We start from the raw sequence: 50,974 nt of genomic DNA, 5'->3' as shown, positions 1-50,974 counted from the left end.
CGTTGTCGCCGTCGGCGGCGTAGCTCTGGTGCAGGGCGAGTTGCTCCTGCTGGATGCGTCGCTGCTGGGCGATATAGGTGTCGTCGAAGTCCTTGCCGCTGGTCTGGGTGAGCGCGTCCATCATCGCGCCCTTGACGTTGTCACCCGAGGGCGACGACGGGGGCGGCACATTGGCCTCCTCGGCGGCGGCCAGCAGGGCGTTGGTGGTCATGGTCCCGCTATCGATCATCCGCTCGGCCAGGTCCCTCACCGCCGGATCCTTGGACCGCGACAGGGCCAGCCTGCTGGAGGTGACCTCAAAGGCGTCGGCGGCGAAGGCCTCGTCCACGTAGGACGCGGCGTCGGTGGGGGTCTGGGTGGGTCGGTTGGCGGTGCTGAGCACCGGCTGGGCAAGCGCCGAACTGGCGCAGGCGAGGGCGGCGACCGAGGCCGCGGTGACAAACCATCCACGCATGGGGTTTCCTTCCGTTCAGGGGCGAACTGAAGAGCGGAACCGGCGTGAGGCCGCGAGGTTCCGATTCCGCGCTCGCCCCAGATCGCGCGGGTGGTTATGTCGGTTGCATGATCCTCAAGCTCCTCCTCGCCGCCGGCCTCAGCCTCGCGGCCTTCGCAAGCCACGCCGCCGAGCCGCCCCAGGTCGTCTATCGCGGCGCCCGGGTCATCGATGGGACGGGGGCGGGCCCCACCGCGCCCATGAGCATTCTGGTGAAGGGCGAGCGGATCGAGAAGGTCTGGGACGCCTCCCAGATGGCGCTGAAGCTGCCGCCCGACACCAAGGTGGTGGATGTGACGGGGCTCTACGCCCTGCCGGGCCTGATCAACAGCCACGAGCACCTGGCCACCCCGCCGGTGCGCGCCTTCGCCCAGGCCCAGCTGAAGCGCGACCTCTACGGGGGGATCACCGGCGTCCGCGACATGGCCGATGATCTGCGGCTGGTGGGCGATCTGGCCCGCGAGACCAGGATCGGCGCGATCCCGGGGCCGGACATCTACTACGCCGCTCTCATGGCCGGACCGGAGTTCTTCGACGACCCGCGCACCCATGCGGTCAGCGCCGGCGCCACGCCTGGCAAGACGCCCTGGATGCAGGGCGTCGATGACAAGACCGACCTGACCCAGGCCGTGGCGATGGCGCGGGGGACCTCGGCCTCGGCCATCAAGATCTATGCGAATCTGCCGGGCGACCGGGTGAAGGCGATCACGGCCGAGGCCCACCGCCAGGGCATTCCGGTCTGGGCGCACGGCGCGGTCTTCCCGGCCAGTCCGCAAGAGGTGCTGGACGCCAAGGCCGATGTGATCAGCCATGTCTGCATGCTGGCCTATCAGGCATCCGCCGCGATCCCGGCCGCCTACCACAACCGAGCCGCCGTCGACTATTCGAAGTTCGACAACAAAGACAATGCAGTAATGGCGAAACTTTACGCGCAAATGAAACGCCAGGGCACGGTCCTGGACGCCACCCTGCTGGTCTATGCCGGAATGGACGAACGCGCCGCCGCCCACCCGGAACGGCCCAAGCCCTATTGCAACGCCGACCTCGCCGCCCGCCTGACCAACCAGGCGCTGCGGACCGGCGTGGTGATCTCGGCAGGCACCGACGGCTTCTCCGCGCCCGAGGACGCCTATCCGGACCTGCACAACGAGCTGGAACTGCTGGTGGCCAAGGCGGGCTTCACGCCGCTGCAGGCGATCTCGGCGGCCACCCGGGGCGGGGCGCTGTCGGTCGCCAAGGAGCCGGACTTCGGAACCGTCGCGGCGGGCAAGCTCGCCAACCTGGTGTTCGTGGCCCAGGATCCCAGCGCCGACATCAAGGGCCTGCGATCCGTGGTCCTGACCGTGAAGCGCGGGGTGGATTACCGCCGCGCCGACTATGATCCCCAGAGCGACGCCACGGCGCGCAAGGAGCCGGAATGATCTCGCGCCGCACCACGCTCGCCCTTGCGGCCGGCGCCCTGGCCGCCACGGCGGTGCGTCCCGCGATGGCGGCCAGCGATCCGATCATCGTCAATGCGCTCGGCGGCCTGATCAACCCCAACCGGGCCATCGGCCGCGAAGGTCCGGCGCCGCCCATGGAGGCCGACTTCGACGCCCGCTCCATCGCCGACGCCAAGGCCTCGGGCCTGACCGCCGTGAACACCACCCTCGGCTACGTCTTCGGCCCCGGCGACCCCTATGCGGAGACGCTTCGGAGCCTCGACACCTGGGACGCCATCCTGGCCGCCCACCCCGCCGACCTGATGAAAATCACCAGGGCCGCCGACTTCGCCAAGGCCAAGGCGGACGGCAAGGTCGGGCTGATCTACGGCTTCCAGAACGCCGTCCAGGTGGGCGAGCAGCTGGAGCGGGTCGATGAGTTCGCCGCCCGCGGCGTCCGCGTCATCCAGCTCACCTACAACCCGGAGAACCTCCTGGGCGACGGCTCCATGGCCCCGGCCAATCGCGGCCTGACCGAGCAGGGCCGCAGGGTGGTGGCCAAGCTCAATGAGGCCCGGGTGATGGTGGACCTCTCCCATTCCGGGGAGCGCACCTGCCTGGACGCCATCGCCGCCTCCAAGGCGCCCATCTCCATCAACCACACCGGCTGCCGGGCGCTCACCGACCTGCCGCGCAACAAGACCGACGCCGAGCTGCGCGGCGTGGCCGAGCAGGGCGGGTTCGTCGGCATCTACTTCATGCCGTTCCTCACCCTGGACGGCCACCCGAAGGCGACGGATGTGGTGGCCCACATCGAGCACGCCCTGAAGATCTGCGGCGAGAACCATGTGGGCCTCGGCACCGACGGCTCCATCACCGCCATCGACGACCTGGCGGCCTATCAGGGCGCTCTGGAGAAGGAGATTGCCGAACGCCAGGCCGCCGGCATCGGCGCCAAGGGCGAGCGGGCCGACACCTATCCCTTCGTCGTCGATCTGCGCGGCGTGGACCAGTTCCGCAAGCTGGCGGACCTGCTGGCCGCGCGGGGCGTCAAGCCGCGGGTGGTGGACAAGATCCTGGGGTCCAACTTCGTGGACTACGCCCAGCGGGTCTGGGGCTGAGGCCGTGGCCATCCCGCCCGCCGCGATCCTCTTTGACCTGGATGGCACCCTGGTGGATTCCGAGCCGGGCATCCGGGCGAGCGCGCAGGCCGCGCTGGCGGCCCTGGGGCACGGCGACGTGGAGGTCAGCCTCGACGGCTTGATCGGACCGCCGCTGGACGAGGTCATGGCCCAGGTGCTGGGCCGCTTCGGCGACGACCGTGTAGCCGAGGCCATCTTGGCCTATCGTGCGCACTACGGGGCGGAGGGGTATCTGGCGTCGGAGTTCTATCCCGGCGTTGCAGAGGTGCTGGAGCAATTGGCCGGCACGCCGCTCTACGTCGCAACCTCCAAGCGCACGGTGTTCGCCCGGCGGATCCTCGAGCATCTCGGGAAGAGCGGGGCGTTCGTGGGAATCTACGGCTCCGAGCCCGACGGCGCGCTGGACGCCAAGGCCGACCTCATCGCCGACATCCTGCGCCGCCACGACCTGGCTGCCCACCGCTGCCTGATGATCGGCGACCGCCGGCATGACGTCGTGGGCGCACAAGCGAACGGCGTGGGCTCGGTCGGCGTGCTCTGGGGCTATGGCGACCGCGAGGAGCTAGAGAGCGCCGGCGCCCAACGGATCATCTCCGATCCCGCCGAACTGATTGGCGTCGTGTCTGGCACACCACGCCGCTAGTCGGGCCGCCATCGCAAATCTTGGGCAGGGGTGGGAAAACCCGGCCAAATCGGCGCGGACCATTTCCACACCGCTGGCGATCATGCCTCTATGACGCCAACCAGTCCGGGGGAATCGTCTCGACCATGCGCCTGAAGCTCGCCTGCCTCGCCCTGACCGCCGGTCTCGCCTTCGCCGGCGCCGCACAGGCCGCCGACCTGCTGATCTTCGGCGGCCCGATCTATACCGGCGTCGACGCCCAGCCGAAGGTGGAGGCGCTCCTGATCAAGGACGGCAAGGTGGCCTTCACGGGTTCGCTCGCCGAGGCCCGCAAACAGGCGGGCAAGGCGAAGTCCATCGACCTTGCGGGGGCGACCGCCTATCCGGGGTTCGTCGACGCCCACGCCCACCTGATGGGCATCGGCCTGCGCGAGATGACCCTGAACCTGGAGGGCACGCTCTCGATCGCCGAGATGACCGCCAAGGTGAAGGCCTGGTCCGCCGCCCACCCAGGTTCCCATGTCCTGTCCGGCCGCGGCTGGATCGAGACCCACTATCCGGAGAAACGTTTCCCCAATCGCGCTGATCTCGACGCCGTGGTCGCTGACCGCCCGGTGGTGCTGGGCCGCGCCGACGGCCACGCCATCGTCGTCAATTCGAAGATGCTGGCCCTGGCCGGGATCACCCGCGACACCCCCGATCCGGCCGGCGGTCAGATCCTGCGCGACGCGGCGGGCGAACCTACCGGCATGCTGGTGGACAACGCCAAGGCCCTGGTGACCTCCAAGGTCCCGCCGACCTCGGAGGCCCAGATGCGCGAGGCCGCCAAGCGGGCGGTGGAGCTCTACGCCTCCCGCGGCTGGACGGGACTGCACAGCGTCAGTGTCGCGGCCAGGGACGTGGCGATCCTCAACGACATGGCCGCCGCCGGGACCCTGCCGATCCGGGTCGACAACTTCATGGACCTGGCCAGCCAGGGAACCCTGCTGACCACCGGGCCGTCCGCCGATCCCACCGGCCTGGTGCGGGTGGACGGCATCAAGATGTACATGGACGGGGCCCTGGGCTCGCGGGGCGCGGCTCTGCTTGCGCCCTATGACGACGCGCCGGGGACGGGCCTGCTGCTCACCCCAGCCGACGTGATCGCCAAGACCCTGCAGGCGGCGCGGAAGTCCAAGGCCCAGATCGCCATCCACGCCATCGGCGACCGGGGCAACCGCCTGGTGCTGGACGCCTTCGAGACCGCCTTCGATGGCGATCCCGCCCAACTCCGCGCCGCCCGCTGGCGCATCGAACACGCCCAGGTGATCTCGCCCACCGACATTCCCCGCTTCGCCGACCTCGGCGTCATCGCCTCCATGCAGCCCTCCCACGCCATCGGCGATCTCTACTTCGCGCCGGCCCGTCTGGGAGAGGCGCGCCTCAAGGGCGCCTATGCGTGGCAGGCTCTCTGGGCCAGCGGCGCCCACATGGCCGCCGGCACCGACGCGCCGGTGGAGAAGGGCGATCCCCTTGTTGAGTTCTATGCGGCGGCCTACCGCCACGACCTGAAGGGCTTCGCCGGCCCGAACTGGGGCCTGGACGAGGTGCTGACCCGGCCCCAGGCGCTTTCCATGCTCACCAAGGGCGCGGCCTATGCGGTGTTCCGGGAACAGGACCTCGGCGACCTGGCGGTCGGCAAGGCCGCCGACGTCTCGGTCTTCTCGGTGGACCTGATGACCGCGCCGTTCCCGGACATCGCCAAGGCCCACGCGGTGATGACGGTGGTGGGGGGCAAGGTGGTCTATCGCGCCAAGTAGGTAAACTGGCGTCAGCTTGAACCTTGTGAGTCGGGCGCCCAGGGCCACCTGTCACCCCGTGAGAATGCTGCAACGCCCCTTCGGCGGCGCCGCCTCGTTGATGATCCGCCGCGGCACGGTGGGGTGGGCGGCGTAGGGCGCTGGGACGCTCGCTGGGATCACAATGATAGGTTGACGACTACGCCCCCACCGCGGAGCTTGGCCATAAGACCCGGGGGGCTCCATGACACTTTCCAGACGAGACGCGCTGGCTGGCGCCACGCTGCTGGTTCCAGGCAGCGCAGCCGCGGCCGATGAGGGGGTGACCTATCCCTTCTCCACAACTCGCAACATGGCTTGGTCCTGGGTCCATCTGGACAACAAGGCGCCGGCTCTGCCCTTCATGATCGACACGGGGTCTGGGGGTTTTGCGATCCTGGAGTCAAAGGCCCTGGAGCTCGCCCTCCGCAGGTATGGCAAGGGCTTGGCCCAGGCTGCGGTGGGACGGATCGACGTCCAGATGTACGGAGCGAGTGTCACCCTGGGAGGGGCGGTGGGTGAAACCTGGGTGCCGGTGGCGGGGTTGAACTATCTCCCGCAGCCGATGCAGGGGCTCATTCCCCTGGCGCGCTTTCGGGTCATGGGTATGGACTTCGACGCGGGGCAGGTGCTGATCGCCAGCCGCATGCCCAAGGACCTGAGCGGATACGAGGCCCTGAATCTCGACGCCGGCCGGGGTGCGGACGGAAGTCTGGATCGCATGGGCGCCTACACCAACGACGACAACAACAAGCTGATCAAGGATCATCGGCCGGTCATCGACGCTGAATTCAACGGCGAGCGCATCAAGCTGATGGTGGACACCGGCTCAGCCGGAGGCCTCTATCTGTTTCCCGACTACGTGAAGCGGAAAGGTCTCTGGGACAGTTTTAAGCTTCATCAGCAGGGATCGATACGCACGGTGGCGCAGGCTGCAGACGTCCGGGTCGTTCGCGCCGAGCGCCTGAAGTTCGGGAAACTGGTGTTCGCAAATCCTATCGTCACGCTCGGCGATCCAGCCGACAGCGACCGGGATGGATCGCGGACGGAAGCTGGCCTGATCGGCATGGAACTCCTGCGGCGACTGAACTTCATCTCCGATCCGCAGCGCCGCAAGCTTTGGGTTCGGCCCAATGGCGCGATTGGCGACGGCTATCGGTATGACCGCGCCGGCGCGGAGGTGGCGCTCGCTGACGGGGCTGCCCGCGTCGTGCAGCTGAACCCGGGCTCGGCTGCCGATCGGGCCGGTCTGAAGCTCGGAGACAAGGTGACGGGGTGGCGCGGAAAGGACGGTCTCAACGGCCTGTCCTGGGCGCTCAAAGGCGCGCCGGGATCAACGGTTGAGATTCAGGTGGAGCGGAACGGCCAGAGCCAAATGGTGCCGGTGGTGCTGGAAGAGGTGATCTAGCCGCCCGCGCGCCTAAGGCGCCGGCCGGGCGCGCTGGTTGTAGAGTTGCTTCATGCGACGCTCGCGCTCCTCGGGGGTGACCGTGGCGGGGTCCTCGGGCGGGCCGGCGGTGACCGCCATGCCCTTCACGACGGCCGGCCGCGCGGCCATCACATCGAACCAGCGCTTGAAGTACTTGAACTCCGCCATGTCGATGCCCTGCATTTCCCAGGTCACCGTCCAGGGATAGCAGATCATGTCGGCGATGGAGTACTCGTCACCCGCGATCCAGGGCCGGTCATAGAGCCGGTTGTTCAGCACGCCGTACATGCGGTGGACCTCGTCGTTGAACCGACGCTGGGCGTAGGACTGGTCGCCGTGCTTGGGGTCGACGCGGCTGAAGTGCCCGCGTTCGCCGGTCTTGGGGCCCTGGTTGGCCATCTGCCAGACGACCCACTGGTTGACCTCGTACTTGCCGCGAACGTCCTGCGGCCAGAACCTCCCGTACTTCTCGGCCAGGTACATCATGATCGAGCCTGACTCGAACACGCTGATCGGTTCGCCGCCGCCCGTGGGCTCGTGGTCCACCAGCACCGGCATGCGGTTGTTGGGACCGATCTTCAGATAGGCGTCGGTGAACTGGTCGCCGCGGCCGATGTTCACCGGCACGATGTTGTAGGGAACTCCGAGCTCTTCCAGCAGGATGGTGACCTTCTTGCCGTTGGGGGTCGGCCAATAGTGGAGATCGAGCATATGGCGCCTCGCGCAAATTCAATGTCCGAAGCCTAGGCGCGAGGAGCGCAGCCTCAACCCCACAAAATCTGAAAAGACCCATATGCAAACGGGCCCCCGGCAATGCCGGAGGCCCGCAGCACAATCAGCCGAAGCTGAGGGTCCTAGTAGCCGCGCGGACGGTCGTCGCGGTCGCGACGGTCGGCGCGGATGGAGGCGGCCACGGTGTCCAGCTTGGCCTGGATGATCGCGGCGTCGCGGCGCCCCAGTTGGCCGTTGCGGTAGTGGCGCATGCCACGTTCCTGGCGGCTGATCATGCTGAGCGAACGGTTGGCCTGGGCGGCCTCGGCCCGCGACAGAGTGCCGTCGTTCAAGCCGCGTTGGACACGTTCCTGCAGCCAGGCCTGGCGGCCACGGACATCCATCGGCGAGCCGGCCCAGCCGGAACCCTGCTGATAGGAGGCGTTCTGGCCGTAGCCGCCGGCCGACGGAGCGGTGGCGACCCAGCGGCCTTGACCGTCATAGTAGCCATAGGCTTGGCCCGCGACCCAGCGGCCGTTACTGTTGTAATAGCCCGGCTGAGCGTCGGCGACCCAGGCGCCATTGGCGGCGCGGCGACCGGGGGTGGTCCCCGCGATCCAGCGGCCGTTGGCGTCATAGCGGCCCGTGGCGGGACCGGCGATCCAGCGGCCGTTGCTGTAGTACCCGCTGGCCGAGGCGCCGACCCACTGGCCGTTCACGTCGTAGTAGCCGCCGGCCGAGGCCGGAACGTAGCGACCGTTGCGGTCATAGTAGCCGCTGGCCGAGGCGTTGGTGTTGGCGGCGATCCAGCGGTTCTGGCCGTCGTAATAGCCGTTCGGCGCGCCATCGACCCAACGGCCGTCACGGTCGTAGTAACCCTGGGCGCTGGCCTCGTTCACCGCGTTGGCGTGCCAGGCGCCATTGGTGTCGTAGTAGCCATAGGCGTTCGCGCTGGCGCAGTTGCTGCGCGACTTGGCGATCTGATTGCCGGCGATGGCGCCGCCGATGGCGCCGATCACCGAGCCTTCGGTGCGCGCGCCGTTGCCGGAGACCTGGCTGCCGAGCACGGCGCCGAGACCGGCCCCGATGACCGTGCCGGCGATGCGGTTGTTTTGTTGCTGCTGTTCGCAGGTCTGCTGGGCCAGAGCGAAGGTGGGCAGCAGGGCGGCCGCGGCGATGCCGGCGGCGAGAAGGGTCTTACGCATTGGGGGATCTCCTGGGGACATGTGTCCGTCCGTCGGGTAGCTCAACGCGGCGGCAAGGTGACGGTTCCTCAGGGCCGACCGGCGGCCTGGAACCCCGCCACGAAGGCCGCGATCTCAGCGTCGGTCCGTAGCCGCACCACCGGCGTGGCGGCCCCATACTGAAGCCGCAGCGTCTCGATGCGTGGCCGGTTCTGCCGGTCGAAGCCCCAGATGAACTTCAGCACGGTGAGCAGGTCGCCCGGTCTGTGCATCTCGCCGGTCCGGAAGGTGCGGGTGATAGCCCGCCACGCGCAGGTGAGGCGAGGGCGGTCCAGCCACACCACGAGGTCGGCCCGGGGCATGCGCAGGTCGAAGGTCACCGCGGCGAAGTTGCCGTCGCTGACCCAGGCGTCTTGGGCATGCAAGCTCGCCAGGGTCGCCCGGAAGTCGGAGGTTTCCTGGACGCGACCGCGCCAGATCGCGTCCAGGTCGATCACCGGCGCCCCGGTCTTCGCCGACAGCCGCCGCGCCAGGGTGCTCTTGCCGCTGCCGGCGCAGCCGAGGAGGAGGACGCGAGTCATGTGCCCCAGCCTGGCGCCAGGCCGCCGCCGCCGATAGCCCTGGCGGCCCGGGGGCAGGGAGCTTGCGTCTGGACAAACCCGCCGTGCGGGGCCATCGCTCAGCCGCGTGTGTTTGAAGAGTCTGAGTAAATTGCGGTCTGATCCCGATTTTGGAAGCTACCTCCTGTTCATGGGCATTCCCGATGACCGGATGGTCCGCGCCCAGCAACAGGGCCTGCTCCGGCGGCCCAGCTACACCTTCTTCGGGACCTGCAGCTTCCTGAACTATCTCGACAGCGCGTTCGCTGACGCCCAGGAAATCTGGCTTGGCCCGCCGGCCGGGCCCATCGATCTGCGGATCATGGCGCGGCCGATGGTCAACTACCTGGCCGACCCGGACATCTATGGCGTGGCCCTCGCCAAGGCCGAGCGGATCGTCCGCGCCATGGGCCAGCCGTGTTTCAACAGCCCGGAGGCGGTGCTGCGGTCGGGACGCGAAGCGGTGGCCGCGTCCCTGCAGGGCGTGCCGGGGGTCGTGGTCCCGCGCACCGAGCGCCTGACCGCGGCCGGCCCGGCGGAATTGGCCCGGATGATCGCGGCGCGGCGCATGACCTACCCGCTCCTGGTCCGCCCAGCCGGGGACCACGGTGGCGAGCGCCTGCTGAGGTTCGAGACCGCCGAGGCCCTGGAAGGCCAGGTCGCCGGCTGGCTGTGCCACGCCCCGGTCTACGTCACCGAGTTCCACGCGTTCGCCGACGCCGACGGAGCGCATCGGAAGTACCGCCTGGCGGTGATCGGCGGCCGGATCATCCTTCGCCACGTCATCATCGGGGACAGCTGGCTTCTGCATGCCGACACTCAGGCCGCCGGCACTGAGCCTGATGAGGAAGTCCGGCTGGCGTCCTTCGAGGCCGACCTGCTGCCCAGGATCGCCCCGGCGGTCGCGGAGATCGGGCGTCGGCTGGGGCTCGACGTCTTCGGCATCGACTGCCACCTGGACGCCGACGGACGGATGCTGATCTTCGAGGCCAACGCCTGCATGAATTTCCTGGCGCGCACGGTTCCACCGCCCAATATGTGGGACGCGCCCGTCGAGGCGATCCGGACGGCGCTTCTCGATCTGCTGGCGGACCCGACACGGTGGCGCGGCTCCGCAGGAACGCCGGCATGAAGCTCTATTTCTCTCCCACCTCGCCCTATGCCCGGAAGGTCCGCATCTGCGCCCAGGAGCTGGGGATCGTCCTGGAGGAGATCCTGGTCGGAGCCAATCCCTCGGCCGCCGCCGACCCTGTGCTGGCCGCCGCCAATCCCCTGGCCAAGATCCCCACCTTGGTTCTAGAGGACGGCCGGGCGATCTATGACAGCCGGGTGATCGTCGACTATCTGGACAGCCTGACCGACAGGGCCCTGGCGCCCCGTTCCGGCGACGCCCGCTGGGCGGCCCTGGTGGAGCAGGCGGCCAGCGACGGCATCCTCGATGCGGCCCTGCTCAGCCGCTACGAGCTGGCCATGCGGCCCGAGGCCCTGCGCTGGTCGGAATGGCTGGCGGGTCAGTCTGGCAAGATCGAGCGCGCCCTGGACCTGCTGGAAACCTCCGTCCGCGACGCCGCCAATCCGGGCCTCGGCGACATCTGCGTGGCCTGCGCCCTGGGCTACCTGGACCTGCGCTTCCCCGACATGGGCTGGCGGTCGGGCCACCCGAAGCTGGCCGCCTTCTTCGCCGCCATCTCCGAGCGCCCGTCGCTGAAAAGCACTTTCCCGGCCTGACCCAGCGGCAGGCGAAAAGCCTGCTAAGCTCCGCTCACGGCGGCCGACCAAAGAGCCCGCCGACGACCGGAGGACAGACGACCATGGCCCACGACGCCGCCTCGATGAACGCCCTGCTGGCCAGGCAGAAGGCCGCCCACCTGCGCGATGGCGCGCCCACCGCCGAGCAGCGGATCGCGCGGATCGACCGCTGCATCGGCCTGCTGATCGACAACCGGGCCGCCATTGAAGAGGCGCTGAACACCGACTTCGGCTCGCGCTCTCGGGAGGCCACCGCCTTCACCGACATCGCCGGCTCCATCGGCCCCCTGAAGCACGCTCGCGACAGCCTCACCAAGTGGATGAAGCCGGAGAAGCGCAAGACCACGCCCGCCATCCTGGGCCTGTTCGGCGCCAAGGCCGAGGTCCGCTTCCAACCCAAGGGGGTGATCGGCATCATCAGCCCCTGGAACTTCCCGGTGAACCTGACCTTCGCGCCGCTGGCCGGCGTGTTGGCCGCCGGCAACCGGGCGATCATCAAGCCCTCGGAATTCACGCCCGCCACCTCCGAGCTGATGGCGGTGATGTTCTCCAGCGTCTTCTCCGAGGAGGAGATCGCGGTGATCACCGGCGGGCCGGAGGTGGGCCAGGCGTTCTCGGAGCTGGCCTTCGACCATCTGATCTTCACCGGCGCGACCTCCATCGCCCGCCATGTGATGAAGGCGGCCTCGGCCAACCTCGTGCCGCTCACCCTGGAACTCGGCGGCAAGAGCCCGGTGATCCTGGGCAAGTCGGCCGACATGGCCACCGCCGCGGCCCGCGTCATGAACGGCAAGACCCTGAACGCCGGCCAGATCTGCTTGGCGCCCGACTACGTGCTGGCCCCGAAGGATCAATTGGAGGACTTCATCGGCCACGCCCAGGGCGCGGTGGCCAAGATGTTCCCCACCCTCCGCGACAACCCCGACTACACCGCCATCGTCGCCGACCGGCACTATGACCGCATCAAGGGTTATGTGGACGACGCCCGGGCCAAGGGCGCGCGGATCATCGAGATGAAGCCCGAGGGCGAGGATCTCAGCCAGCAGGAACACCGCAAGATCGCGCCTACCCTGATCATCGATCCCACCGACGACATGAAGGTGATGCAGGAGGAAATCTTCGGGCCGCTGCTGCCGGTGAAGACCTATTCCGGCGTCGATGAGGCCATCGCCTACGTCAACGCCCACGACCGCCCGCTGGGCCTCTACTATTTCGGCGATGACGCCGCGGAGAAGGAGAAGGTGCTGAACGGCACCACGGCCGGCGGGGTGACCATCAATGACGTGATCTTCCACGTCGCCCAGGAGGAACTGCCCTTCGGCGGGGTGGGGCCGTCCGGCATGGGCAGCTACCATGGGGTCGACGGCTTCCGCGAGTTCAGCCACCGCAAGTCGATCTACACCCAGATCAAGAAGGACATCGGCCCGCTGCTGACCATGCGGCCGCCCTACGGTCCAGGCATCCGCAAGTACCTGGCCGGGGCGATGAAGCGCTAACCCCTCGGGGTCTTCAACGACTGCAGCGCCCGCTCGTGGGCGTAGGCCGCGACATCGCTCAAGGCCGCCTGGAGGGCGATGCGAACACTCTCCAGGCGCACCGCGCCCTGTTGCTCGACCACCTCGCAGGCGTCCCCCAGCTGGAACGCGCCGACGCCGCGCGCCGCGCCCTTGATGGTGTGGACGGCGTCCAGCCATCCCTCGCTCGTGGGATCGAGCATCGCCGACCAAAGATTGGCCTGCTCGCGGAACAGGGCGAGGACCTCGTCCACGACGCCCTGATCGCCCGCGGCGAAGCCTTCGAGGTACGCAAAATCCACCGCGCCGGTGAGGTCTCGCCTGGCCAAAAAATTCGTCCCCTTACCCGCCTTGCTTTCAGCGAGGCTTCAAGTATGTTCCGCGCCCTTGCCGCAAGGCCCTCGCGGGCTTCGAACGGTACGGGTGCATAGCTCAGTTGGTAGAGCAGCTGACTCTTAATCAGCGGGTCGTAGGTTCGAATCCTACTGCACCCACCATTCGCTTGGTGGACGGACTTTCCCAGAACTTCCCCACATTGGCCACCGCCGCTCGGCGCGTGGAGAAACACCGCCTGTGGCTAGCCTTGGCGGACGCCGTACCCTATATTCTAAGTTACGACTCCGGCCCTGGTGGCTCAGGCGTTTGTTTTCTTTGAATTTAAGACTGAGGCCATTGAGATGACCACTGCGGCTGTGATCGACAAGAAGGCCCTGCTGGCCAAGTACGTCGCCGAGCGTGACAAGCGCCTGCGGGCCGACGGCAATTCGCAGTACCTGGAGGTGAAGGGAAACCTCGCCCACTATCTCGAAGACCCCTACACGCCCCGCGTCGAGCGGGCCCCCAAGACCGACCACGTCACCTTCGCCTTCGTCGGCGGCGGATTCGCCGGCCTGGTGACCGGCGCGCGGCTGGTGGAGCAGGGCGTCACCGACGTGCGCATCATCGAGAAGGGCGGCGACTTCGGCGGCACCTGGTACTGGAACCGCTATCCGGGCGCCCAGTGCGACACCGCCTCGATGATCTACATGCCGCTGCTCGAAGAGACCGGCCACATGCCGACCGAGAAGTACGCCCACGCCCCGGAAATCCTCGAGCAGTGCCAGCGGATCGGCAAGCAGTACGGCCTCTATGAGAACGCCCTGTTCCACACCGAGGTCGAGGACCTGCGCTGGGACGCGAGCCGCTCGGTCTGGGTGATCAAGACCAACCGCGGCGACGAATTCACCGCCAGCTATATCGGCCTGGGCACCGGGCCGCTGCATGTGCCCAAGCTGCCGGGCATTCCGGGGATCGAGACCTTCAAGGGCCACTCATTCCACACCAGCCGGTGGGACTACGACTACACCGGCGGCGACCCCAAGGGCGGCAAGATGGAGAAGCTGGCCGACAAGCGGGTGGCCATCATCGGCACCGGCGCCACCTCGGTCCAGGCCGTGCCGCACCTGGCCAAGGCCTGCCAGCAGCTCTACGTCGTGCAGCGCACCCCGTCCTCGGTGGACGTCCGCGCCAACAAGCCGATCGATCCCGAGTGGTTCGCGGAAATCGCGACCCCGGGCTGGCAGAAGCGCTGGCTGGAGAACTTCACCGCCAACCAGGCCGGCGGCAACGCCGAGGAAGACCTGGTGATGGACGGCTGGACCGATCTGTCGCGCCGCATCCGCGCCAAGATCTCCCAGCTGCCCCGCGAGGACATGACCCCGCAGAAGATGCTGGCCGCCTACGAGGACTCAGACTTCGAGAAGATGGAGGAGATCCGCGCCCGCGCCGTCGCCATCGTCGAGGACCGTGACACCGCCGAGAAGCTGAAGGCCTGGTACCGGCAGCTCTGCAAGCGTCCCTGCTTCCACGACGCCTATCTGCAGGCCTTCAATGAACCCGGCGCCCAGCTGATCGACACCGACGGCCAGGGTGTCGAGGCGATCACCGAAAAGGGGTTCGTGGTGGCCGGCGTCGAGTACGAGGTCGATTGCATCATCTATGCCTCAGGCTTCGAGGTCGGCACCGAGTACAAGCGCCGCGCGGGCTTCGAAGTCACCGGTGTGGGCGGCCAGACCCTCTCGGAGGCCTGGGCCGAGGGGATGCAGTCAAAGCATGGCATCCACGTGCTGGGCTTCCCCAACGCCTTCTTCGTGCAGCCGACCCAGGGCGCGAACCTGATCTCCAACGTGCCGCACAACCTGACGGAGTCGGGACGCACCATCGCCCTGACCGTGAAGCACGCCCTCGACCTGGGCGCCAAGGAGGTGGAGGTCACCCCCGAGGCCCAGAAGGCCTGGGTCGACCTGCTGCTGACCGGCGCGGGCCGCATGATGGGCGCGCCCGACTGCACGCCGGGCTACTACAACAACGAGGGCCAGAACCCCGGCCCGGCGGCCAAGTACAACGTCGGCTATCCCCAGGGGGCCACGGCCTTCTTCAAGTACATCGAGGCCTGGCGGACGTCCGGCCAGTTCGAGGGACTGAGCTTTAGGTAAAGGAGCGTCCTTCTCCCCTTGCGGGAGAAGGTGGCCCTGCGGAGCAGGGTCGGATGAGGGGTCGTTAGGCCTCTCGGGTTAGGGCGCGGCCGTTCGCGCGGAGAGGGGAGCGCGACCCCTCATCCGTCGGGCCCTCGCCCTACACCTTCTCCCGCAAGGGGAGGCGGAATGGAGACCTAAATTCCCGCCCCATTGTCCAGGGCCTGAAGCGCCAGTTCGTGGGCCTCGGCCTCGGCGGTGATCCAGTTGATGAAGGCCTTCACCTGGGGCAGGCGGCCCTTGGCCTTGGGGTGGACGACGTAATAGGCGAAGTCCACGGCCGTGGAAATCTGCAGCGGCGAGACCAGGCGGCCGGCGTCGATGTCGGCCTGGGCCAGGGTGCGCTTGGCGAGCGCCACGCCGCGGCCATTGACGGCGGCCTCGATCACCATGCTGGATTGGTTGAAGCGGGGCCCGCGGGTGCCGTCGACGCCCTTCACTCCGCGCGCCGCCAGCCACATGGTCCAGTCGGGGCAGCTGTCGTCCGGCTCGGGCGAGCCGTCGTGCAGCAGGATGTGGCCCAGCAGATCGGCCGGCGAGTTCAGCGGGTTGTTGGCGTGCAGCTCGGGGCTCAACACCGGCACCACGGTCTCGCCGATCAGCCGGCGGACCTCCAGGCCCGGATAGCGGCCGGCGCCGTAGCGGATCGCCACGTCCACCTCGCCGGCGGTGAGGTCCACCAGCTCCAGCCCGGCCGACAGCCAGACGTCCACCTGCGGATTGAGCTCCTCGAACTTGCCCAGGCGCGGCACCAGCCACTTGGCGGCGAAGGAGGGGGCGGCGGTCAGGGTCAGGCGGCGGCCGTCCACGGCGGCGGTGAGCATCGAGGCGGCCTCGGCCAGCCGGTCGAAGGCCTCGCGCAGGGCGGGGAGGGCGGTCTGGGCGGCGTCGGTCAGCAGCAGCCCTTTGGGCGTGCGCTTGAAGAGGGCGGCGCCCACATAGTCTTCCAGGTTCTGGATCTGCTGGCTCACCGCGCCAGGCGTCACCGACAGCTCGTCAGCGGCGCGTGAGAAGTTCAAGTGGCGGGCGGCGGCCTCGAACGCGCGAAGGGCGTTGAGAGGCGGCAACCGGCGGCGCGGCGCGTCGCGTTCCATGGAGTTTTCCTGACAGCCCCGGCAGAAGACCTTGGCTTGCGAATTGGGCCCTTCGAGACCAGTTTGCAAGCGTCCGGCGGTGTATAGGCCCTTTTCATCGACGGACATTTGGCGGGGCGGGCGTAGAGCCCGTCCCGCCGCCAATTTCAAGTCTGGTCGTTAGAGAACCTTAAAGCCCATGTCGCATCGCGCGCCCAAGGCCCCCGCCGCCAACCGCCTGGTCGTCCTGGGCGGCGAGAGTGCGCGCGAGCCGGGTCAGGTGTGGCTGGTGGGCGCGGGCCCCGGCGACCCCGAACTGCTGACGCTGAAGGCCTTCCGAATCCTGGCGACCGCTGACGTGGTGGTCCACGATGGCCTGGTGAGCGACGAGATCCTGGACCTGGCCCCGGTCGCCGCGCGCCGCATCTCGGTGGCCAAGCGCAAGTCGCGGCACTCCTACGCCCAGGAAGAGATCAACCGCATGCTGGTGGCCTTCGCCCTGGAGGGCCTGACGGTCGTCCGGCTGAAGGGCGGGGACCCCTTCATCTTTGGCCGTGGCGGCGAGGAGCTGGAAGCCTGCCGCGAGGCCGGCGTCGGCTGCCATGTCGTGCCCGGCGTCACCGCCGCCCTGGCCTCCGCCGCCAGCGCCGGCGCCCCCCTGACCCACCGCGGCGCGGCCCAGGCGGTCACCTTCGTCACCGGCCACGCGGCCACCGGCGAGACGCCGGACCTGGACTGGGAAGGTCTCGCCAAGGCCAACCACACGGTGGTGATCTATATGGGCGTCTCCACCGCCGCCGGGATCGCGCAGCGCCTGATGGCCGCGGGCCGCGCGCGTTCGACACCCGCCCTGATCGTCGAGAAGGCCAGCCGCGCCGATGAGCGCCGGGTGGTCACCGACCTGGCGGGCTTGGCGGACGCCGCCGCAGAGGTTTCGGGTCCCGCCCTGCTGATCGTGGGCGAGGCCATGGCCCTGGCCCAGGCCGGGACCGCGCAATTTGTTCAAAGTGTCGAAGCTCGGGGTCTCGAGCGGGGAGTGGGATCATGAAAGCCTTGACCGCTAATCGCCTCGACGACGGCGAGGTCGTGTTCTGGAACAAGGGCGCGTGGGTCGAACGCTTCGCCGACGCCGAGCTGTTCGCCGACGCCGCCGGCGGCGAGGCCGCCGAGGGGCAGGGCAAGTCCCAGCCCAATACGGTGATCGACGTCTATCTGATCGACCTGATCGAGAGCGAGGGGCTCTGGGCGCCGCTCAGCTACCGCGAGCGCATCCGGGCGCTCGGTCCCCCCAATCATCGGGGTCATGGCAAGCAGGCCGAGGGCGGTGCGGCCATCGAGGCCCTGATGCACGCCACCGGCGCCTCGCGGTCCACGGGCCGCGTCAACCTGATCAAGCGTAAGTAGGGCCGATGTATCAGTACGACACCATCGACAGGGAATTCCTGGCCGACCGGGCCGCGGAGTTCAAGGAACAGGTGGAACGCCGCCTGGCCGGCGAGATCACCGAAGACCAGTTCAAAGCGCTGCGTCTGCGCAACGGTCTGTACCTGCAGTTGCACGCCTACATGCTGCGGGTCGCCATCCCCTATGGGTCGCTGAACGCCACCCAGCTGCGCAAGCTGGCCGACATCGGCCGCAAGTACGACAAGGGCTACGGTCACTTCACGACCCGTACCAACCTGCAGTTCCATTGGATCAAGCTCCGCGAGGCGCCCTCGATCCTGGAGGAGCTGGCCACCGTCGACCTGCACGCCATCCAGACCAGCGGCAACTGCATCCGCAACGTCACATCCGACCCCTATGCCGGGGCGACGGCCGAAGAGATCGACGACCCGCGCGTCTGGTCCGAGGCGATCCGGCAGTGGTCGATGCTGCATCCCGAGTTCAGCCACCTGCCGCGCAAGTTCAAGTTCGCGGTCACCGCCGCGCCGAAAGACCGCACGGCGGCCCGGGTCCATGACATCGGCCTGGTGGTCCGCCGCGCCCGTGACGGGACGATGGGCTTTGAGGTGATCGTCGGCGGCGGGATGGGGCGCACGCCCTATGTCGGCCCGACCATCAAGGAGTTCCTGCCGGCCAACCGGCTGTTCTCGTACCTGGACGCGACGCTGCGGGTCTACAACCGCCACGGCCGCCGGGACAACAGCTACAAGGCCCGGATCAAGATCCTGGTGGCCGCCCTGGGCCGCGAGGAGTTCGCGCGTCAGGTCGAGGAAGAGTGGGAGAAGGTCGGCCCGAACGCCGACATGCCCGACCTCGAGATCGCCCGCATCCGCGCGGCCTTCGCGCCGAAGACCTTCGACACCCTGGTGAACCGCTCGGAAGCCTTCGAGACCGCCAAGGCCGCCGATCCGGCCTTCGCGCGCTTCGCCCGCAATAACCTCAAGCCTCACAAGCGGCCCGGCTACACCATTGTCGAGATTTCCCTGAAGGGGATCGGCGATACGCCTGGCGACGCCACCTCCGACCAGATGGACGTGGTGGCCGACCTGGGCGAACGCTACGGCCAGAATGACATCCGCATCACCCACGAGCAGAACCTGGTCCTGCCGCACGTCAAGCTGGACGACGCCCACGCGGTGTTCCAGGCCCTGGCCGCGGCGGGCCTGGCCACGCCCAACATCAACCTGATCACCGACATCATCGCCTGCCCGGGCCTGGACTACTGCGCGCTCGCCAATGCGCGCGCCATCCCGATCGCCCAGGACATCGCTCACCGCTTCGCTGACCAGGACCGCGCCGAGCTGGTGGGGGAGCTGAAGATCAAGATCAGCGGCTGCATCAACGCCTGCGGCCACCACCATGTGGGCCACATCGGCATCCTGGGCGTCGATAAGAAGGGCGAGGAGTTCTACCAGCTCACCCTGGGCGGCTCCGGAGCCGAGGACGCCGAGGTTGGCAAGATGCTGGGCCCGGCGCTTCCCGCCGACCGCGTCACCGACGCCATCGACACCATCGTCGAGGTCTATCTGCGCGAGCGCGCGGAGGGGGAGCGTTTCCTCGACACCTTCCGCCGTACGGGCGTCGCCCCCTTCAAGGAGGCTGTCTATGCCGAAGCTCATTAGGATCGAGGGCGGCCAGTTCGTCTCGGCCGACGACCCCTTCACCCATGTCGCCGACGATGAGGGCATGCCTCCGGGCGATGTGATCATCTCCCTGACCCGGTTCTCCGCCGAGGGCGACGCCCTGATCTCCCAGGGCCGCGCCGTGGGCGTGCGCATCGAGCCGGACGAGGAGGTCGAGGCGCTGGCCTACGACCTGCCCAAGCTGGCGGTGGTGGCCGTCGCCTTCCCGAAGTACCGCGATGGCCGCGGTTTCTCCACGGCCCACCTGCTGCGTGAACGCTTCGGCTTCACGGGCGAGGTCCGCGCGGTGGGGGAGGTGCTCCGCGAGGAGGCCAACTTCCTGACCCGCTGCGGCTGCGACTCTTTTGAAGCTGCTGACGGCTCGAGCCCCGCCCAATGGGCCCACGCCGCCAATCGTCATCGTCACGTCTATCAACGCGCCCCTGATGGCCGCACTCCGGCCTTCACCGAGCGCGCGGAGTCCTGAGCATGGCCTTTGATAACCTGGAACGCCCGCAGATCGCCCTGCGCCTCGACGCCGAACTGCGCCACGCCCACCCGGTGACGGTGCTGGAATCGGCGGTCGAGACCTTCGGCGACAAGCTGGCCCTGGTCTCTTCCTTCGGGGCGGAGTCCGCGGTGCTGCTGCACATGGTGTCCAGGATCAAGCCGGACATGCCGATCATGTTCCTGGATACGGGCATGCTGTTTGGCCAGACGCTGGACTATCGGCGCAACCTGGCCAGCAAGCTCGGCCTCACCGACGTGCGCGACCTGCGGCCGCTCTATACCGACCTGGCCACCGTCGATCCCAAGGCCAACCTCTGGCAGACCGACACCGACGCCTGCTGCAACATCCGCAAGGTGATCCCGCTGGACACCGCCCTGAAGGACTTCGACGGCTGGATCACCGGCCGCAAGCGCTTCCACGGCGGCGACCGCCTGTCCCTGCCGGTGGTGGAGCAGGCCGACGGCCAGGTGAAGTTCAATCCCCTGGCCAACTGGGGCAAGACCGAGCTCGACGCCTACATGGCTGAGCATGACCTGCCGGCCCACCCCCTGGTGGCCCAGGGCTTCCCCTCCATCGGCTGCTGGCCCTGCACCAAGGCGGTGGAAGAAGGCGAGGATGTGCGCGCCGGTCGCTGGGCGGGTTCCGAAAAGACCGAATGCGGCATACATGTCGCCCGCGCGCCCGACGCCGTGACGAATGTCGGCGGCGATATCTAGTCCGCGACCCGAAAAGCTTTAAGCAGACCGATCATGACCGATGTGACCGCCGCCGCCCCGGCCAAGAAGGCCGGCGCCTTCCTCCATGAGACCGTGACCTGGGTCCAGCACTGGACTGACAGCCTGTTCTCCTTCCGCACGACGCGGGATCCGGCCTTCCGCTTCCAGAGCGGCCAGTTCGTGATGGTGGGCCTGGAGGTGGACGGCAAGCCGTTGCTGCGCGCCTATTCCATCGCCTCGCCGTCCTGGCACGACGAACTGGAATTCTATTCCATCAAGGTGGAAAGCGGCCCGCTGACCTCGCGCCTGCAGAAAATCCAGGTCGGCGACCAGGTGCTGATCGGCAAGAAGCCCACCGGCACCCTGGTGCTGGACGGCCTGAAGCCCGGCAAGCGTCTCTACATGCTGGGCACCGGCACCGGCCTGGCCCCGTGGCTGAGCCTGGCCCGCGACCCTGAGGTCTATGATCGGTTCGACGAGGTCATCGTCACCCACACGGTGCGCAACGTCGCCGACCTGAACTATCGCGAGCTGTTCGAGACCGAGCTGCCGCAGGACGAGATCCTCGGCGAGATCGTCGCGCCCAAGCTGCGCTACTATCCCACCGTCACCCGCGAGCCCTTCAAGCACCAGGGCCGGATCACCGACCTGATCGCCTCGGGCAAGATCTTCGAGGACCTGGGCCTGCCGCCGCTGGACCCCGCCGTCGACCGCCTGATGCTGTGCGGCGGTCCCTCGGTCCTGGCCGATCTGAAGACCCTGCTGGAAGCCCGTGGTTATGTTGAGGGTTCGCTGGCCAGCCCCGGCGACTACGTGCTCGAGAGGGCCTTCGTCGAGACCTGAGGTCTGGATCCTCCCCCAGGCGCGCAGCGCCGATGTGGGGGAGGTGGCGCGCACCGAAGGTGCGGGTCGGAGGGGGATCGCCGTAGGCGACCACTTCGAGCCCTCAAACAAGAGTCAAAGTCCCCCTCAGGCGCTTCGCGCCAGCTCCCCCAGGAGGGGAGCATCGTCGAGGCTTACTTCGGGGGGCAGCCCTTGAACTGGCCGGCCTTGGTGACCGTCAGTTGCGAGAGGTTCAGCGGCCGCAGGGGCTTCATCGAGCTGGAGCCCGAGCCGGTGAACAGGTCGATCCTCTGGCCCTTGATCGCGCCGCCCACGTCGGAGGCGTACCAGTAGCCGTCATGGGCTGAGCCGTCGGGCATCGAGAGCCCCACCGTTTCCTTGATGAACAGGATGGTCCGGCGCGGGATCAGGGTTTTGTCGATGGCCGCGGTGCGCATGGCCACCACCTTGCAGCCCAGCGAGTCCAGGCCGCCAACGCCCTTGGCGCCGGCATGATAGAGGGTGGCCTTCAGGCGATAGTCGGCCGAACCCGGCACGGCGCCTGTCAGGGCGTTCATCAGGAGATCCCCGATGGGGTCGGAGGGAGCGGCGTGCGCTCCACCTCCGAAAGCCAGAAGGGGAAGGGCGGCCAGGGCGGCGAGGTGGCGTCCCATATGGGGATCCTACGTCGTTGATCTGTCAGCGAGGGTCTGAGTAGCGGGACTCCGGCGACAGGGCAACCCCGGGAATAGCTCCGCTAACAGACCCCTGTAGACAGCATCGATTGCGCCTGTGGACTCTTCGTCTATCAAGCTGCCTGCAACAACGGGGGCAGGGCGCATGCGCATCTTTGGCGACTCGATCTCGGGCAACTGCCTGAAGGTGAAGTGGACGGCCGATCATCTCAGGCTGTCCTATGAGTGGATCGAGACCGACGTCCTCAAGGCCGCCACCCGAACGCCGGAATTCCTGGCCCTGAACCCGGCCGGCCAGGTCCCGGCGGTGATCCTGGACGGTGGCCGGCCGCTGGCCCAGTCCAACGCCATCATCCTGTACCTTGCGGAAGGCTCCGACCTGATCCCCACCGACGCCTATGACCGCGCCCGCATGCTGGAGTGGATGTTCTGGGAGCAGTACAGTCATGAGCCCTATGTGGCCGTGGCCCGCTTCCAGGTGCGCTATCAGGGCAAGCCCGTGGCCGATCTGGAGCCGCGGATCGTCGAGCGCGGCAAGGCGGCGCTGCAGCGGCTGGAGGACGGCCTTGCGGCCTCGCCGTTCCTGGTGGGGGAGGCGGTCAGCCTCGCCGACGTCGCCCTGGTGGCCTACACGCGGGAAGCCGGGGACGGCGGGTTCCGTCTCGCCGACTATCCGAAGGTCCAGGCCTGGATCGCGCGGACGGAAAGGGCCCTGAACATCGCCTGACCGGTTCTGCGAAGCTCCTCGGCCCTGGGCGCGCGTCGTGGCGCTTGCCTTCGGTGGTGGCCGGGCTCAAATCGCAGACATGAAACTCAATGCCGTCCGCCTCGCCGTCCTGCTCCTCGCCGCCCTCCCGGCTCCCGCCTTCGCCTGGAGCAATCCCGGTCACAGGATGATCGGCCAGGAGGCGGCGCGCGCCCTGCCGCCGACCCTCCCGGCCTTCCTGCGCAGCCCCGCCGGGATCGAGGCGATCGGTGAGCTGTCGCGGGAACCCGACCGCTCCAAGGCGTCGGGCCGGGTTCATGGCAGCAATCTCGATCCCGCTCACTTCGTCGACTACGAGGAGGATGGCCGCATCCTCGGCGGCCCGATGCTGTCAGCCCTGCCGCCCACCCGCGCGGCCTATGAGACCGCGCTGCGCGCCGCCGGCCAGGATAGCTGGAAGGCCGGCTATCTGCCCTACGCCATCATCGAGAAGTACCAGCAGCTGGTCACCGACATGGGCTACTGGCGCATGGGCATGGCCGCCGAGAAGCGGGAGAAGAACAAGGCTCGCCGGGCTTGGATCCACGCCGACCGCCTGCGCCGCGAGCAGCTGATGCTGGTGACCATCGGCTACCTCGCCCACTACGTCGGCGATGGCTCCCAGCCCCTGCACGTCAGCGCCCACTACAACGGCTGGGGCGATTACCCGAACCCCAACGGCTACACGACGGCCAAGATCCACGCGCCCTTCGAGGACGTCTTCGCCGCCGAGAACGTGACCCCGGCCATGATCCGCGCCAATCTCTCGCCGCTGAAGACCAGCGCCGGGCCCATCGAGGCGCGGGTGTCGTCCTATCTGCTGGTGGCTGGCCGCCAGGTGGCGCCGCTCTACGAACTGGAGAAGGCCGGAGCCTTCACCCCTGGCAACGCGCGCGGCGTGGCCTTCGCCACCGAACGGCTGGCCGCCGGCGCCTCGGAACTGCGCGACCTGATCGCCCAGGCCTGGGACGAGAGCCTCAGGGTCAAGCTAGGTTGGCCGCCCGCCTCGGTCGCCGACTCCGTCAGCGGCAAGGTCGATCCCTACGACTCGCTCTTCAGCGGCCGTTGATGGCCAGCGTCCCGTAGTTCGGTGAGCGCCGGCCGCCTGATCTATGCCGACCGCTCGGCGGTCTTGCGGGGCGTCGGCTTGGCCTTGCGCCTGGCCGAGGGGGCTTCAGCCTTATTCTTACTGGCGTGAAGCGAGGGCAGTTCGCCGTTACGGCCGCGCTTCTTGCTCGCCATGCGAAGTTCAGTGGCGTTCTTGTCGCATTCGGCCAGGATCGCTTCCAGTTCCTCGTCGGTCAGATTCTCAATGCCGATGAAGCCGTTCTCGCCCTCCGAGACGCGGATCAGCTCGTCAAGCTTGGCGTGCAGGGCATTGCTGTCGCGGTTCTGAGTGTTCTGGATCAGGAACACCATCAGGAAGGTGATGATGGTCGTCGAGGTGTTGATCACCAGCTGCCAAGTGTCGGAAAATCCGAAGACCGGACCCGACAGCGCCCACAGGATCACCAGGCCGCAGCAGCAGGCGAAGACGAGGGGCCGGCCTGTCCATTTGGAGACGGACGTGGAGAACTTGGTGAAGAAGGTCGTGAACCCAGACATGCATCCGCTCCCGGCCACATTGCGCGGCGCGACGTGAACGGATAGTCGAGGCGCGAGTTCCGGCGAATTCAGGAGCGTTCATGACCTCAGCCCACACTATCGATGTGAAGTCCCTGGCCGAACTGGTCCGCGCGCAGGCGGCGGGCGAGGTGGCCATGCTCAAGGCCGAGCACGGCCTCCAGCCGGGCCTGGCGGTGGTGTTGGTGGGCGAGGATCCGGCCAGTCAGGTCTATGTGAGGTCCAAGGGCGAGCACTCCCTGGCCGCGGGCATGCACTCAGAGACTCACAGGCTGGCCGCCGACACGCGCCAGGATGAGCTGATGGCACTGGTGGAGCAGCTCAACGCCGACCCCAAGGTTCACGGCATCCTGGTTCAGATGCCCCTGCCCAGGCACCTCGATGAGAAGATGGTCCTGGCGGCCATCGATCCCAACAAGGATGTCGACGGACTGACGGTGGTCAATGCCGGCCTGCTGGCCAGCGGCATGCCGGCGCTCATTCCCTGCACGCCGCTGGGCTGCATGCTGGTGCTGCGCCAGACGCTGGGTAACCTGGCCGGCAAACGGGCCGTGGTGGTGGGGCGCTCGGTGCTGGTGGGCCGCCCGATCGCCCAGCTGCTGCTGCAGGCAGACTGCACGGTCACCATCGCCCACTCGCGCACGGTCGACCTGCCCGCCGTCTGCCGCGAGGCCGACATTCTGGTGGCCGCCGTGGGGCGTCCCCAGATGATCAAGGGGGACTGGATCAAACCCGGCGCCACCGTGATCGACGTGGGCATCAACCGCGTGCCCTTCCGCGATCCGGTCAAGGCCGCCGCCGGCAAGACCAAGCTGGTCGGCGACGTGGACTTCAAGTCGGCCGAGAAGGTCGCCGCCAACATCACCCCTGTGCCGGGAGGCATCGGCCTTATGACCGTGGCCTGCCTGCTCTCCAACACCGTGACGGCGGCCAAACGCATCAACGGCCTGGAGGGCTGACCTACTCGGTGTAGCGTCGGCGCAGGGCCGCCACCTGGGCCGGCGCTCCCGGGTTAGTCCGGAGCCTTCCCGAGCGCCGCGGTCCATTCCACCAGGTCCCGCAGCACGCCGCTCACCGCCACGGTGAAGGCGCGCACGATGGCGGCCTGGCGATCGTCGTCGGCGGCGACGGTCTGGGTGAAGCTGCGCTCGGCCGCCACGCTGCGGTCGGCCGAGCGGGTCAGCACAGCGCGGACGTTCACCACCACCGAGGGCCGGCCCTTGGGCGAGGCGTAGTTGACCTGGAAGTCGCGGACGTCGAGCTTCAGCACATAGTCTGACTTGCCGATCTCGCCGCGGCTGATCAGGCGGGCGGGGGCGCCGTCCTGTTCGAAGGCCCGGTTCACGGCCTCATCGAACAGCACCGAGGCCGGCGAGGCCCAGCGGGCCTCGGCGATATAGGCCACGTCGCTGCCGCCGGTGACGGTCATGATCCGGTCGCCGGCCGCGGCCTTGGTGAAGCCGCTGGAGAGTTTCAGCACCCCGAACATGCCGCCGGGGGACGTCGCCGCCGGCGCCGCGCTGGCGGGCATGACGTAGTCGAACTGGTAGAGGTTGGCCGGCTTGCTCTTGGGGAAGAGCGAGATGCAGCCGGTCAGGGCCACGGCGGTCAGGGCCACGGCCGAGAGCCGGATCAGGCGCTGCAGGCGGGTCATGGCTTCACCTCGATTTCCTTGGCGGGCGGTTTGCCGACGGCGCCCCGGGGATTGGTCTGGAGTTCGTTGGCCAGGCGCTCAAGCGCCTCGGCGGTCTGTTGCAGCTGCACGGTCGCCGCGGTGATCTGCGGCAGGCCGGTGGTGGCGAAGTCGCTGGCCGGCCCCTCGAGCTTGCCCATGATCTGACGCAGGTCCTTGGCCGCGGCCTTGGCCTCCTCGGCGGCGTCGGCGACGTTCTTCATCGTCCGCTGGCCGTCGCCTTCCAGGAGATTTTGGCCCGACTGGCCCAGCGCGGTGATGGACTGGGCGGCGGTGTCGATGCTCTGCAGGGCCTTCTGCGCGTCGGCGATCACCGCCTTGCGCTCCCGCAGTTCGGCGGTCACCGCCTGGGTGTCGCTGAGCGCCGCGGAGAAGACCTTCACGTTTTGATCCGACAGCACCTTGTTGACCCGATCCAGGGCCTCGACGGTACGGCTCAGCACCGTCCCGCCGCCCTCGAGCAGGTCGGACAACGTACTGCGCTGGCTGCGGATCATCGGGACCTTGCCCTCCTGGGTGACGTCCTGAAGCAGCGGCTTGGAGGGCGTCCCGGCGCTGATCTGTATATAGTTCACCCCTGTGATGCCCTGGGGCTCCAGGGTGGCCACGGAGTCCACCCGGATCGGCACGTCGGAGGTGACGCGGGCGCGGGCGACCACGTTCTTGGGATTGTCGCGCGCGAGCTCGATCTTGGTGACCTCGCCCACCTTGATGCCGTTGAACCGCACCTCACCGCCCTGGGTCAGGCCGTTGATCGGTCCCTGGAAGACGATGTCATAAAGCTGGTAGTCCCGGCTGAACTGGACCTTGGCCAGCCACACGCCGAAGATCACCATGCCCAGGAACAGGATCAGGGTCGAAAGGCCCACCAGGGCGTAGTTGGCGTCTTTTTCCATCAGCCTACCGTCTTGGCTCTCTTCGCCGAGCCCTGCGCGGCGCGGCCGCGGGGTCCCAGGAAATATTCACGAATCCACGGGTGGTCGGACTTTTCGAGGTCCGCCACCGGGGCGTTGGCGACCACCTGCTTGTCGGCCAGCACCGCCACGCGATCGGTGATCGCATAGAGGCTGTCGAGGTCGTGGGTGATCATGAAGACCGTCAGATCCAGGCTGTCGGACAGGTCCTTGATCAGTTCGTCGAAGGCGGCCGCGCCAATGGGGTCGAGGCCGGCGGTCGGTTCGTCGAGGAACAGCAGCTCGGGGTCCAGGGCCAGGGCCCGGGCCAGGCCCGCGCGCTTGCGCATGCCGCCGGAAAGTTCGGAGGGCTTCAGGTTGGCGGCCTCGGGCTTCAGGCCCACCAGGGCGATCTTCAGCTCGGCCAGCTCCATGATCACCCGCTTGGGCATGTTGGTGTGCTCGTACATCGGCGCGGCGACGTTTTCGCGCACCGTCAGGTTCGAGAACAGAGCACCCTGCTGGAACATCACGCCCCAGCTGCGTTCGACGGCCGACCACTTGCGGCGCGAGGCGTTCTGGATGTCCTGACCGTACACCTGGACCGTGCCTCCGTCGGGCGACTTCAGGCCGATGATGGTGTTCAGCAGCACGGACTTGCCTGTGCCTGAGCCGCCGACCACGCCCTGCACGTCGCCGCGCTGGACCACCAGGTTCAGGTCCTTGTGGATGACGTTCTCGCCAAACGCCGACACCAGATCCTTCACCACGATGGCGGGACCGGTCACCGGAAGTTCGTCCTCGGTGAGGAGCGTCTCGTCCTGGGGTTCGACGGTCAAATGTCGAACTCCATGTAGATCAGCGCGAAGATCGCATCGATCAGGATGATGGCGAAGATCGCGTGCACCACCGCGGCGGTGACCCGCCGACCGAGGGATTCCACGTCGCCGCCGACCTCCAGGCCCTGGCGGCAGCCGATGCCGGCGATCACCGCGGCCATGACCGGCGCCTTGGAAAGGCCGACCCAGAACTGGTTGATGCCGACACTGTCGACGATGCGCTGCAGGAAGAAGGAGGGGCCGAGGTCCAGCACCGACCAGGTGACCAGCAGACCGCCCGCCAGACCCGCCAGGGTGGCCACGAAGGTCAACAGCGGAATGGTGAAGAGCAGGGCGGCGAAGCGGGGGAAGACCAGGGCCTCGAAGGGGTCGACCCCCATGACCTTCATGGCGTCGATCTCCTGGTTCATCTTCATCGACCCCAGCTCTGCGGCGAAGGCCGAGGCCGAGCGGCCGGCCAGCAGCACGGCGGTGATCAGGATGTTGAACTCGCGCAGCACCGCGATGCCGATCAATTCGACGGCGAACACCTCGGCCCCGAACTGCCGCAGCATGTTGGCGCCCAGCAGGCCCACCACGGCGCCAATGAAGAAGGTGGTGGTGGCCACGATGGGAATGGCGTCCAGCCCGGAGCGTTCGGCGAGCGATACGCAGGCGGCCCAGCGGATGCGGCGGGGATTGATGATGGCTCGGAAGAGGACCACTAGCAGGTGGCCAGCGAACACCAGGGTGTCGAAAATCTCCTTGGCCAGGTCCACCACGCCCTTGCCGATGCGGATGGTCAGTTCGTGGAAGCCGCGGGGCTTGGCCTTGGGCGCCGGCTTGGGCAGGGCCGCATGGCTGACCAGCTCGATCAGGCGCTGGGTCTCGGGTCGGGCCTTCACGCGGGCGGCGTCGTACTTGGCGCCGGAGGCCTGGATGACGGCATAGGCGCCGGCGGTGTCCATGCGGCCGATCTTGGTGAGATCGAGGTCCACGGCGCTGCGGCCGGCCAGCTCGTCGCGCAGGCCGCTGGCCGCCGGCCCGATCTGGGCCGCGGTCCAGTCGCCGGTCAGTTCGATGACGCCCTGGTGGCGGGCGTCCCTGACGGTGAAGTCGGCCGGTCGTTCCATAGGCTGGTTGGTCTGCGCCTTCCTGGCTAAGGCTCACTCGGAGATTGAGTCGAGGCTGGATCGAAGGTCGAGCCTAGCAGAGCCCACCCCACACGCCGAACGCCTTATGGCGCCGGTTGTTCCGTTGATCGGGCCGGGATCGTGGCGGCGCTCGCGGTCTGGTGATCACCGATTGCGCGCGAAGCCTATCTTTCGCCCAATTCGGTCGGGTATCAGGGGGCATGTTCAGTCATCCTACTGCCGGGAGCGTCCCGTTGACCCGCCAGATCGATTTTGCCGGCAAGTCCGGCTCGGTTTACCGCTACTCCGCCCTCGAAGAGGAGCGGAGCCTGCCGCCGGTCGGCGCAAACTATGTCATCGCCCAAGTGACGCCCCAGGGTGCCAGCATCCTGTTCGCCGGCGAGACCGAGTGCCTGTCGGCCCGCGACTGGCAGGCGGCCCTGGACGAGGCTCACGCCCGCTACGGTCCGATCGAGGTTCTAACCCGGCTGAATGTGCGCGGCGCCGTGCGCAAGGCTGAGCGCGAGGACATCATCGAGGAACACAACCCGCCGATGAACGCGGGCTAGTCGCGAGGTCCCGCCGCCGCCATCATGAGCCATGGCCTGGGCGATCGTGATCTTCGGGGCGGCGGTCTGGCCGGATGGCGGCCCCAGCCCCTCGCTGCGTCGGCGCGTCGCCTACGGCCGCCAGGCGGCGCTTGATGACCCCGCCGCGCTGATCTTCTGCTCCGGCGGGGTCGGCCGCCACGGGCCCTCCGAAGCCTCGCTGATGGCCGACCTGCTGATCCAGTCGGGCGTCGATCCGGGCCGCCTGGTGCTTGATGAGGCCAGCGGCGACACGATGGACAATGTCAGGGCCGCCGCCCGCTTCATCCGCGCCGAGGGCCTGGACGGCGCCGTCCTCTGCACCGACGGCTATCACGTGCCCCGCGCCCGGATGCTGTTTGCGATGCTGGGCCTTGAGAGCCGCCCCGGCCCCATCACCAAGGGCTATGCCGGGACCCGGGCGCACTGGTTGCGGATGGTGACCCGCGAGATGGCCGCCTATCCCTACGACTTCCTGCTGGCGGCTCTATCGCGCCGGAAAGCGCTCTAGCCGGCGATGGCGGCGATGTCCCGAACGGTGGCGAAGGTGCGCTTGGGATTGTGGGCGATCAGGCTCTCTGGAGTCGAATAGCCCCAGGTCACGGCCCCGAAGTCGATCCCGGCCTTGTCGGCGGCCCGCGCATCCCGGTCCTCATCGCCGATGCAGATGGTCTGCGCCTTGGTCATGGACAGCTTGCGCAGCACCCTGCGGAACTTCCGCGCCTTGCCAAACAGCGAGGCGCCGCAGTCGAAGTGGACGAACAGGCCGGCCAGCTCCGGACCCAGACCGATCCGCACGCTGGCCTCGGTGTCGGAGGACACCAGCGCCAGCACCACGCCCTTGGCATGCAACTCCTGCAGCATCTCCGGAATGCCGGGGAAGAGGGGGATGCCGGAGGAGGCCTGCTTCTTCATGGCGCGGAAGTCCTTGGCGATCCGCGCCAGCTTCCAGGTGGAGACCCCCACGCTCTTCATGATCACGCGCGCGCTCGCCCCGCGCAGCGATTCCCGCTCCTCGGCGTCGATGGACCGGAAATTATGCCGGACCGCCATGTGATCGAGGACGCTGGTGAACCACGGATAGGAATCCGCGAGCGTGCCGTCGAAGTCGAAGATTGCGAGTCGATAAGCCACGAGAGTTTCGTAGCCCGTGGCGCGCGGCGCTGGAAGGGTTCTCGCCGGGGAAGCGCCATCTGGAGGTCCGCCGGGGGCCGGCGTCGCCTTTCTGTCGCCCGAACGGCGGCCTGCTGTCGCAAGGTTGACGGGTTGCTGACGTGGCGGCGGAATGGCGCGTCGGCCCAGTCTTGCGACGATTTTGGAGGAGGACGCACATGTTGATCCAGAAACTGCGGCTGCAACGGGGTTGGTCCCAGGAACAGCTGGCCGAAGTCTCCGGCCTCAGCGTGCGCACCGTTCAGCGGCTAGAGCGCGGCCAACCCGGCAGTCTCGAGTCGATGAAGGCGCTGGCGGCCGTCTTCGAGATCGACCTCAATCGTCTCAAGGAGCCTGCCATGGACGCCCTGCAGTCCGACATCCGACCCGATGAAGCCCTCGCCCTCGCCCACGTCCGCAAGGTGAAGGACTTCTACATTCACCTGACCCAGTACCTGATCGTGATCCCGATCCTCGCGGGCATCAATCTGGTGGGCTACCCCCAGTACCTGTGGTTCGTCTGGCCCACCCTGGGCTGGGGCCTCGGGGTCCTGGCCCATGGCGCCACTGTGTTCGGCGTGGTCCCGTTCCTCGACGGGGGCTGGGAGCGGCGTCAGGTCGAAAAACACCTCGGCCGGAAGCTCTGAATCTGGAGCTGCGCCGGTAGCCAAAACATGCGGGAGACCGGCCGATCGCCGGCCTCCCGTAAGGCCTAGAAGCGATAGGCGGCGGTGACGCGCAAGCTGTGGACCACAAAGTCTTCTTCGCTGCGGCGGAAATTCGGGCAATGGGTCGTATAAGGTCGCAGGCCCAAGAGCGCCGAGTTGCGCGACCATCTGCCGGGGCAGGGCTGGCGTGATAGCAGTCCATCCTCGCGCCACGACCCTGCCGCTTGCAGAATCAACCGAGGGCACGTCGTGTTTCAGGCCGCCCACCTCTCGCCGCCGAGACGCCGCCATGACCCCGCAAGAATTCCTCTCCCAGCTGACGCTGAACATCGAGCGGTTCGAGAAGGTCGCCGCCTTTCTCAGCGTCCCCGGCTACCTCTCCTGGCACGAGGGTTTCACCCTGCTGAGCCTTGCCGAAGTCTGGCCGGTCGAGGGCGACATCGTGGAGATCGGCAGCTTCAAGGGCAAATCCACTTGCTTCCTGGCCCAGGGCGCGTTGCGGTCGGGCCGCGGCAAGGTTCACGCGGTCGATCACTTCCAGGGCTCGCCGGAACATCAGAAGGGCGGGCACGAAGAGACGGCCGAGATCGTCGAGTCCGGCTCCACCTACGAGCAGTTCCGCGCCAACCTCGCCGCCTTTGGCCTGAGCGAGGTGGTGGAGGCCATCGTCTCCGGCTCACGGGAGGCTGCGGCGGCCTGGTCCGGATCGGCCCGGATGATCTTCATCGACGGGGACCACTCCTACCAGGGGACCAAGGGCGACTTCGAGGCCTGGTTCCCCCACGTCGCCGAGACCGGCCTGATCTGCTTCCACGACTATCAGAACAGCCACTACCTCGACGGCGTGACCAGGTTCATCGAGGAGGAGGTCAATGTTCACCCGAACATGCGCTTCCTCCACCGCGCCAACAGCCTGATGACCTACATGAAGGTGGCTTAGAGCCCGACCTCGTCCAGCCGCCGCGTCACCTGCGCGATCAGGGCCGCGGCCCCGTAGTCGGGCTCGCCCCTCAGGGCTAGGACCAGGCGGCTGGCGGCGTAGCGGATGAAGGACCACCGCGAGCGCTCCAGGAACCCCTCCCGATCGTCCACAGGCCCGTAGGCAGCCAGCGCGAAGGGCGCGGCCCAGTCAGCCAGGGCCCAGAAGAAGGTGAAATCATAGGCCGGGTCGCCATGCACCGCGTCGCCGAAGTCGATGACGCCAGCCATGCGGTTCGCGTGGGCCGCCAGCAGCAGGTGGGCCTCGCGGAAATCGCCATGGATCACGGCGTCGCGTCGCCAGCCGATCTCGGGATAGCGCTCATGAGCCCGGTCCAGGCGGCCGATCAGGTCGGGGCCGAGGGCCTCGACGAGCTTGGGGCGGCGGCGTTTACGATAGCTGCGCGCGTCGGTGGCGGCCCAGCCTTCGTCCGTGCGGACCGCGCCGTCCTGTCCGCGCATCAAGTCGGGGGACAGGCCGTGCAGGTCGCGCAGGAAGCCCGCCAGCTCGGTGAGAATCTGTTCCTGGGCTGGCCTGCCCATCCGCGCGAACAGCGGCGCGGTCAGGGCTCGGCCCTGGATCAGGCGATAGCCCCCGAAGTCCGGCGCCACCCGCGAATAATCGGGGACCTCGAAGGTCGTCAGCGGCCTCAGAGCCTTGAGGAGGCGAAGTTCGACGGGAAAGGAGGCGACATAGGCCGCCTGCCGCGGAAAGCGGAACACCCAGGCGCCGTCCAGCACCACCACCGCGTGGTCGTAGCCCTCCTCGATCAGCTCGGCCTGTTCGAAGCCGTGATCGGGAAAGGCCGCGCGGATGCGGGCCAGCAACGGGCCGAGCTCAGCCTTGGGCGCGGGGCCGCCCCACCGGGCGCCGGTCTGTTCAGGCGATGGCATGGAAACCCCCCGGTCAGCGTTTCACGACGGGCGGGAAGGAAGTGGTGGATGCGACAGGGATTGAACCTGTGACCCCCTCGGTGTGAACGAGGTGCGGTCTGAGCGACTTCCTTACCGCGCTTGGGTTTGCGGTTCCATTGCTTGCCAGATATTCGCGATCTGTTCACGCCGGTTTCGCGTGATACTGCGCAGTTTCTGGCAAGCGGCTATCTAAAGGCCCTGTGTGCCTCGCTCTGATAGTCGGGCCTATGGTGGCCGTAGTGCTTCTCCAGGGTCGCCGTCGTCATGCCGAGATAGGACGCCGCCAGCCAGGTCTCGACGCCGGCCTCCACCAGCCAGGTCGCGGCGGTGTGGCGCATCCAGTGCGGCGTGATCTCTTCGGGAAGCCCAGCGTCGCGGACGCAGCCCTCGAAGCCGGTGCGAATCTTGCCTTTGATCGGCCGGCCGCCGTGGTGAAGGATTGAGGGCGGCGTTTCGTCCAGGGCGCGGTCGATGCGATCCCATCGCCGCATGTGCGCGAGAAGTCGCGGCGGGATTTTCACCACGGGGCGCCGCTTCGTCGTCTCGCGTTCAGCCTTGCCGCGGCGATAGACCATGCCCTTGTCGAGATCGACCCAGGCCTGCTGCGGCGATTCCTCGCGCAGGAGCGCCCGGATGGCGGAATGGCGGGTGCCGGTGTAGAGCCCGATCAGGATGAAGCGGCGGAGGTGGGCGCGGTTTGCCCGCTGGCTGCCCTTGAGCCGCCGCCAGACCCCGTCCGCGCCTTTTCGGCTGCCCAAGGAGGCGCGCAGCAGATCGGCAGCCTGCGAGCGCGTCAGGGCCTCGCGCTGGCTCTCCTGCTTCTCCGGCAGCCAGACGGTCGGGCGGGAGGTGAGGGTGTCTTCGTCATGCCAATAACCGATGGCCGCGGACAGCATCTCCAGCTCGCGGCGGGGCGTCTCGCTGGACACCCTCGGCGCCGTGGCTGGGTCCTTGTAGCGGGCGTCCGGCTGGGACTGGCGATGGGCCGCGTATTCCTTGCACGTCGACCGCTTCACGTCGGCCAGGGTCCGGTCGCCCCACCAGGCCAGGAGGTTGGCGACGAACCCGTCAAAGGTGGCCGCGTCGAGCCTGGCCTTGGCCGCATGGTCCTGAGAATAGAGGGCTAGGACTTCGGCGACTAAGACCTGAGCGGGATCACGTCGGCTGTCGGCCGCGAGGACCGGCGCCTTGAACTTGGCGGCGAGATAGTCGCCGAGGGCGCGTTCGGCCTCCGAGAGCTGGTCAGGGCCGCAGCCCGTGCTGCGTTGAGCCGATCCGTCACGGATGACCCAGACGTCGGGGAGGGGTTTGCTGGTTCGGTTGTCCCGCCGTCCGGTGCGGAGGTAGAGGCGCGGACCTTTGGCGCGGCGGGACATTGGAACAAGGCTTTCAATTGGGCCGGGGTGACGAAGAACTTCCCCGCGACCTCTGCCGGGGTCAACCGGCCCTTTCGGATCTCGGTTCGGAGCATGGGGACGGTTATGGGGAGAAGTCCACCGAACACAGCGACGGCCTCGTCTAGACGCATCGGGTCGTCAGGCGCCCAGTCGGCTGGCGACGGGCGCGAGACAATCCGCGGGGCCAGGCCGGCCTTGGTCACGTCTCTCCCCCTTGTCCTTGGAGTGGGGTAGGAATTGGGTTCGTCTCGGTCATGAGGCAACCCCATACGCAGGCGTGCGCGGGTCTCCGTGCTCCTCGCCCAGCGCGTGGCAGACCTCGATCAGATCGAGATACCGCTTGAAGGGCCGGTCGGTGGAGCCGTAGCGGTTGTCGCCGTAGCCTGCATCTCGCCAGGCCCGATAGTCGTCGGCTTTCGCCTTGGAGGCGTTAGGCGCGATGACTTCGTGCCCGTCGAAACCTCGCAGCCTGATCCAGTAGCGACGAGCCATCACCGCTCCCCCGCATCAGAGAGCCGAGAGGTGAAGTTGAGGGCGGCGCGTTCGTACTGGCTTCGGAGCGGCGTCGTCAGATCAGCCCAGGCGACTGCGGAGGGCCAAACCAACTGCTCGGCAGCATACAACCTCTCCCCCAGGCTCTTGGTCGGGTCATAGGAGGGAGGAATAGGTCCGCCTGTACCGAGAGTGCTTGACGCCTCAAGAGCGCCATCGGCTGGCGTCGTGACCTCTTGCCCGTCGAAGTCGGGGGCCATCATCTCGGCGGTGGGTCCAGTCGGCATCTCGTGGGGCTTCAACGCCTCGATACCCCGCCGCCGACCGTCTTGGTCGATCATTTCGGAGAGGAGCCGCCGGGCGTTCTGGATGGCTCGATCCGAGGTCTGGACCGTCCAAAGGAGCGCCCAGGCCCGCTCGATTTCGTTGAGGCGGCGCATCGCTCCGCAGGTGCAATGCTTGTCGTCGCGTCCGACCCCATCGCACTCGAGATCGTGGCCGACGAAATCGTAGATGGGCGGCGCGTTCCCCGCCTTGGCCCGCTCCCCGCCCCCTACAGCCTGGGGTTCAGAGCGAGCGGCGTCTAGGAGGGCGAGAGCCCCGTCAGCGATCAGGCCGCAGAGGTGCGCGGGCCCGTTGTGTGCCGTCCGATAGATCGCCTGTTCCGCGACTGCGTAGAGCGCCGCGCGAAGGGTCTCCCGGTTACGTTCTGACAGGCTCATCGGTTGTCTTTCCTTTCTGGCATCCTGGGGGTCATGTTATTTGGCCTCCCGGAACTCGTGATGGACCTGTGGTGTCCGCGACGGCTGAGCCTGCGTCAGGACCAACCCAAGCCCTGCCCGCCGCGCGTTCTCCAGCGCCCGCACGCCCCGCGCGCCCTTCGCCAGGAGCGTGGTTCCGGTCCCCGGCTGCTTGCCCAGCGACCCGTCCGGCCGGATGAACTTGATCTTCTCGCGCACGAAAAGGATTTGGTCCGCCATCGGCGCGAACTCCTGCCACCAGGGCGCGGACGTGCGGTCTGGGGTCAGGGCCACGCCATCGCCGTGGGTCATGAACTTCGCCAGCCAGGGCGCCAGCGCGCCACGTCCACCGAAGGGCGGGTTCATCCAGACGAAGCCGGACCAGGGCAGGTCGAGGCTGTTGGCCACCAGCACGCGGGGCGCGGGGATCCAGCCGACGCGGTGCTGGCCTGGGTGGGCCACGTCGAGGTCGAACCGGACGCCCATCGCCTCGAAGACGTAGGGCGGGGTATACCACTCGTCAGTCGCGCCGAGGGTTCGCTCGTGAGCGCTCATCCCTCACCCCCTTCACCCGAGCTGTCAGCCGGGATGATGCGGTAGGCGAGAAGGGCGATGATCTGGTCAGCCTTGGCGAATGAATCGCGGCGTTCTTCGTAGTAGCAGGACGTCGCGTACTGCTCGCGGGACCAGCCCTCGGGGATCAGGCCGTCCAATCCGCCGGCCATGACCTTGTCGATCTTGCCCCAGGTCAGCGGATCAATGATCCTAGCAACCGCCTCCCTATCCACCCCAGGAGCGGAGACCGGGGCGGCGAGGGCGAGGATGGCGTCTGCAAACCTGCCAGCATGCGCCGCCCATGACCGAACGGAGCCCGGTCTGGCCTTCATCGCATCCTCGATGATCGAAAGAACCTCCCCCCTCCCCATGGCCGCGGCGCCTTCATCACGGGCGGTCATTGGCCGGCTCCCTTGGCGAGAGCGGCGCGGAGGCGTTCGCTGGCCTCGTAGAGCGCCCGAAGTTCGCCCATGTCGGGCCACGCGCCGGGTATGACGGTGGCGAGGGGGCGATCATCTGGCAACCGAAGAGGTTCGTTGATCTTCCAGATGGCTCGAAACGGAGCGCTCGCCTTGAACATGGCCTGCGCCGCTTTCTCCAACTCCTTGGCCCGCCGAACGCCAGCTAAGTCCCCGGGAGGGGCTAAAGTCTTTTCCATCAGGCTTCTCCGGTAGGGGTGTGGGGGTCAGGAAGAATGGGCGCGTCATGTACTGAGACTGCGGCCTCGCTGCGCTGCGGCCCCGAGAGGTCGGCGGTAGCTGGACAGGCGCACGCCCCAGGCATCGGACAGCCCACGGGCTCGCCGTCATCTGCGCTTCAGCTTCAGCGCTCCGATGGCGGTCGCCACGGCGGCGACGGTTTTCATCACGTCGCTCATGACGGAGGCCATTCGGTCGCAGGGTCAGCAATCGCCTCGGCCGGCGCCCAGAACTCTGGCTCGTAGTCATCGTCCTTCGACGAGACCAGGACGTAGCGACCGCCGCACTCATCCTCGTCGTCACCCCATTCCGCGGCGACCTCGGCGGGCGTCTTCCAGCGCATGAGGCGGATGCCGGTCTCGTGGAGCCATGCCCAGAAGGGCTTATCCAGCGGCGGCGCGGTCAGCTCGGAAGGCGTCCAGAAGGTCTCGACGGGCGTCATGTGCTTTCCTTCGATGGGATGAACCGGCGCTGGACCTGGTGACCGTCGAAGCCGCCCAGGAAAGCGCTGTAGAGCGCGGCGCAGTAGTCCGCGGCGTCGATGCCCAGGCGGGCCCAGAAGCTCTTCTGGCCTTTGTCGCAGGCGTTAGGGGCCAGCTGGTGATGCCACCGGCAGAGGGGGCACGAGTGCCGGTCATGATCGCGCACGCCGAGCTTGGAGCCGTCGATGTGCTGGTGGGCGACTTCGATGGGGTTGCGCTCGCCCATCAGTTGGCGCTCGCTCGGCGGGCCGAGGATCTCGCAGGCGACGCACACCAGTCCGCTCTCGTGCTGCCAGGACATGTAGTCGCCGTCACGGTCTCGGCCGCCCTTGGGCTTGATCCGGGCCTGGATGGTGCGCGCTGGCCGCTCGGCCTTTCGGGCGCGCTTGTCCTGGCGGATGATCTCGCGGGCGTCGGCCAGGGCCTTGGGTGAGGGGCGGATCATGCCGCCACCTGCCGCACATCCCGCCCACCCATCAGCCGCTCGGCGACGCGGAACCGGCCGCACCAATGTCCGTGACGGACGGGGATGGGGTCGGGGCCTTCGCGGCAAGACAGCCAGTCGGCGTCGTCGGCCTCGTCGCGGGCCCACTCGCAGTTTTCGCACGCGCGAGCCATCATGCGGCCCTCGCCAGTTCGGCTGGATCGCTCCAGACGACGCCGCGTTCGTCACCCCATTTCAGCATGTAGGTGATCAGGTCGGCCATCTCCTCGACGGTCATGTCGGAGGTGTGGAGGCCCAGGATCATCAGGCCGCCCTCGAGGCCGGGCACGGCTTCCATGCCCGCGGCGACCTTCACGGCGGCGGTGAAGAGGTCTTTCCAGTCCTCAGGCGTCCGGGCCTTGCCCGCCCACTCGCACTGTTCGGCGATATCGGTGAGCATCGGCCAGAGCTTGGAGTTCTGCTTCAGCGTCCGAGCCGGGCCCTTGATCTCGACGCGCGAGAACTTCGGCAGCTCCGAGACCATGCGGGCGACCTTCGTCCGCTGCTCGGGCGTGTGGAGGGTGAAGGCAAGGCGCGACATCAGGCAACCCGCCGCTCTTCTTGGACGTCGAAGCCGGGGATCTGGCGTTTGCCGGCGCGGACGTCGACCTCGGCCAGACCCTGTAGCGCGGCGATGATCTCAGGCGGCCAGTCCTGAACGTAGTGCAGCAGGGCGGCCTTGCGGTCGGTCATGACCGGCGACCAGTAGGAGCGCAGCCCCTCTGCCCGGCCTTCGCCCTTCACGTGGACCTTGGCGACCTCGGCCCGGCGCGCGTCTGCACTGGCGATCGAGGCGGCGGTGACGATCTCCTCGGCGGCCTCGCGGGCCTCCAAGTCGCCAGCGGACTCGGCCACCGCAGCGGCGGCGACGCGCGCGAGCTCCTCGGCCTCCTCGCGCAACCGGCGGGCCTCGGCGGCGGCCTCCTGCTCCTTCTTCCGCAGCCAGGGCGTCAGTGCCTGGTTCAGCGCCTCCAAGGCGAGGACCGTCTTGCCCCTCACCTTTTTCGTGTCGGCGATCAGCGGGGCGTACTTGGCCTGCACCGCCGCCTTGCCGTCATCGAACGGGACGTTCTCCGCGATCCGGGCGTCGTCGGCGGCCTTGTGGGCCAGCTTGAAATCGTCCTTCAGGCGCTTGATCTCGTCGGCCTGGGCGTCGGTCGTGATCTCGGCGCCGGTGAGCCAGAGCCGGGCTTCCTCCATCAAACCGTCGATATGGGCCTGGACGGCGTCGAAGGGGGTCGGCTCGGGCGGGTTGTTTGCGCCCACGAAAACGCGGGGATTGGCGTCATCAGCCATTGACGTGCTTCCATACTTTTCCGGAGCGGGTGTCGCGGATGGTTTCGCGGCTGACGCCGTAGAGCGCCGCCAAGCGGGGAGCCGGCTCTGGGCTTGCGCGGATCGCCCGCACGGTGGCCTCAGTCAGCTTGGCGTGAGAGTGCGCTTCGCCGCGCTTGATGGTGCGCCGCGCTCGGTTAGCGGCGACGGTTGACCAACTGAGGTTGCTCTCACGGTTGCATCCGCGCTCATCATTCTCGTGATCAACTTCATGTTCGGGCGTCGGCGGCGGGCCATGAAAGGCTGCGCAAACCAGCCGATGCACGTACTCTTCTTTCTGTGCGCCGCGATCGCAGAGGGTAACCCGGATGTAGCCTTTGCCGTTGGAGCGCGGGATCAGGGGCTCGCATCCGACGCGCCGCACGCGGCCCTCAGATGACACTTCGTATGGCCACCCAGGAATCGGCCGCCAACGCTCCGCGACGGCGCTCATTCGGACACCTGGGATTCGGCATATTCCTCGGCGAGGACGGCGAGCCGGGCGCCCATGGCGTCGATTTCGGCCTGGCGCAGGCTCTGGCCGTCGAGGTCTTCCCGCGCCGGATAGTCGCGCTGCAGCTTGGCGTGCGCTGCGGCGAGGTTGTGGGGGTTCATGTCGGCGATGACTTTCGGTCCGCTCGACGAATTGTAGATGGCGGTCATGGTCGGGCTCCTGGTCAGAACGGGATTTCGTCGTCGCTGATGCCGAAGTCTTCCTTCGGCGCGGGCTCGGACAGTTCGGCGAAGCGGGTCTCGTAAAGCCGCTCAATCTCGGCGAGCCGCTCGGGGTCTTTCAGGTCGAGATCGGCGCATAGGCCTGACGCCAGCCCGTAAGCCTTACGCAGCGCGTCGGCGGTCGTCTGGGCCTTGAGGGCGGCTTCCAGTCGGTTGGCGCGCTCGGCCAGGGTCGGAGGCTTGGGGGCTTCGGCGCCCTTGGTGGTGTTGGGCGCGGGAGCCTTGGAGGCTGCCTTCTGCTCGGCAACCTCATCTTCGGCCTCGATGGCGTGGAGGTCGCCCTTGTGCCAAAGGTCCAGGGCCGCTCCGAACCGCATGGCGGCGTTCCTGAGGGCGTCGCCGATCACTTCCTTGACCGCGTCGCCACCTTGCTTGCCGTCAGGATGGCCGAAGCCGTATCGAGACACGCCAGCGACCGTGAGCTTGATCCACATGCCGCCGGCCGCCGTCGGCAGGCCAAGGCTCGCTGGGTCCGCTACGGGCTCCCACGTCCAAGTGGGGTCCGCGTCCAGCAGGCGGTCAGTCAGCGCGGCGTGGCCCACGTAGTCCAGATGGACCGCCGGGAGGCCGTGATAGCCACCGCATTCCGCGCACTTGCCCTTCGGCGAGTCCTTCTTGTACGGCTTGGGGAGCTTGCTGATCTGGTTCGCCGGGAAGGGCGACCGCAGCAGGGCGAGGCCAGTGAGGGGCGCGTCCGGCTGATCGGCGCGCAGTTTGACGGGGGCGGGGCTCAAGACACGCTCCATTCTATGATGCGGACAAGGGTCGCCAGCAGGCCGCCGGCGGCGAAGGCTGCGATGCAGCCGGTGAGGGCGTCTGAGGTCATGCCGACACCAGCTTCAGGTGTTCACGGCCTTGGGTGTGGACGCGCGGGGCGGGGCGGTAGACGCGGCGCCGGGTCGTGGTGACGGTGACCTCGTCAATCTGCACGCCGGGGTAGGTGACGGCGTTGGCCGAAGCCCACCTCCGGGCGGCCCCGGCATCCCCGAAGGTCCGCAGGACGGTCCCCACGGCGTTGACGGCCTGATAGTCGGTGCGGTGGGTCTGCATCAGGCCGCTCCCTGCGTCTGAGGTTCGGCCAGCATGTCGGCCAGGGCCCTACAGCCATCGAGAGCGGCTAGGTGGGCGAGGGGGTGGTCGGGCGAGATCGACAGGAGGTCTTTCAGCGCCGCGCCGACCGCCGCAGGATCGACTTGCGAGGGGTCGCAGAGCGACTGGCGATAGACCTTGTCCACCACGCCAGCGGTGTTCCCGAAGTCGAGCGCCTCAAGGGTGTTGAGGGCCGCGACAAGGCGACCGCCGGGCGAGCGTTGCCACGCCCGCAGGTCGGCGGCGTTCGTGGCCACTCGGGCGGCCATGTCGATAGGCATGGCGCGGGCGGGGCGAGGGGGGAAATGAAGGACCTGGGCCATGGCTATTCGGCCGCGATCAGGAGGGGCGCCGGGATCTCAGCCAGCGCGGCGCGAGCGGCTTCGGCGGCGGGACCCTGCATCGTGCGCAGAAGGTCGGCGGCGAGGTTGGCGTTGGTGTCGATCCCGCGGGAGGAGCAGTTCAGAAGCCGTTCGTCACCCGTGGCGCGGAAGATGAGCGCGGCGGCGGCGCGGAAACGACCCTCAGGGGTCGCGGCGGCAGCCTGGGCGCGCTCGTAGCGGGCGGTCGCATCAGCGACGATCTGAACTTCGCTGCGAGCGGTGAACGGGCCAGGACCCATGCCGCTGAAGGAGAACCGGCGAGCTTCGCGTTCATGGTGCGCCCGGCGGGTTTCTTCGGCTTGGCGTTCGGCGGTGATGTAGGTGGCGAGGTGCATGTCTGCGCTCCGTTGATGGAGCGAAGTTAGCATCATTGCTACGCGATGCAACCGAATAATTTGCAGGAATGCTAATTCATGCTAACAAGGGTTTGCACGCACGCAGCCCTTGGAGCGCCACAAATGAGCAGCCGCAGATACACCTACCAGACCACCCTCTGCTTCGGGACGGACGGCGAGCCCGGATATTCCGAGGTCGAGTGCAAGTTCGCCTATTCGGTCGCCTGGGGCTCCGCGCCGTCGCGCGATGATCCCGGCTCGGGCTCGGAGATCGAGGACTGCGAACTGCTGACCGTCGAGGGCAAACCCCGCCCCTGGGACATGGGCTATGGCTTCATCACGGATGATCAGTTCGCCGACGATTGCGTCGAGCGCGTCCTCGACACCGAAGAGGACGACATGATCGCGGAGGCGGCTGACTGGGCTGTGGCCGATGAAGACGATGCCCGCGAGCGCCGCCACGAAGACCGGAGGGAGGGCCTGTGATCGACCGGCAATACGGCGAAATCACCTACGAGTGCGACGCCTGCGACGAGACCCTGGAAACCGGCGAGAGCGAGTTCAGCGACGCGCTTGGCATGTTCCGCCGCAATAGCTGGCGCGCTGAGAAGGTCGGCTCGGAATGGACCCACCTTTGCCCGAAATGTCAGGACCGCAAATGACCGACGCCGACCTCATCTACAACGCCCTCCTGCGCGCTGAGCGGCGTCTTGAGGCCACGGCGACAGATGGCGCTCACCCACACGCCGCGGACCTTGCGCGGCCCGCCCTGATCGCCTTGCAGACGCTCCGCGAGGAGATCGGCAGCGGGCTGGCGGGGGAAGGTCGATGAAGCCTGACACCCAAGCCGTCTTCCCCGGCGATCTCCATGCCGACTTCACCCGCGCCCTCCCTGGCGGCAAGCTGGACGACGCCACTTATGAGGCCATCGAGAGCGCCCTGGATCGGGCCGACGCCCCCTGCCAAGCCCCTGATGGCCGTTGGCTCACCCTGGCGGAGCGTGTCGCGCGGTTGAGCGCCGAGTCCTTCAAGTCGGGTATGCTGAAGGCCATGGCGACGCTGCACTACGCATCGGCGCAGCACTACGCCGACGCCGTTGCCAGCAAGAAGGTGGTCGAGAGCGAGGGCCACACCTTCGCGGCTCGCATCCTTCAGTCCTACGCGAACGGGCTGGAGATGGACGCGGAGAGACTGCCGTGAACATTTGCCCCACCTGTCTCGGTCGCGACTTCGTCTACTCGCCGGGCGGCTATGCGCCAAAACTCCCTTGCCCAACCTGCGGGAGCGGGCCGCCGTTGAGCGGCATCGGCCTCACACTCACCCAGCGCCCGGAAGCCGTGAAGGCCGCGCAGGACAGGGTGCGAGAATACGCCTTCGATCTGCTTCAGCCCTACATTAACGAGGGCGTCGATGAGCCGGAGGAAGTCCACCAACTAGCCTGCGATCTGTTCACGCTGATCAATGCCGCAAGCGAACTCGCGATGCATCGGGCCAGATCGGGGCCGCAATGACCAAGCCAACCGCCCGCGCCGACCTCTTAGCCGCCCGCCACGACTGGAAGGCCAACTTCCGCCTCAAGCGCCGCTTCCGCGCCAACCGTGGCCGCAGGCCGCGGCGCGCTCAACCTATCGGCCCCGCGTGGCCGCTGCTGATCTTCATGGCGGGCCGCAAGATCGCCTTCCAGAACCGGATGCGCTTCGCCGCCGATATGCCGGGCCGCTGGGGGTTACAGTGCATCGGCATTCCGGCTGAGCGGGACGACTGGGGACCGTTCGATTGATCCTCCCAACCGGCCCCGTCACCGACGCAGAGATCGCCGCCGCCGACCTTGCCGCCTACGCCAAGGCTCTCCCTTCACCCACGGGCCTGAGCGCCTGCGTCGCGATTGAGCAGGCTTGGGATCTGTTCGGCTATCCGCCCCAGGTCGTCTCCGAGGTGTTGAGCGCGATAGCGGACGGCGCGGGGTTTGACGACGCCTTGGACGCGGCGCTCGCCCGGTAGGCTCTACTGAACCCGGCGCCCATACCAGACAACCCGGCCCCGAATGTCGCACTCTTCGACTAGCCGCTCATACGGCGGATAGAGGTCTGACCGTAGGCTCACGATCCGCACCATGGCCGGGTCGGAGCCGGGGACCCTCTCTAGGTACTTGATCACGAAGCCGTCCGAGTCCCACAGGCAGAAAGCGCCAGGCGCGGCGAGCGACCGGCGCCGAGTGTCGATTAGGATCTGATCGCCACCCTTGAAGTCGGGCTCCATGGAGTTGCCTTCCGCCATGATAGCCAGCAGGTCTTCAGGCCGGGCGCGCAGGTCCATCTCCACCAGGGCGCGGGAGAAGGCGACCGTTCCGCCATCGCCGTCGCCGGTCCCGCCGCCGCCCATCCCCGCGAATGTCGGAAGCCGCTCCACCAGCACCGAGTCATCTTCGGTTCTCGCGTCGAGCTGGTCCGGTTCTGGGCGCGACCATTCGAAGGCGGGGAACGCCTTTTTCAGCTTCTCAATAGTGGGGGTGCTGATCCGCGTAGTCGCGGTCCCATTGTAGGGCCGAAGTATCGTGGTGGGCGTTAGATCGGCGTCTTTCGCCAGCCGGGAGGGAGCGAGGCCCGCCCACTTGCAGAGGGCTTTGATAAGGGCGGTGTCTTCTTCGAGGCCGTTCATGGCGGACCAATTAGCAAACATGCCAAATCACCGCGCTTAGCAACATTGCGCTTGAATGGTGGTAATATTGCTAATAACTTAGCTCCATGGACCAGCAGGAAATCATCAACCGCCTCGAAGCCCGCGCAAAGCTGGTGGGGCTTCCGATGTCCGAGGCCTGCAAACGCGCGGGTATCCACCCGACGACCTTCAGCCGCTGGAAGCAGTCCGAGAAGAACCCGGCGCCTAAGGGCGCCACCATATCCAGCGTCAGCAAGCTTGAGACCGTGATCGCCGCCCATGAGCGCGAAGTGGTCGAGCGTGTGAGGGCGGCATGAGCCCCCTCACCCAAGCCCAGGAAGCCCGACGTCGCGAACGTGGCGAAGGCCGAAGCCCAGGCGGCTGCGGCATGAGCGCGCTTCGCTACAGCCCTGTCGTCGTCCCCGGCGCCGCCGTTCAGCGAGATGCGCCCATGCGCGCCGTCGCGTGCGGTGGGTGTCCCTCCCATTGCTGTAAGAACGACGCGATCATCCTTCACCCCGAGTTGGGGGACGACGTCTCCTCGTACGAGGCAGAGGCGATCCGCCATCCGTTGACTGGCCAGCCGGCCATGATGCTCAAGCACAAACCTAACGGTGATTGCATCTACCTGGGAGCGGCTGGATGCGAGATCCATGGGCGCCATCCGGCGATCTGCCGCAAGTACGACTGTGGTGATCAGTACGCAAAGATGGGTCGAGAAAACCGACGCGCGCTGATCGCGCGGGGTCTGTTCTCTAGGGCTCAGCTGGCGCAAGGCCGCAAGGTTCACTTGGCGCGGGAAACCGCAGTCCTCGGAAAGCCCGCCTGATGCGCGGCTCCCATCACACCAATTCGCGAGCCCCGAGCCCCAAGTCCCCGGCGCGCGATAGCTGGGCGATCCCAGCACAGAGGGCCGGAGACGCACTCTCACGTCTCCGGCCCGATGGGGTTCTGTCATCTTGCGCGAGGGCCTTCGCTGCCCAGCCCGCGCCTCAGGTATTTCCTCGCCGCCCTCGCCAAAGAGCGCCGCGTGTTTTCATCCCGGCCTGCACAAGCTTCCAACATCCGCAGCGCCGTCCTCAGTGCGTCTCGATCCCGCCGTCCGTGCCGTCCTCCCACCGTTTCCGCGCCTCCAAGCGCCCTCCCTGTGAGTGCTCACTATGGGGATAGCGATGGCCGGGTCCTATGACCAAAACAGCAAGGTTCCCGGGCGTGGCGAGCGGGTCGCCGCCTACGTCGAGGACTACCTCAACTATCACGGGGGTCTGTCGATCTCCGAGCTCGCCTTCCGGCTCCGGGCCGACAAGCGCGACCTTCAACGCCTCGTCCGCGATCACAGCATTGGCCACGCCTTGGAGGACGCCCTTCACGCGTACTTCGGCGTCGACTTCGGCCACGCGATCTACGGCGATCTCTGGGGCTCCGGACCCTCCAAACGAGAGAAGGAGCTTGATCGTGAACGAGCCGAACTCGCGGCCCGCCGGGAACGCCTCGAGCGCCTTCGCCAGGATGACCGCGACACCGCTTCTATGGCTCGCGCTCGCCGTCGGATGGCTGCTGGGCAGCATCGGAGCGCCGATGTTTAGCGCCGGCATGAACCTCGAAACCTGGGCGCGGAAGAAACTCCGCCGTCTCTCGGCTGGGGCGTCCCAATGACTCGCGAAATTCCACTCACCCAAGGGCTGGTGGCCCTGGTCGATGACGCTGACTTCGCCCTGGTGTCCGCCTTCACCTGGCGGGCCAATCACGGCTACGCCATGGCTGGCGGCCCCAGCGACACTGTCCAGTTGCACACGCTGATCATGGACCCGCCGCCGGGCTTCGAGGTCGATCACAAGAACCGAAACGGCCTCGACTGTCGTCGCTCCAACATGCGGGTCTGCACTCACGCGCAGAACTCACGCAACCGGCGCGCCCGGCCCTCTGCCCAAGGCTTCCGAGGGGTCTCGGCCAAGGGCGGGAAGTTCATCGCGAACCTCATGGTCGACGGTGAGGCGATCCGCATCGGCGGCCTGCCCACTGCGATCGAGGCTGCGGTCATCTACGACCGGCTGGCGATCAAACACCATGGCGAGTTTGCCACCCTGAACTTCAGTCGCGACCGCGATTGGATCTTGCCCGAACCCCGCCTCAGCCAACACCGCGGCGCCCGCCGAGATCGCGTCCCCGACCGCCTGTAACCCGACCGCTGATCGCCCTCTGAGCGACCAGCACACACCGAAAACCACCAGCAGCCCGAGGGCTGATTAGGAGCGCACCACTGTGTCTGAAGCTCAAGACGTCCTGAACCAGCAAGCCCAAGGGCAGCTGCGATCCATCATTGAGCGGGCCGAACGGCTCGAGAGCGAAAAGGCGGAAATCGCCGAGCAGGTCAAAGAGGTCCTGAAGGAAGGGAAGCTCTCGGGCTTCGACCCCAAGATCATCCGGAAGGTCCTGCGCCTCCGCAAGATCAGTCGCGAGGCCCGCCAGGAAGAAGAAGCCCTGATCGATCTCTACATGGTCGCCTCCGGAACGGAGGTCTGAGCCATGGCCGCCTCGTATCCCGCGCACCCCGGCTATAAAGCCCGCGCCACATCTAAGGCCGCCGCCGAAGGCATGGCCCCCAAGGCTCAGTCCCTTCGTGCCCGCGTCTTCGATGCGCTGAAGGAAAAGGCCGACACCCCCGAAGGTGTGGCCGCCCGTCTGGGTGAGCCGGTCATGAACTGCAGGCCCAGATTTTCCGAATTGTCGGCCCGCGACCTCATCCACGACACCGGTATGCGCCGAGAAGCCATGGGCGGTCGGCAGGCGATCGTCTGGGCCGTCACTGGCCAGGCCAACGCCGCTGCCGATCCCCAAGCGACGGGAGGTCAGCTTGCCCACGCTGCTTGACCTCTCGGACGCCGAGAACGTCCGCGATGCGCGTGTCGAACTCGACAGAGCCGGCGACGACACTGCGGCCCTGGCCGTGTGGGCCGCCAAGTGGGGCGACGCCGCCCTGAACCAAGCGGAGGCGACCACGGAACGCGCCCCGCTCGCCGCAAAGGTGCTCCTGTGAACGTCCACGCTCCCATCGTCGCCGCCTCCACCCTGGAGCGCTTCCACCTGATCGAAGACGGCGTGGTCATCCTCCGGTCCAAGGGGGTCTACCGCCAGGCCAAGGTCTATCACCGTGGCTCCGACGTCTTCGCCACCTGGGGCGCTGGGCTGATCAAGCTCGGCCCGCGCTCCGACACGACGCACATGAACGTCTCTTGGGACGGCGTCGAAGCGGATGGCGTGGTCTGCGATCGCGTCGGCGGACAGCCTCGCTACGTCGGGGCCGGCCAATGAGGGCCGTCATCGAACGCGCGCCCCTCTTGGCTGCCCTCTCGCGCCTGATGGGCGTGGTGGAGCGCAAGCACTCAATTCCCACGCTGAGCAACGTCCTCGTGTCGGTGTCGGCGGGTTCGGTGCGCATCCGCGGGACCGATCTCGAAATGGAGGCGATCGAGGTTGTCGCCGCCTCTGTTGACGAACCCGGCGATGTCTTGGTCTCGGCTGACAAGCTGCATGACATCGTCCGAAACGCCGATGCCGGCGCCCAGATCACCATCTCGACCAAACGCGACGACCCGCGCCTGAGGATCCAGTCGGGCCGGTCCAACTTCAACGTGCCCACGATGGACGCGGCGGATTTCCCTGAGTTCAAGGCCGATGGGCTTTCGGCGCCGTGGTCGATCTCGGCGAAGACGCTGGCCGACATGCTGTCGCGGGTGGCGTTCGCTCGCGGTGATCAGAGCACGATCAACGCCATGTGCGGGACTTATCTCGTCTCGGCCGAGGCTGAGCTTCACGCCGTGGCTTGCCACAAGGCGGGGCTGGCCGTGCGCCGCGAGGCTCTGCCGTCTGGCGCTGTCATCGCCGCCGTTCTCCTGCCGAAGCTGACAACCCACCTCGTGCGCTGGCTGGCCGAGACCCAGGGCGAGGTGACGGTCTCGTCGTCGGCAAGCCTCATCCGCTTCCTGGCCGGCGACTCCACCCTCACCAGCAAGGTCTTTGATGGCGGATACGTCTCCTATGGCCGGGTGATGATGGAGGAGCACAAGGTCTCCGCCATCACGGATCAGGACGCCCTCTCGGCCGCCCTGAAGCGCGTCATGATCATGGGCGAGAGCAAGACGGGATCCGTCCGCCTGGCCGTCTCGGAAGGAGAGATCGCCCTCACCGCGAAGAACAACGCCGCGGGCGACGGCGCTGACGAGATCGCGTGCGAGTTTGACGGACCCGCAACGAACTTCCTCATGAACGCCGACATGATGCAGGCGGCGCTCGCCAGCCTTCGCGGCGACGCGGTGTCGCTGGGCTTCGATCCGGTGTTCAGCAGCGATGATGTCCGCTCGGGCCAGGTCGTGATGCGCGCGCCATCCGACCCGGCGATGGTGATCAACCTCATGACGATGAGGGCCTAGTGCAGGACCTCGCCGGATACCACGAGCTGATCGCCCGCAAGCGCATCGCCTTTGAACCGAGGGGGTTGGCTTCGGTTCCGAGCCTGAGCGCGGACCTGAAGCCGCATCAGGCGCATTGCGTGGACTTCGCTCTGCGTCAGGGCTGTTCGGGCCTCTACCTCGACACCGGCCTGGGCAAGACCTTCTGCGCCCTGGAGTGGGGCAGGGTGGTGGTGGAGCACACCAACCGTCCGGTGCTGATGCTCGCCCCGCTCGCGGTCTCCAAACAGCATGAGCGCGAGGCGTCGCGCTGGGGCATCGACGCGGTCGCCATCCGAGAGCCTGACGAGATCGCCGGGCCTCGCATCTACATCACGAACTACGAGCGGCTCGCCAAGTTCGATCCTTCCCTCTTCGCCGGCGTCATCACCGACGAAGGGAGCATCATCAAATCCTTCACCGGCGCCACCACGCGGGCGCTGATGAAGGCGTTCGCCGAGACCCCCTATCGGCTGTCCTGCAGCGCGGCGCCCGCTCCGAATGACCACATGGAGCTCGGCCAGCAGGCGCAGTTCCTCGGCGTGATGGCGTCCAGCGACATGCTCGCCAGGTGGTTCTTCGCTGACCAGGCGAACATGGGGAAATACCGGATCAAGGGCCCCGGCGTGACGGACTTCTGGCGCTGGGTCGCCAGCTGGGCGCGCTGCGTGTCGACCCCGTCGGATATCGGCTTCAGCGACGACGGCTACATCCTGCCGCCTTTCAAGGTGACGCGCCACGTCGTCCAGGCCGACACCTCCATCGACCCGGGCGTCGGCCGCAACGGTCAGCTGCACTTCCTTCGCGTTCCCGACACCTCGGCCACGTCCATCCATCGCGAGAAGCGGCTGACCGCTGACGCCCGCGCGGACAAGATCGCCGCGGTCGTCGCCCAAGAGCCGAACGAACCGTGGATCGTCTGGTGCGACACCGACTACGAGGCTGACGCTCTCACCGCCCGCATCCCTGGCGCGACGGAGGTTCGGGGCTCAATGCATCCCGACCTGAAGGAAGAGCGGCTCACCGCCTTCGCTACTGGCGCCGTGAGGATCCTGATCACCAAGCCTTCGATCGCAGGCCAGGGTCTCAACCTGCAGCACTGCGCTCGCATGGCCTTCGTCGGGCTCTCGTTCTCCTACGAGCAATATTACCAGGCCGTCCGGCGCTGCTGGCGTTTCGGCCAGGACCGGGAGGTGCAGGTTCACATCGCCTGCGCCGACACCGAGGAGTCGATCTGGAACGTGGTCAGCCGCAAGGCCGGCGACCACGACGTGATGAAGGCCGCCATGACGAAGGCGATGGCCGAGGCCGTCGTCCACAACCGCGGCTACGTCACCTACCAGCCCACCATCAAAGCGGCTCTGCCCGCATTTATCGGGGCGTGACATGGAAGTTCTGAATCAGGAAATCGGTGAGCGCTTCGCCGCCTACAACGCCGACTGCGTCGAGTTCAGCCAGTCGCTGCCCGACAACTCCATCGACTTCACCGTCTACTCGCCGCCGTTCTCGAACATCTACACCTACTCCGACAGCGAGCGGGACATGGGCAACGTCGAGGACGACGCCGCCTTCTTCGAGAACTACCGCTACATGGTGCGGGAGAAGCTCCGCATCACCCGGCCCGGCCGTCTGACCGCGATCCACGTCAAGGACATCCCCTACCATCAGGGGTCCAGCGAGCGCGGCGACAGCGGCCTGCGCCCCTTCTCGGACCTCTGCACCCAAGTCCATCGGGAGGAGGGGTGGAGCTTCCACTGCCGGATCACGATCTGGCGTGACCCCGTCCTCGAGCGCGGCAAGACCAACGCGCACGGCCTGCTTCGAAAGACCCGGCGGGCCGACGCGAGCTTCTGCCGCGTGGGGATGCCCGAATACCTGATGAT

72 protein-coding genes and 1 tRNA gene (2 of these 73 cut by a window edge) are annotated in these 50,974 nt (G+C 67.5%); 40 read left to right on the top strand and 33 right to left on the bottom strand.

The window, feature by feature from the left end:
* A protein-coding gene (locus Q7J39_RS07360; RefSeq protein ID WP_304822162.1) for a DUF4142 domain-containing protein crosses the window boundary here: on the bottom strand, positions 1–454 show its 5' portion. It extends 83 nt beyond the left edge of the window; the window shows 454 of its 537 coding nt (coding positions 1–454); the start codon lies at positions 452–454; its stop codon lies beyond the left edge, outside the window.
* Positions 455–561: 107 nt separating this feature from the next.
* On the opposite strand from Q7J39_RS07360, the gene Q7J39_RS07355 reads away from it, so the two are divergent.
* The 5 genes from Q7J39_RS07355 (at position 562) to Q7J39_RS07335 (ending at position 6,903) form a co-directional block, all read left to right on the top strand.
* Positions 562–1,914 carry an amidohydrolase family protein gene (locus Q7J39_RS07355; RefSeq protein WP_304822159.1) on the top strand — a complete coding sequence of 451 codons (1,353 nt, stop codon included), beginning with the start codon at positions 562–564 and terminating at the stop codon, positions 1,912–1,914.
* Complete coding sequence (locus tag Q7J39_RS07350) at positions 1,911–3,035, top strand: dipeptidase (protein WP_304822156.1); 1,125 nt, start codon at positions 1,911–1,913, stop codon at positions 3,033–3,035. The genes Q7J39_RS07355 and Q7J39_RS07350 overlap by 4 nt, the downstream gene beginning before the upstream one ends.
* Before the next feature lie 4 nt (positions 3,036–3,039).
* On the top strand, positions 3,040–3,699 hold the full coding sequence (locus Q7J39_RS07345; protein ID WP_304822153.1) for an HAD-IA family hydrolase: 660 nt from the start codon (positions 3,040–3,042) through the stop codon (positions 3,697–3,699).
* A gap of 125 nt (positions 3,700–3,824) precedes the next feature.
* Complete coding sequence (locus Q7J39_RS07340; RefSeq protein WP_304822150.1) at positions 3,825–5,477, top strand: amidohydrolase; 1,653 nt, start codon at positions 3,825–3,827, stop codon at positions 5,475–5,477.
* A 382-nt stretch (positions 5,478–5,859) separates the two neighbouring features.
* Complete coding sequence (locus Q7J39_RS07335) at positions 5,860–6,903, top strand: aspartyl protease family protein (RefSeq protein ID WP_304822147.1); 1,044 nt, start codon at positions 5,860–5,862, stop codon at positions 6,901–6,903.
* A 12-nt stretch (positions 6,904–6,915) separates the two neighbouring features.
* On the opposite strand, the gene Q7J39_RS07330 is transcribed toward Q7J39_RS07335, so the two are convergent.
* The 3 genes from Q7J39_RS07330 to Q7J39_RS07320 form a co-directional block, all read right to left on the bottom strand.
* A complete protein-coding gene (locus Q7J39_RS07330; RefSeq protein WP_304822144.1) occupies positions 6,916–7,635 on the bottom strand; it encodes a glutathione S-transferase N-terminal domain-containing protein in 720 nt (239 codons plus the stop codon).
* Positions 7,636–7,778: 143 nt separating this feature from the next.
* Positions 7,779–8,840, bottom strand: coding sequence for a glycine zipper 2TM domain-containing protein (locus tag Q7J39_RS07325; protein WP_304822141.1), 1,062 nt, complete (start codon positions 8,838–8,840; stop codon positions 7,779–7,781).
* Between the two features lie 68 nt (positions 8,841–8,908).
* Complete coding sequence (locus Q7J39_RS07320; RefSeq protein WP_304822138.1) at positions 8,909–9,400, bottom strand: AAA family ATPase; 492 nt, start codon at positions 9,398–9,400, stop codon at positions 8,909–8,911.
* Between the two features lie 169 nt (positions 9,401–9,569).
* On the opposite strand from Q7J39_RS07320, the gene Q7J39_RS07315 reads away from it, so the two are divergent.
* The 3 genes from Q7J39_RS07315 to Q7J39_RS07305 all read left to right on the top strand — a co-directional run bounded on the left by Q7J39_RS07315 (position 9,570) and on the right by Q7J39_RS07305 (position 12,663).
* Entirely contained in the window at positions 9,570–10,550 is a 981-nt protein-coding gene (locus Q7J39_RS07315; RefSeq protein ID WP_304822135.1) for a RimK family alpha-L-glutamate ligase, read from the top strand.
* Positions 10,547–11,146, top strand: a complete 600-nt coding sequence (locus Q7J39_RS07310; RefSeq protein WP_304822132.1) for a glutathione S-transferase family protein — start codon at positions 10,547–10,549, stop codon at positions 11,144–11,146. Before Q7J39_RS07315 ends, Q7J39_RS07310 begins: the two co-directional genes overlap by 4 nt.
* Before the next feature lie 83 nt (positions 11,147–11,229).
* Complete coding sequence (locus Q7J39_RS07305) at positions 11,230–12,663, top strand: coniferyl aldehyde dehydrogenase (protein WP_304822128.1); 1,434 nt, start codon at positions 11,230–11,232, stop codon at positions 12,661–12,663.
* On the opposite strand, the gene Q7J39_RS07300 is transcribed toward Q7J39_RS07305, so the two are convergent.
* The gene (locus Q7J39_RS07300; RefSeq protein WP_304822125.1) at positions 12,660–13,010 is read right to left on the bottom strand and encodes an Hpt domain-containing protein; all 351 of its coding nucleotides are present in this window, start codon (positions 13,008–13,010) and stop codon (positions 12,660–12,662) included. The two genes, Q7J39_RS07305 and Q7J39_RS07300, sit on opposite strands and share 4 nt — an antisense overlap.
* Before the next feature lie 92 nt (positions 13,011–13,102).
* Here Q7J39_RS07300 and Q7J39_RS07295 point away from each other — a divergent pair.
* Together Q7J39_RS07295 and Q7J39_RS07290 are read left to right on the top strand one after the other, a co-directional pair.
* Positions 13,103–13,178: transfer RNA gene (locus Q7J39_RS07295), tRNA-Lys, on the top strand.
* A gap of 180 nt (positions 13,179–13,358) precedes the next feature.
* Positions 13,359–15,155 (top strand): NAD(P)/FAD-dependent oxidoreductase, encoded by a 1,797-nt coding sequence (locus tag Q7J39_RS07290; protein WP_304822122.1) that lies wholly within the window; start codon positions 13,359–13,361, stop codon positions 15,153–15,155.
* A 176-nt stretch (positions 15,156–15,331) separates the two neighbouring features.
* On the opposite strand, the gene gcvA is transcribed toward Q7J39_RS07290, so the two are convergent.
* On the bottom strand, positions 15,332–16,288 hold the full coding sequence (gcvA, locus tag Q7J39_RS07285; protein ID WP_304822119.1) for a transcriptional regulator GcvA: 957 nt from the start codon (positions 16,286–16,288) through the stop codon (positions 15,332–15,334).
* 178 nt (positions 16,289–16,466) lie between these two features.
* On the opposite strand from gcvA, the gene cobA reads away from it, so the two are divergent.
* The 6 genes from cobA to Q7J39_RS07255 are packed head-to-tail and all read left to right on the top strand — an operon-like array spanning position 16,467 to position 21,402.
* Complete coding sequence (gene cobA, locus Q7J39_RS07280) at positions 16,467–17,315, top strand: uroporphyrinogen-III C-methyltransferase (protein WP_304822116.1); 849 nt, start codon at positions 16,467–16,469, stop codon at positions 17,313–17,315.
* The gene (locus Q7J39_RS07275) at positions 17,312–17,671 is read left to right on the top strand and encodes a DUF2849 domain-containing protein (protein ID WP_304822113.1); all 360 of its coding nucleotides are present in this window, start codon (positions 17,312–17,314) and stop codon (positions 17,669–17,671) included. The genes cobA and Q7J39_RS07275 overlap by 4 nt, the downstream gene beginning before the upstream one ends.
* 5 nt (positions 17,672–17,676) lie before the next feature.
* Positions 17,677–19,332, top strand: a complete 1,656-nt coding sequence (locus tag Q7J39_RS07270; RefSeq protein WP_304822109.1) for a nitrite/sulfite reductase — start codon at positions 17,677–17,679, stop codon at positions 19,330–19,332.
* Entirely contained in the window at positions 19,316–19,819 is a 504-nt protein-coding gene (locus Q7J39_RS07265; protein WP_304822105.1) for a DUF934 domain-containing protein, read from the top strand. The genes Q7J39_RS07270 and Q7J39_RS07265 overlap by 17 nt, the downstream gene beginning before the upstream one ends.
* 2 nt (positions 19,820–19,821) lie before the next feature.
* On the top strand, positions 19,822–20,559 hold the full coding sequence (locus Q7J39_RS07260; RefSeq protein ID WP_304822102.1) for a phosphoadenylyl-sulfate reductase: 738 nt from the start codon (positions 19,822–19,824) through the stop codon (positions 20,557–20,559).
* Between the two features lie 33 nt (positions 20,560–20,592).
* Positions 20,593–21,402, top strand: coding sequence for a ferredoxin--NADP reductase (locus Q7J39_RS07255; protein ID WP_304822099.1), 810 nt, complete (start codon positions 20,593–20,595; stop codon positions 21,400–21,402).
* A 173-nt stretch (positions 21,403–21,575) separates the two neighbouring features.
* Here the strand turns inward: Q7J39_RS07255 and Q7J39_RS07250 are convergent, their stop codons facing one another.
* On the bottom strand, positions 21,576–21,959 hold the full coding sequence (locus tag Q7J39_RS07250) for a 3D domain-containing protein (RefSeq protein ID WP_370690006.1): 384 nt from the start codon (positions 21,957–21,959) through the stop codon (positions 21,576–21,578).
* Positions 21,960–22,221: 262 nt separating this feature from the next.
* On the opposite strand from Q7J39_RS07250, the gene Q7J39_RS07245 reads away from it, so the two are divergent.
* Together Q7J39_RS07245 and Q7J39_RS07240 are read left to right on the top strand one after the other, a co-directional pair.
* Positions 22,222–22,803, top strand: a complete 582-nt coding sequence (locus Q7J39_RS07245) for a glutathione S-transferase family protein (protein ID WP_304822093.1) — start codon at positions 22,222–22,224, stop codon at positions 22,801–22,803.
* 79 nt (positions 22,804–22,882) lie between these two features.
* The gene (locus Q7J39_RS07240; RefSeq protein WP_304822091.1) at positions 22,883–23,890 is read left to right on the top strand and encodes a S1/P1 Nuclease; all 1,008 of its coding nucleotides are present in this window, start codon (positions 22,883–22,885) and stop codon (positions 23,888–23,890) included.
* 41 nt (positions 23,891–23,931) lie between these two features.
* On the opposite strand, the gene Q7J39_RS07235 is transcribed toward Q7J39_RS07240, so the two are convergent.
* The gene (locus Q7J39_RS07235; protein WP_304822088.1) at positions 23,932–24,426 is read right to left on the bottom strand and encodes a low affinity iron permease family protein; all 495 of its coding nucleotides are present in this window, start codon (positions 24,424–24,426) and stop codon (positions 23,932–23,934) included.
* Positions 24,427–24,506: 80 nt separating this feature from the next.
* Here Q7J39_RS07235 and folD point away from each other — a divergent pair, with 80 nt between their 5' ends.
* Complete coding sequence (gene folD, locus Q7J39_RS07230) at positions 24,507–25,403, top strand: bifunctional methylenetetrahydrofolate dehydrogenase/methenyltetrahydrofolate cyclohydrolase FolD (RefSeq protein WP_304822086.1); 897 nt, start codon at positions 24,507–24,509, stop codon at positions 25,401–25,403.
* A 53-nt stretch (positions 25,404–25,456) separates the two neighbouring features.
* On the opposite strand, the gene Q7J39_RS07225 is transcribed toward folD, so the two are convergent.
* Genes Q7J39_RS07225 through Q7J39_RS07210 form a run of 4 tightly spaced genes read right to left on the bottom strand, consistent with a single transcriptional unit; the run spans position 25,457 to position 28,981 of the window.
* The gene (locus tag Q7J39_RS07225) at positions 25,457–26,098 is read right to left on the bottom strand and encodes an ABC-type transport auxiliary lipoprotein family protein (protein WP_304822083.1); all 642 of its coding nucleotides are present in this window, start codon (positions 26,096–26,098) and stop codon (positions 25,457–25,459) included.
* Positions 26,095–27,033 carry an MlaD family protein gene (locus Q7J39_RS07220; RefSeq protein WP_304822080.1) on the bottom strand — a complete coding sequence of 313 codons (939 nt, stop codon included), beginning with the start codon at positions 27,031–27,033 and terminating at the stop codon, positions 26,095–26,097. The genes Q7J39_RS07225 and Q7J39_RS07220 overlap by 4 nt, the downstream gene beginning before the upstream one ends.
* Complete coding sequence (locus tag Q7J39_RS07215; protein WP_304822237.1) at positions 27,033–27,818, bottom strand: ABC transporter ATP-binding protein; 786 nt, start codon at positions 27,816–27,818, stop codon at positions 27,033–27,035. The genes Q7J39_RS07220 and Q7J39_RS07215 overlap by 1 nt, the downstream gene beginning before the upstream one ends.
* Positions 27,819–27,865: 47 nt before the next feature.
* The gene (locus tag Q7J39_RS07210; protein WP_304822077.1) at positions 27,866–28,981 is read right to left on the bottom strand and encodes an ABC transporter permease; all 1,116 of its coding nucleotides are present in this window, start codon (positions 28,979–28,981) and stop codon (positions 27,866–27,868) included.
* A gap of 254 nt (positions 28,982–29,235) precedes the next feature.
* Here Q7J39_RS07210 and Q7J39_RS07205 point away from each other — a divergent pair, with 254 nt between their 5' ends.
* Positions 29,236–29,550 (top strand): hypothetical protein, encoded by a 315-nt coding sequence (locus tag Q7J39_RS07205; RefSeq protein ID WP_304822074.1) that lies wholly within the window; start codon positions 29,236–29,238, stop codon positions 29,548–29,550.
* A 31-nt stretch (positions 29,551–29,581) separates the two neighbouring features.
* Entirely contained in the window at positions 29,582–30,079 is a 498-nt protein-coding gene (locus Q7J39_RS07200) for a YdcF family protein (RefSeq protein ID WP_304822071.1), read from the top strand.
* Here Q7J39_RS07200 and Q7J39_RS07195 read toward each other — a convergent pair.
* Positions 30,076–30,702: an HAD hydrolase-like protein gene (locus tag Q7J39_RS07195; protein ID WP_304822068.1), complete on the bottom strand. Its 627-nt coding sequence runs from the start codon at positions 30,700–30,702 to the stop codon at positions 30,076–30,078. The two genes, Q7J39_RS07200 and Q7J39_RS07195, sit on opposite strands and share 4 nt — an antisense overlap.
* 197 nt (positions 30,703–30,899) lie before the next feature.
* On the opposite strand from Q7J39_RS07195, the gene Q7J39_RS07190 reads away from it, so the two are divergent.
* Positions 30,900–31,367 (top strand): 2TM domain-containing protein, encoded by a 468-nt coding sequence (locus Q7J39_RS07190; protein ID WP_304822065.1) that lies wholly within the window; start codon positions 30,900–30,902, stop codon positions 31,365–31,367.
* Positions 31,368–31,677: 310 nt separating this feature from the next.
* A complete protein-coding gene (locus tag Q7J39_RS07185; RefSeq protein WP_304822063.1) occupies positions 31,678–32,328 on the top strand; it encodes a class I SAM-dependent methyltransferase in 651 nt (216 codons plus the stop codon).
* On the opposite strand, the gene Q7J39_RS07180 is transcribed toward Q7J39_RS07185, so the two are convergent.
* From Q7J39_RS07180 to Q7J39_RS07095, 18 genes are all read right to left on the bottom strand, one after another.
* Complete coding sequence (locus Q7J39_RS07180) at positions 32,325–33,260, bottom strand: phosphotransferase family protein (protein ID WP_304822060.1); 936 nt, start codon at positions 33,258–33,260, stop codon at positions 32,325–32,327. The genes Q7J39_RS07185 and Q7J39_RS07180 overlap by 4 nt on opposite strands.
* Before the next feature lie 206 nt (positions 33,261–33,466).
* The gene (locus Q7J39_RS07175; RefSeq protein ID WP_304822057.1) at positions 33,467–34,657 is read right to left on the bottom strand and encodes a tyrosine-type recombinase/integrase; all 1,191 of its coding nucleotides are present in this window, start codon (positions 34,655–34,657) and stop codon (positions 33,467–33,469) included.
* A 273-nt stretch (positions 34,658–34,930) separates the two neighbouring features.
* Positions 34,931–35,170 carry a hypothetical protein gene (locus tag Q7J39_RS07170; protein ID WP_304822054.1) on the bottom strand — a complete coding sequence of 80 codons (240 nt, stop codon included), beginning with the start codon at positions 35,168–35,170 and terminating at the stop codon, positions 34,931–34,933.
* Positions 35,170–35,892 (bottom strand): hypothetical protein, encoded by a 723-nt coding sequence (locus tag Q7J39_RS07165; RefSeq protein WP_304822051.1) that lies wholly within the window; start codon positions 35,890–35,892, stop codon positions 35,170–35,172. Before Q7J39_RS07165 ends, Q7J39_RS07170 begins: the two co-directional genes overlap by 1 nt.
* 36 nt (positions 35,893–35,928) lie before the next feature.
* Entirely contained in the window at positions 35,929–36,465 is a 537-nt protein-coding gene (locus tag Q7J39_RS07160; RefSeq protein WP_304822048.1) for a DNA N-6-adenine-methyltransferase, read from the bottom strand.
* Positions 36,462–36,866, bottom strand: coding sequence for a hypothetical protein (locus Q7J39_RS07155; RefSeq protein ID WP_304822045.1), 405 nt, complete (start codon positions 36,864–36,866; stop codon positions 36,462–36,464). Before Q7J39_RS07155 ends, Q7J39_RS07160 begins: the two co-directional genes overlap by 4 nt.
* A complete protein-coding gene (locus tag Q7J39_RS07150; RefSeq protein WP_304822043.1) occupies positions 36,863–37,123 on the bottom strand; it encodes a hypothetical protein in 261 nt (86 codons plus the stop codon). Before Q7J39_RS07150 ends, Q7J39_RS07155 begins: the two co-directional genes overlap by 4 nt.
* Before the next feature lie 215 nt (positions 37,124–37,338).
* The gene (locus tag Q7J39_RS07145; RefSeq protein WP_304822039.1) at positions 37,339–37,605 is read right to left on the bottom strand and encodes a hypothetical protein; all 267 of its coding nucleotides are present in this window, start codon (positions 37,603–37,605) and stop codon (positions 37,339–37,341) included.
* On the bottom strand, positions 37,602–38,090 hold the full coding sequence (locus Q7J39_RS07140; protein WP_304822034.1) for a hypothetical protein: 489 nt from the start codon (positions 38,088–38,090) through the stop codon (positions 37,602–37,604). Before Q7J39_RS07140 ends, Q7J39_RS07145 begins: the two co-directional genes overlap by 4 nt.
* Entirely contained in the window at positions 38,087–38,266 is a 180-nt protein-coding gene (locus Q7J39_RS07135) for a hypothetical protein (RefSeq protein WP_304822031.1), read from the bottom strand. Before Q7J39_RS07135 ends, Q7J39_RS07140 begins: the two co-directional genes overlap by 4 nt.
* Positions 38,263–38,670, bottom strand: coding sequence for a recombination protein NinB (locus Q7J39_RS07130; RefSeq protein ID WP_304822028.1), 408 nt, complete (start codon positions 38,668–38,670; stop codon positions 38,263–38,265). Before Q7J39_RS07130 ends, Q7J39_RS07135 begins: the two co-directional genes overlap by 4 nt.
* Positions 38,670–39,425: a hypothetical protein gene (locus tag Q7J39_RS07125; RefSeq protein ID WP_304822025.1), complete on the bottom strand. Its 756-nt coding sequence runs from the start codon at positions 39,423–39,425 to the stop codon at positions 38,670–38,672. Before Q7J39_RS07125 ends, Q7J39_RS07130 begins: the two co-directional genes overlap by 1 nt.
* Entirely contained in the window at positions 39,418–39,897 is a 480-nt protein-coding gene (locus Q7J39_RS07120) for an NUMOD4 motif-containing HNH endonuclease (protein WP_304822022.1), read from the bottom strand. Before Q7J39_RS07120 ends, Q7J39_RS07125 begins: the two co-directional genes overlap by 8 nt.
* Positions 39,894–40,106 carry a hypothetical protein gene (locus tag Q7J39_RS07115; protein ID WP_304822019.1) on the bottom strand — a complete coding sequence of 71 codons (213 nt, stop codon included), beginning with the start codon at positions 40,104–40,106 and terminating at the stop codon, positions 39,894–39,896. The genes Q7J39_RS07120 and Q7J39_RS07115 overlap by 4 nt, the downstream gene beginning before the upstream one ends.
* Positions 40,107–40,120: 14 nt before the next feature.
* A complete protein-coding gene (locus tag Q7J39_RS07110; RefSeq protein WP_304822016.1) occupies positions 40,121–40,912 on the bottom strand; it encodes a hypothetical protein in 792 nt (263 codons plus the stop codon).
* A gap of 88 nt (positions 40,913–41,000) precedes the next feature.
* Entirely contained in the window at positions 41,001–41,228 is a 228-nt protein-coding gene (locus Q7J39_RS07105; RefSeq protein WP_304822013.1) for a hypothetical protein, read from the bottom strand.
* Positions 41,228–41,590, bottom strand: coding sequence for a hypothetical protein (locus tag Q7J39_RS07100; protein WP_304822010.1), 363 nt, complete (start codon positions 41,588–41,590; stop codon positions 41,228–41,230). Before Q7J39_RS07100 ends, Q7J39_RS07105 begins: the two co-directional genes overlap by 1 nt.
* 2 nt (positions 41,591–41,592) lie before the next feature.
* Entirely contained in the window at positions 41,593–41,985 is a 393-nt protein-coding gene (locus tag Q7J39_RS07095) for a hypothetical protein (RefSeq protein WP_304822007.1), read from the bottom strand.
* Positions 41,986–42,108: 123 nt separating this feature from the next.
* On the opposite strand from Q7J39_RS07095, the gene Q7J39_RS07090 reads away from it, so the two are divergent.
* From Q7J39_RS07090 to Q7J39_RS07060, 7 genes are all read left to right on the top strand, one after another.
* Complete coding sequence (locus tag Q7J39_RS07090) at positions 42,109–42,471, top strand: hypothetical protein (protein ID WP_304822004.1); 363 nt, start codon at positions 42,109–42,111, stop codon at positions 42,469–42,471.
* Positions 42,468–42,647, top strand: a complete 180-nt coding sequence (locus Q7J39_RS07085; protein ID WP_304822001.1) for a hypothetical protein — start codon at positions 42,468–42,470, stop codon at positions 42,645–42,647. The genes Q7J39_RS07090 and Q7J39_RS07085 overlap by 4 nt, the downstream gene beginning before the upstream one ends.
* Positions 42,644–42,817 (top strand): hypothetical protein, encoded by a 174-nt coding sequence (locus Q7J39_RS07080; protein WP_304821998.1) that lies wholly within the window; start codon positions 42,644–42,646, stop codon positions 42,815–42,817. Before Q7J39_RS07085 ends, Q7J39_RS07080 begins: the two co-directional genes overlap by 4 nt.
* On the top strand, positions 42,814–43,185 hold the full coding sequence (locus tag Q7J39_RS07075; RefSeq protein WP_304821995.1) for a hypothetical protein: 372 nt from the start codon (positions 42,814–42,816) through the stop codon (positions 43,183–43,185). Before Q7J39_RS07080 ends, Q7J39_RS07075 begins: the two co-directional genes overlap by 4 nt.
* Positions 43,186–43,280: 95 nt before the next feature.
* Complete coding sequence (locus Q7J39_RS07070; RefSeq protein ID WP_304821993.1) at positions 43,281–43,496, top strand: hypothetical protein; 216 nt, start codon at positions 43,281–43,283, stop codon at positions 43,494–43,496.
* Positions 43,493–43,765, top strand: coding sequence for a hypothetical protein (locus Q7J39_RS07065; protein WP_304821990.1), 273 nt, complete (start codon positions 43,493–43,495; stop codon positions 43,763–43,765). Before Q7J39_RS07070 ends, Q7J39_RS07065 begins: the two co-directional genes overlap by 4 nt.
* Positions 43,762–43,986, top strand: coding sequence for a hypothetical protein (locus tag Q7J39_RS07060; RefSeq protein ID WP_304821987.1), 225 nt, complete (start codon positions 43,762–43,764; stop codon positions 43,984–43,986). The genes Q7J39_RS07065 and Q7J39_RS07060 overlap by 4 nt, the downstream gene beginning before the upstream one ends.
* A gap of 3 nt (positions 43,987–43,989) precedes the next feature.
* Here the strand turns inward: Q7J39_RS07060 and Q7J39_RS07055 are convergent, their stop codons facing one another.
* Positions 43,990–44,643 (bottom strand): S24 family peptidase, encoded by a 654-nt coding sequence (locus Q7J39_RS07055; RefSeq protein ID WP_304821984.1) that lies wholly within the window; start codon positions 44,641–44,643, stop codon positions 43,990–43,992.
* A gap of 86 nt (positions 44,644–44,729) precedes the next feature.
* On the opposite strand from Q7J39_RS07055, the gene Q7J39_RS07050 reads away from it, so the two are divergent.
* On the top strand, positions 44,730–44,960 hold the full coding sequence (locus Q7J39_RS07050; protein WP_304821981.1) for a hypothetical protein: 231 nt from the start codon (positions 44,730–44,732) through the stop codon (positions 44,958–44,960).
* Positions 44,957–45,472, top strand: coding sequence for a YkgJ family cysteine cluster protein (locus Q7J39_RS07045; RefSeq protein WP_304821978.1), 516 nt, complete (start codon positions 44,957–44,959; stop codon positions 45,470–45,472). The genes Q7J39_RS07050 and Q7J39_RS07045 overlap by 4 nt, the downstream gene beginning before the upstream one ends.
* 250 nt (positions 45,473–45,722) lie before the next feature.
* On the opposite strand, the gene Q7J39_RS07040 is transcribed toward Q7J39_RS07045, so the two are convergent.
* Positions 45,723–46,211 (bottom strand): hypothetical protein, encoded by a 489-nt coding sequence (locus tag Q7J39_RS07040; RefSeq protein ID WP_304821976.1) that lies wholly within the window; start codon positions 46,209–46,211, stop codon positions 45,723–45,725.
* A gap of 117 nt (positions 46,212–46,328) precedes the next feature.
* Between Q7J39_RS07040 and Q7J39_RS07035 the strand changes: the two genes are divergently transcribed.
* The 8 genes from Q7J39_RS07035 to Q7J39_RS07000 all read left to right on the top strand — a co-directional run.
* Positions 46,329–46,823 carry an HNH endonuclease gene (locus Q7J39_RS07035; RefSeq protein ID WP_304821973.1) on the top strand — a complete coding sequence of 165 codons (495 nt, stop codon included), beginning with the start codon at positions 46,329–46,331 and terminating at the stop codon, positions 46,821–46,823.
* 82 nt (positions 46,824–46,905) lie between these two features.
* The gene (locus Q7J39_RS07030) at positions 46,906–47,166 is read left to right on the top strand and encodes a GapR family DNA-binding domain-containing protein (protein WP_304821970.1); all 261 of its coding nucleotides are present in this window, start codon (positions 46,906–46,908) and stop codon (positions 47,164–47,166) included.
* A gap of 3 nt (positions 47,167–47,169) precedes the next feature.
* A complete protein-coding gene (locus Q7J39_RS07025) occupies positions 47,170–47,514 on the top strand; it encodes a hypothetical protein (RefSeq protein WP_304821968.1) in 345 nt (114 codons plus the stop codon).
* Positions 47,498–47,680, top strand: coding sequence for a hypothetical protein (locus Q7J39_RS07020; RefSeq protein WP_304821965.1), 183 nt, complete (start codon positions 47,498–47,500; stop codon positions 47,678–47,680). Before Q7J39_RS07025 ends, Q7J39_RS07020 begins: the two co-directional genes overlap by 17 nt.
* A complete protein-coding gene (locus tag Q7J39_RS07015) occupies positions 47,677–47,955 on the top strand; it encodes a hypothetical protein (protein ID WP_304821963.1) in 279 nt (92 codons plus the stop codon). The genes Q7J39_RS07020 and Q7J39_RS07015 overlap by 4 nt, the downstream gene beginning before the upstream one ends.
* A gap of 47 nt (positions 47,956–48,002) precedes the next feature.
* Positions 48,003–49,073, top strand: a complete 1,071-nt coding sequence (gene dnaN / locus Q7J39_RS07010) for a DNA polymerase III subunit beta (RefSeq protein WP_304821961.1) — start codon at positions 48,003–48,005, stop codon at positions 49,071–49,073.
* A complete protein-coding gene (locus Q7J39_RS07005; protein WP_304821959.1) occupies positions 49,073–50,476 on the top strand; it encodes a DEAD/DEAH box helicase in 1,404 nt (467 codons plus the stop codon). Before dnaN ends, Q7J39_RS07005 begins: the two co-directional genes overlap by 1 nt.
* A 1-nt stretch (position 50,477) precedes the next feature.
* A protein-coding gene (locus Q7J39_RS07000; RefSeq protein ID WP_304821957.1) for a DNA methyltransferase crosses the window boundary here: on the top strand, positions 50,478–50,974 show its 5' portion. It continues 475 nt past the right edge of the window; 497 of the gene's 972 nt are visible here — the first part of the coding sequence; the start codon lies at positions 50,478–50,480; its stop codon lies off the right edge, out of view.

The sequence above is a fragment of the Phenylobacterium sp. genome (genome assembly GCF_030651185.1).
Taxonomy (GTDB): domain Bacteria; phylum Pseudomonadota; class Alphaproteobacteria; order Caulobacterales; family Caulobacteraceae; genus Phenylobacterium.
Note: the sequence above shows the minus strand (reverse complement) of the source record. Positions and strands in the feature narration are given on the sequence as shown.

Excerpts from the sequence above, each read along its gene's own strand:
- Q7J39_RS07175 (WP_304822057.1), bottom strand. The coding sequence starts at position 34,657 with ATGTCCCGCCGCGCCAAAGGTCCGCGCCTCTACCTCCGCACCGGACGG.
- Q7J39_RS07325 (WP_304822141.1), bottom strand. The coding sequence starts at position 8,840 with ATGCGTAAGACCCTTCTCGCCGCCGGCATCGCCGCGGCCGCCCTGCTG.
- Q7J39_RS07310 (WP_304822132.1), top strand. The coding sequence starts at position 10,547 with ATGAAGCTCTATTTCTCTCCCACCTCGCCCTATGCCCGGAAGGTCCGC.
- Q7J39_RS07340 (WP_304822150.1), top strand. The coding sequence starts at position 3,825 with ATGCGCCTGAAGCTCGCCTGCCTCGCCCTGACCGCCGGTCTCGCCTTC.
- Q7J39_RS07305 (WP_304822128.1), top strand. The coding sequence starts at position 11,230 with ATGGCCCACGACGCCGCCTCGATGAACGCCCTGCTGGCCAGGCAGAAG.
- Q7J39_RS07095 (WP_304822007.1), bottom strand. The coding sequence starts at position 41,985 with ATGCACCTCGCCACCTACATCACCGCCGAACGCCAAGCCGAAGAAACC.
- Q7J39_RS07075 (WP_304821995.1), top strand. The coding sequence starts at position 42,814 with ATGAAGCCTGACACCCAAGCCGTCTTCCCCGGCGATCTCCATGCCGAC.
- gcvA (WP_304822119.1), bottom strand. The coding sequence starts at position 16,288 with ATGGAACGCGACGCGCCGCGCCGCCGGTTGCCGCCTCTCAACGCCCTT.
- Q7J39_RS07185 (WP_304822063.1), top strand. The coding sequence starts at position 31,678 with ATGACCCCGCAAGAATTCCTCTCCCAGCTGACGCTGAACATCGAGCGG.
- Q7J39_RS07165 (WP_304822051.1), bottom strand. The coding sequence starts at position 35,892 with ATGAGCCTGTCAGAACGTAACCGGGAGACCCTTCGCGCGGCGCTCTAC.
- Q7J39_RS07130 (WP_304822028.1), bottom strand. The coding sequence starts at position 38,670 with ATGTCGCGCCTTGCCTTCACCCTCCACACGCCCGAGCAGCGGACGAAG.
- Q7J39_RS07080 (WP_304821998.1), top strand. The coding sequence starts at position 42,644 with ATGACCGACGCCGACCTCATCTACAACGCCCTCCTGCGCGCTGAGCGG.
- Q7J39_RS07355 (WP_304822159.1), top strand. The coding sequence starts at position 562 with ATGATCCTCAAGCTCCTCCTCGCCGCCGGCCTCAGCCTCGCGGCCTTC.
- Q7J39_RS07275 (WP_304822113.1), top strand. The coding sequence starts at position 17,312 with ATGAAAGCCTTGACCGCTAATCGCCTCGACGACGGCGAGGTCGTGTTC.
- Q7J39_RS07225 (WP_304822083.1), bottom strand. The coding sequence starts at position 26,098 with ATGACCCGCCTGCAGCGCCTGATCCGGCTCTCGGCCGTGGCCCTGACC.
- Q7J39_RS07190 (WP_304822065.1), top strand. The coding sequence starts at position 30,900 with ATGTTGATCCAGAAACTGCGGCTGCAACGGGGTTGGTCCCAGGAACAG.
- Q7J39_RS07120 (WP_304822022.1), bottom strand. The coding sequence starts at position 39,897 with ATGAGCGCCGTCGCGGAGCGTTGGCGGCCGATTCCTGGGTGGCCATAC.
- cobA (WP_304822116.1), top strand. The coding sequence starts at position 16,467 with ATGTCGCATCGCGCGCCCAAGGCCCCCGCCGCCAACCGCCTGGTCGTC.
- Q7J39_RS07115 (WP_304822019.1), bottom strand. The coding sequence starts at position 40,106 with ATGACCGCCATCTACAATTCGTCGAGCGGACCGAAAGTCATCGCCGAC.
- Q7J39_RS07265 (WP_304822105.1), top strand. The coding sequence starts at position 19,316 with ATGCCGAAGCTCATTAGGATCGAGGGCGGCCAGTTCGTCTCGGCCGAC.
- Q7J39_RS07045 (WP_304821978.1), top strand. The coding sequence starts at position 44,957 with ATGAGCCCCCTCACCCAAGCCCAGGAAGCCCGACGTCGCGAACGTGGC.
- Q7J39_RS07160 (WP_304822048.1), bottom strand. The coding sequence starts at position 36,465 with ATGAGCGCTCACGAGCGAACCCTCGGCGCGACTGACGAGTGGTATACC.
- Q7J39_RS07065 (WP_304821990.1), top strand. The coding sequence starts at position 43,493 with ATGACCAAGCCAACCGCCCGCGCCGACCTCTTAGCCGCCCGCCACGAC.
- Q7J39_RS07235 (WP_304822088.1), bottom strand. The coding sequence starts at position 24,426 with ATGTCTGGGTTCACGACCTTCTTCACCAAGTTCTCCACGTCCGTCTCC.
- Q7J39_RS07255 (WP_304822099.1), top strand. The coding sequence starts at position 20,593 with ATGACCGATGTGACCGCCGCCGCCCCGGCCAAGAAGGCCGGCGCCTTC.
- Q7J39_RS07155 (WP_304822045.1), bottom strand. The coding sequence starts at position 36,866 with ATGACCGCCCGTGATGAAGGCGCCGCGGCCATGGGGAGGGGGGAGGTT.
- Q7J39_RS07220 (WP_304822080.1), bottom strand. The coding sequence starts at position 27,033 with ATGGAAAAAGACGCCAACTACGCCCTGGTGGGCCTTTCGACCCTGATC.
- Q7J39_RS07140 (WP_304822034.1), bottom strand. The coding sequence starts at position 38,090 with ATGATCCGCCCCTCACCCAAGGCCCTGGCCGACGCCCGCGAGATCATC.
- Q7J39_RS07210 (WP_304822077.1), bottom strand. The coding sequence starts at position 28,981 with ATGGAACGACCGGCCGACTTCACCGTCAGGGACGCCCGCCACCAGGGC.
- Q7J39_RS07135 (WP_304822031.1), bottom strand. The coding sequence starts at position 38,266 with ATGATGGCTCGCGCGTGCGAAAACTGCGAGTGGGCCCGCGACGAGGCC.
- dnaN (WP_304821961.1), top strand. The coding sequence starts at position 48,003 with ATGGGCGTGGTGGAGCGCAAGCACTCAATTCCCACGCTGAGCAACGTC.
- Q7J39_RS07180 (WP_304822060.1), bottom strand. The coding sequence starts at position 33,260 with ATGCCATCGCCTGAACAGACCGGCGCCCGGTGGGGCGGCCCCGCGCCC.
- Q7J39_RS07170 (WP_304822054.1), bottom strand. The coding sequence starts at position 35,170 with ATGGCTCGTCGCTACTGGATCAGGCTGCGAGGTTTCGACGGGCACGAA.
- Q7J39_RS07335 (WP_304822147.1), top strand. The coding sequence starts at position 5,860 with ATGATCGACACGGGGTCTGGGGGTTTTGCGATCCTGGAGTCAAAGGCC.
- Q7J39_RS07055 (WP_304821984.1), bottom strand. The coding sequence starts at position 44,643 with ATGAACGGCCTCGAAGAAGACACCGCCCTTATCAAAGCCCTCTGCAAG.
- Q7J39_RS07105 (WP_304822013.1), bottom strand. The coding sequence starts at position 41,228 with ATGCAGACCCACCGCACCGACTATCAGGCCGTCAACGCCGTGGGGACC.
- Q7J39_RS07320 (WP_304822138.1), bottom strand. The coding sequence starts at position 9,400 with ATGACTCGCGTCCTCCTCCTCGGCTGCGCCGGCAGCGGCAAGAGCACC.
- Q7J39_RS07090 (WP_304822004.1), top strand. The coding sequence starts at position 42,109 with ATGAGCAGCCGCAGATACACCTACCAGACCACCCTCTGCTTCGGGACG.
- Q7J39_RS07100 (WP_304822010.1), bottom strand. The coding sequence starts at position 41,590 with ATGGCCCAGGTCCTTCATTTCCCCCCTCGCCCCGCCCGCGCCATGCCT.
- Q7J39_RS07315 (WP_304822135.1), top strand. The coding sequence starts at position 9,570 with ATGGGCATTCCCGATGACCGGATGGTCCGCGCCCAGCAACAGGGCCTG.
- Q7J39_RS07150 (WP_304822043.1), bottom strand. The coding sequence starts at position 37,123 with ATGGAAAAGACTTTAGCCCCTCCCGGGGACTTAGCTGGCGTTCGGCGG.
- Q7J39_RS07290 (WP_304822122.1), top strand. The coding sequence starts at position 13,359 with ATGACCACTGCGGCTGTGATCGACAAGAAGGCCCTGCTGGCCAAGTAC.
- Q7J39_RS07260 (WP_304822102.1), top strand. The coding sequence starts at position 19,822 with ATGGCCTTTGATAACCTGGAACGCCCGCAGATCGCCCTGCGCCTCGAC.
- Q7J39_RS07350 (WP_304822156.1), top strand. The coding sequence starts at position 1,911 with ATGATCTCGCGCCGCACCACGCTCGCCCTTGCGGCCGGCGCCCTGGCC.
- Q7J39_RS07040 (WP_304821976.1), bottom strand. The coding sequence starts at position 46,211 with ATGCTGCCCAGCAGCCATCCGACGGCGAGCGCGAGCCATAGAAGCGGT.
- folD (WP_304822086.1), top strand. The coding sequence starts at position 24,507 with ATGACCTCAGCCCACACTATCGATGTGAAGTCCCTGGCCGAACTGGTC.
- Q7J39_RS07025 (WP_304821968.1), top strand. The coding sequence starts at position 47,170 with ATGGCCGCCTCGTATCCCGCGCACCCCGGCTATAAAGCCCGCGCCACA.
- Q7J39_RS07145 (WP_304822039.1), bottom strand. The coding sequence starts at position 37,605 with ATGACGCCCGTCGAGACCTTCTGGACGCCTTCCGAGCTGACCGCGCCG.
- Q7J39_RS07245 (WP_304822093.1), top strand. The coding sequence starts at position 22,222 with ATGCGCATCTTTGGCGACTCGATCTCGGGCAACTGCCTGAAGGTGAAG.
- Q7J39_RS07240 (WP_304822091.1), top strand. The coding sequence starts at position 22,883 with ATGAAACTCAATGCCGTCCGCCTCGCCGTCCTGCTCCTCGCCGCCCTC.
- Q7J39_RS07050 (WP_304821981.1), top strand. The coding sequence starts at position 44,730 with ATGGACCAGCAGGAAATCATCAACCGCCTCGAAGCCCGCGCAAAGCTG.
- Q7J39_RS07270 (WP_304822109.1), top strand. The coding sequence starts at position 17,677 with ATGTATCAGTACGACACCATCGACAGGGAATTCCTGGCCGACCGGGCC.
- Q7J39_RS07250 (WP_370690006.1), bottom strand. The coding sequence starts at position 21,959 with ATGAACGCCCTGACAGGCGCCGTGCCGGGTTCGGCCGACTATCGCCTG.
- Q7J39_RS07330 (WP_304822144.1), bottom strand. The coding sequence starts at position 7,635 with ATGCTCGATCTCCACTATTGGCCGACCCCCAACGGCAAGAAGGTCACC.
- Q7J39_RS07125 (WP_304822025.1), bottom strand. The coding sequence starts at position 39,425 with ATGGCTGATGACGCCAATCCCCGCGTTTTCGTGGGCGCAAACAACCCG.
- Q7J39_RS07200 (WP_304822071.1), top strand. The coding sequence starts at position 29,582 with ATGGCCTGGGCGATCGTGATCTTCGGGGCGGCGGTCTGGCCGGATGGC.